51 protein-coding genes, 1 pseudogene and 1 riboswitch (1 of these 53 running past the window's edge) are annotated in these 57,671 nt (G+C 50.0%); of the genes and pseudogenes, 7 read left to right on the top strand and 45 right to left on the bottom strand.

Features of this window, described 5'->3' with window-relative positions; translation table 11 throughout:
- Positions 1 to 309, bottom strand: partial view of a DUF3048 domain-containing protein gene (locus HII30_RS16870; RefSeq protein WP_343045122.1) — the 5' end (the start) only. Its footprint begins 810 nt before the window's first position; only the first 309 of its 1,119 coding nucleotides appear in the window; it begins with the start codon at positions 307 to 309; the stop codon falls past the left edge of the window.
- A gap of 253 nt (positions 310 to 562) precedes the next feature.
- On the opposite strand from HII30_RS16870, the gene HII30_RS16865 reads away from it, so the two are divergent.
- Positions 563 to 1,099, top strand: a complete 537-nt coding sequence (locus HII30_RS16865; RefSeq protein WP_169506224.1) for a DoxX family protein — start codon at positions 563 to 565, stop codon at positions 1,097 to 1,099.
- Between the two features lie 86 nt (positions 1,100 to 1,185).
- On the opposite strand, the gene HII30_RS16860 is transcribed toward HII30_RS16865, so the two are convergent.
- Both HII30_RS16860 and HII30_RS16855 read right to left on the bottom strand, forming a co-directional pair.
- Complete coding sequence (locus tag HII30_RS16860; RefSeq protein WP_169506223.1) at positions 1,186 to 2,013, bottom strand: alpha/beta hydrolase; 828 nt, start codon at positions 2,011 to 2,013, stop codon at positions 1,186 to 1,188.
- Positions 2,014 to 2,154: 141 nt separating this feature from the next.
- Positions 2,155 to 2,382: a hypothetical protein gene (locus tag HII30_RS16855; protein ID WP_169506222.1), complete on the bottom strand. Its 228-nt coding sequence runs from the start codon at positions 2,380 to 2,382 to the stop codon at positions 2,155 to 2,157.
- Positions 2,383 to 2,605: 223 nt separating this feature from the next.
- Between HII30_RS16855 and HII30_RS16850 the strand changes: the two genes are divergently transcribed.
- Positions 2,606 to 2,950 carry a PadR family transcriptional regulator gene (locus tag HII30_RS16850; RefSeq protein WP_169506221.1) on the top strand — a complete coding sequence of 115 codons (345 nt, stop codon included), beginning with the start codon at positions 2,606 to 2,608 and terminating at the stop codon, positions 2,948 to 2,950.
- Complete coding sequence (locus HII30_RS16845) at positions 2,947 to 3,609, top strand: DUF1129 family protein (protein ID WP_169506220.1); 663 nt, start codon at positions 2,947 to 2,949, stop codon at positions 3,607 to 3,609. Before HII30_RS16850 ends, HII30_RS16845 begins: the two co-directional genes overlap by 4 nt.
- Before the next feature lie 82 nt (positions 3,610 to 3,691).
- Here the strand turns inward: HII30_RS16845 and ilvA are convergent, their stop codons facing one another.
- Positions 3,692 to 4,960: a threonine ammonia-lyase IlvA gene (gene ilvA / locus HII30_RS16840; protein ID WP_169506219.1), complete on the bottom strand. Its 1,269-nt coding sequence runs from the start codon at positions 4,958 to 4,960 to the stop codon at positions 3,692 to 3,694.
- A 166-nt stretch (positions 4,961 to 5,126) separates the two neighbouring features.
- On the opposite strand from ilvA, the pseudogene HII30_RS16835 reads away from it, so the two are divergent.
- Positions 5,127 to 5,488: pseudogene (locus tag HII30_RS16835) on the top strand (DUF3231 family protein).
- Between the two features lie 333 nt (positions 5,489 to 5,821).
- Here the strand turns inward: HII30_RS16835 and HII30_RS16830 are convergent.
- Together HII30_RS16830 and HII30_RS16825 are read right to left on the bottom strand one after the other, a co-directional pair.
- The gene (locus tag HII30_RS16830) at positions 5,822 to 6,439 is read right to left on the bottom strand and encodes an alpha/beta hydrolase (protein ID WP_169506218.1); all 618 of its coding nucleotides are present in this window, start codon (positions 6,437 to 6,439) and stop codon (positions 5,822 to 5,824) included.
- A 1-nt stretch (position 6,440) separates the two neighbouring features.
- Positions 6,441 to 7,385, bottom strand: a complete 945-nt coding sequence (locus tag HII30_RS16825; protein WP_169506217.1) for a ring-cleaving dioxygenase — start codon at positions 7,383 to 7,385, stop codon at positions 6,441 to 6,443.
- A gap of 642 nt (positions 7,386 to 8,027) precedes the next feature.
- On the opposite strand from HII30_RS16825, the gene HII30_RS16820 reads away from it, so the two are divergent.
- A complete protein-coding gene (locus HII30_RS16820) occupies positions 8,028 to 10,163 on the top strand; it encodes an alpha-amylase family glycosyl hydrolase (protein WP_169506259.1) in 2,136 nt (711 codons plus the stop codon).
- Positions 10,164 to 10,248: 85 nt separating this feature from the next.
- On the opposite strand, the gene HII30_RS16815 is transcribed toward HII30_RS16820, so the two are convergent.
- The 30 genes from HII30_RS16815 to HII30_RS16670 all read right to left on the bottom strand — a co-directional run bounded on the left by HII30_RS16815 (position 10,249) and on the right by HII30_RS16670 (position 44,322).
- Positions 10,249 to 10,716 carry a hypothetical protein gene (locus HII30_RS16815; RefSeq protein WP_169506216.1) on the bottom strand — a complete coding sequence of 156 codons (468 nt, stop codon included), beginning with the start codon at positions 10,714 to 10,716 and terminating at the stop codon, positions 10,249 to 10,251.
- 113 nt (positions 10,717 to 10,829) lie between these two features.
- Positions 10,830 to 12,857, bottom strand: coding sequence for a methyl-accepting chemotaxis protein (locus HII30_RS16810; RefSeq protein ID WP_211184647.1), 2,028 nt, complete (start codon positions 12,855 to 12,857; stop codon positions 10,830 to 10,832).
- A gap of 111 nt (positions 12,858 to 12,968) precedes the next feature.
- Positions 12,969 to 13,811, bottom strand: a complete 843-nt coding sequence (locus HII30_RS16805) for a sugar ABC transporter permease (protein WP_169506214.1) — start codon at positions 13,809 to 13,811, stop codon at positions 12,969 to 12,971.
- Positions 13,811 to 15,124: a carbohydrate ABC transporter permease gene (locus HII30_RS16800; protein WP_169506213.1), complete on the bottom strand. Its 1,314-nt coding sequence runs from the start codon at positions 15,122 to 15,124 to the stop codon at positions 13,811 to 13,813. Before HII30_RS16800 ends, HII30_RS16805 begins: the two co-directional genes overlap by 1 nt.
- A 95-nt stretch (positions 15,125 to 15,219) precedes the next feature.
- Entirely contained in the window at positions 15,220 to 16,542 is a 1,323-nt protein-coding gene (locus HII30_RS16795) for a sugar ABC transporter substrate-binding protein (protein WP_169506212.1), read from the bottom strand.
- Between the two features lie 428 nt (positions 16,543 to 16,970).
- Positions 16,971 to 18,239, bottom strand: coding sequence for a phosphoribosylamine--glycine ligase (purD, locus tag HII30_RS16790; RefSeq protein WP_169506211.1), 1,269 nt, complete (start codon positions 18,237 to 18,239; stop codon positions 16,971 to 16,973).
- A 135-nt stretch (positions 18,240 to 18,374) separates the two neighbouring features.
- Positions 18,375 to 19,922 carry a bifunctional phosphoribosylaminoimidazolecarboxamide formyltransferase/IMP cyclohydrolase gene (gene purH / locus HII30_RS16785; protein ID WP_169506210.1) on the bottom strand — a complete coding sequence of 516 codons (1,548 nt, stop codon included), beginning with the start codon at positions 19,920 to 19,922 and terminating at the stop codon, positions 18,375 to 18,377.
- A 167-nt stretch (positions 19,923 to 20,089) separates the two neighbouring features.
- Complete coding sequence (purN, locus tag HII30_RS16780) at positions 20,090 to 20,707, bottom strand: phosphoribosylglycinamide formyltransferase (RefSeq protein WP_169506209.1); 618 nt, start codon at positions 20,705 to 20,707, stop codon at positions 20,090 to 20,092.
- On the bottom strand, positions 20,707 to 21,747 hold the full coding sequence (gene purM / locus HII30_RS16775) for a phosphoribosylformylglycinamidine cyclo-ligase (RefSeq protein ID WP_169506208.1): 1,041 nt from the start codon (positions 21,745 to 21,747) through the stop codon (positions 20,707 to 20,709). The genes purN and purM overlap by 1 nt, the downstream gene beginning before the upstream one ends.
- 289 nt (positions 21,748 to 22,036) lie before the next feature.
- Complete coding sequence (gene purF / locus HII30_RS16770) at positions 22,037 to 23,515, bottom strand: amidophosphoribosyltransferase (RefSeq protein WP_169506207.1); 1,479 nt, start codon at positions 23,513 to 23,515, stop codon at positions 22,037 to 22,039.
- The gene (gene purL / locus HII30_RS16765; RefSeq protein ID WP_169506206.1) at positions 23,500 to 25,743 is read right to left on the bottom strand and encodes a phosphoribosylformylglycinamidine synthase subunit PurL; all 2,244 of its coding nucleotides are present in this window, start codon (positions 25,741 to 25,743) and stop codon (positions 23,500 to 23,502) included. The genes purF and purL overlap by 16 nt, the downstream gene beginning before the upstream one ends.
- Positions 25,721 to 26,410: a phosphoribosylformylglycinamidine synthase subunit PurQ gene (gene purQ, locus HII30_RS16760; RefSeq protein ID WP_169506205.1), complete on the bottom strand. Its 690-nt coding sequence runs from the start codon at positions 26,408 to 26,410 to the stop codon at positions 25,721 to 25,723. The genes purL and purQ overlap by 23 nt, the downstream gene beginning before the upstream one ends.
- A gap of 5 nt (positions 26,411 to 26,415) precedes the next feature.
- Positions 26,416 to 26,661, bottom strand: coding sequence for a phosphoribosylformylglycinamidine synthase subunit PurS (gene purS / locus HII30_RS16755; protein WP_169506204.1), 246 nt, complete (start codon positions 26,659 to 26,661; stop codon positions 26,416 to 26,418).
- A gap of 34 nt (positions 26,662 to 26,695) precedes the next feature.
- Entirely contained in the window at positions 26,696 to 27,595 is a 900-nt protein-coding gene (locus tag HII30_RS16750; protein WP_169506203.1) for a phosphoribosylaminoimidazolesuccinocarboxamide synthase, read from the bottom strand.
- Between the two features lie 47 nt (positions 27,596 to 27,642).
- A complete protein-coding gene (gene purB, locus HII30_RS16745; RefSeq protein ID WP_169506202.1) occupies positions 27,643 to 28,938 on the bottom strand; it encodes an adenylosuccinate lyase in 1,296 nt (431 codons plus the stop codon).
- The gene (gene purK / locus HII30_RS16740; protein WP_169506201.1) at positions 28,935 to 30,131 is read right to left on the bottom strand and encodes a 5-(carboxyamino)imidazole ribonucleotide synthase; all 1,197 of its coding nucleotides are present in this window, start codon (positions 30,129 to 30,131) and stop codon (positions 28,935 to 28,937) included. The genes purB and purK overlap by 4 nt, the downstream gene beginning before the upstream one ends.
- Positions 30,128 to 30,613, bottom strand: a complete 486-nt coding sequence (purE, locus tag HII30_RS16735; RefSeq protein ID WP_169506200.1) for a 5-(carboxyamino)imidazole ribonucleotide mutase — start codon at positions 30,611 to 30,613, stop codon at positions 30,128 to 30,130. The genes purK and purE overlap by 4 nt, the downstream gene beginning before the upstream one ends.
- Positions 30,614 to 30,806: 193 nt before the next feature.
- Positions 30,807 to 30,908, bottom strand: a riboswitch (purine riboswitch).
- A gap of 220 nt (positions 30,909 to 31,128) precedes the next feature.
- On the bottom strand, positions 31,129 to 31,563 hold the full coding sequence (locus tag HII30_RS16730; RefSeq protein ID WP_169506199.1) for a universal stress protein: 435 nt from the start codon (positions 31,561 to 31,563) through the stop codon (positions 31,129 to 31,131).
- A 98-nt stretch (positions 31,564 to 31,661) separates the two neighbouring features.
- Positions 31,662 to 31,925: a DUF1294 domain-containing protein gene (locus HII30_RS16725; RefSeq protein ID WP_169506198.1), complete on the bottom strand. Its 264-nt coding sequence runs from the start codon at positions 31,923 to 31,925 to the stop codon at positions 31,662 to 31,664.
- Positions 31,926 to 32,030: 105 nt separating this feature from the next.
- A complete protein-coding gene (locus HII30_RS16720; RefSeq protein WP_169506197.1) occupies positions 32,031 to 32,168 on the bottom strand; it encodes a hypothetical protein in 138 nt (45 codons plus the stop codon).
- A 46-nt stretch (positions 32,169 to 32,214) separates the two neighbouring features.
- On the bottom strand, positions 32,215 to 33,252 hold the full coding sequence (locus HII30_RS16715) for a Gfo/Idh/MocA family protein (RefSeq protein ID WP_169506196.1): 1,038 nt from the start codon (positions 33,250 to 33,252) through the stop codon (positions 32,215 to 32,217).
- 98 nt (positions 33,253 to 33,350) lie between these two features.
- Positions 33,351 to 34,994: a hypothetical protein gene (locus tag HII30_RS16710; protein WP_169506195.1), complete on the bottom strand. Its 1,644-nt coding sequence runs from the start codon at positions 34,992 to 34,994 to the stop codon at positions 33,351 to 33,353.
- Complete coding sequence (locus tag HII30_RS16705) at positions 34,991 to 35,782, bottom strand: ABC transporter ATP-binding protein (protein WP_169506194.1); 792 nt, start codon at positions 35,780 to 35,782, stop codon at positions 34,991 to 34,993. The genes HII30_RS16710 and HII30_RS16705 overlap by 4 nt, the downstream gene beginning before the upstream one ends.
- Positions 35,783 to 35,929: 147 nt before the next feature.
- Complete coding sequence (locus tag HII30_RS16700; protein ID WP_169506193.1) at positions 35,930 to 38,068, bottom strand: DNA topoisomerase III; 2,139 nt, start codon at positions 38,066 to 38,068, stop codon at positions 35,930 to 35,932.
- Positions 38,069 to 38,199: 131 nt separating this feature from the next.
- Complete coding sequence (locus HII30_RS16695) at positions 38,200 to 38,499, bottom strand: hypothetical protein (protein WP_169506192.1); 300 nt, start codon at positions 38,497 to 38,499, stop codon at positions 38,200 to 38,202.
- 436 nt (positions 38,500 to 38,935) lie between these two features.
- Positions 38,936 to 39,757 (bottom strand): MBL fold metallo-hydrolase, encoded by an 822-nt coding sequence (locus HII30_RS16690; RefSeq protein WP_169506191.1) that lies wholly within the window; start codon positions 39,755 to 39,757, stop codon positions 38,936 to 38,938.
- Between the two features lie 82 nt (positions 39,758 to 39,839).
- Positions 39,840 to 41,768, bottom strand: a complete 1,929-nt coding sequence (locus HII30_RS16685) for an ABC transporter permease (RefSeq protein ID WP_169506190.1) — start codon at positions 41,766 to 41,768, stop codon at positions 39,840 to 39,842.
- Complete coding sequence (locus tag HII30_RS16680) at positions 41,743 to 42,513, bottom strand: ABC transporter ATP-binding protein (RefSeq protein ID WP_169506189.1); 771 nt, start codon at positions 42,511 to 42,513, stop codon at positions 41,743 to 41,745. The genes HII30_RS16685 and HII30_RS16680 overlap by 26 nt, the downstream gene beginning before the upstream one ends.
- A 124-nt stretch (positions 42,514 to 42,637) precedes the next feature.
- A complete protein-coding gene (locus HII30_RS16675) occupies positions 42,638 to 43,621 on the bottom strand; it encodes a sensor histidine kinase (RefSeq protein WP_169506188.1) in 984 nt (327 codons plus the stop codon).
- A 5-nt stretch (positions 43,622 to 43,626) separates the two neighbouring features.
- A complete protein-coding gene (locus HII30_RS16670) occupies positions 43,627 to 44,322 on the bottom strand; it encodes a response regulator transcription factor (protein WP_169506187.1) in 696 nt (231 codons plus the stop codon).
- 110 nt (positions 44,323 to 44,432) lie between these two features.
- Here HII30_RS16670 and HII30_RS16665 point away from each other — a divergent pair, with 110 nt between their 5' ends.
- Entirely contained in the window at positions 44,433 to 45,251 is an 819-nt protein-coding gene (locus tag HII30_RS16665) for a MurR/RpiR family transcriptional regulator (RefSeq protein WP_246246556.1), read from the top strand.
- An 87-nt stretch (positions 45,252 to 45,338) separates the two neighbouring features.
- Here HII30_RS16665 and HII30_RS16660 read toward each other — a convergent pair whose 3' ends face one another.
- Complete coding sequence (locus HII30_RS16660; RefSeq protein WP_169506185.1) at positions 45,339 to 46,028, bottom strand: N-acetylmannosamine-6-phosphate 2-epimerase; 690 nt, start codon at positions 46,026 to 46,028, stop codon at positions 45,339 to 45,341.
- A 179-nt stretch (positions 46,029 to 46,207) separates the two neighbouring features.
- On the opposite strand from HII30_RS16660, the gene HII30_RS16655 reads away from it, so the two are divergent.
- Positions 46,208 to 46,468, top strand: a complete 261-nt coding sequence (locus HII30_RS16655) for a GlsB/YeaQ/YmgE family stress response membrane protein (protein WP_169506184.1) — start codon at positions 46,208 to 46,210, stop codon at positions 46,466 to 46,468.
- 107 nt (positions 46,469 to 46,575) lie between these two features.
- Here HII30_RS16655 and HII30_RS16650 read toward each other — a convergent pair whose 3' ends face one another.
- The 8 genes from HII30_RS16650 to HII30_RS16615 all read right to left on the bottom strand — a co-directional run bounded on the left by HII30_RS16650 (position 46,576) and on the right by HII30_RS16615 (position 56,938).
- A complete protein-coding gene (locus HII30_RS16650) occupies positions 46,576 to 47,547 on the bottom strand; it encodes a ring-cleaving dioxygenase (protein ID WP_169506183.1) in 972 nt (323 codons plus the stop codon).
- Between the two features lie 88 nt (positions 47,548 to 47,635).
- Positions 47,636 to 49,243: a response regulator gene (locus tag HII30_RS16645; protein WP_169506182.1), complete on the bottom strand. Its 1,608-nt coding sequence runs from the start codon at positions 49,241 to 49,243 to the stop codon at positions 47,636 to 47,638.
- An 18-nt stretch (positions 49,244 to 49,261) separates the two neighbouring features.
- Positions 49,262 to 50,611 (bottom strand): ABC transporter substrate-binding protein, encoded by a 1,350-nt coding sequence (locus tag HII30_RS16640; protein WP_169506181.1) that lies wholly within the window; start codon positions 50,609 to 50,611, stop codon positions 49,262 to 49,264.
- 13 nt (positions 50,612 to 50,624) lie between these two features.
- Entirely contained in the window at positions 50,625 to 52,358 is a 1,734-nt protein-coding gene (locus tag HII30_RS16635; protein WP_169506180.1) for a histidine kinase, read from the bottom strand.
- Between the two features lie 86 nt (positions 52,359 to 52,444).
- The gene (locus HII30_RS16630) at positions 52,445 to 53,308 is read right to left on the bottom strand and encodes a carbohydrate ABC transporter permease (protein WP_169506179.1); all 864 of its coding nucleotides are present in this window, start codon (positions 53,306 to 53,308) and stop codon (positions 52,445 to 52,447) included.
- Complete coding sequence (locus HII30_RS16625) at positions 53,305 to 54,264, bottom strand: carbohydrate ABC transporter permease (protein WP_169506178.1); 960 nt, start codon at positions 54,262 to 54,264, stop codon at positions 53,305 to 53,307. Before HII30_RS16625 ends, HII30_RS16630 begins: the two co-directional genes overlap by 4 nt.
- A 141-nt stretch (positions 54,265 to 54,405) precedes the next feature.
- On the bottom strand, positions 54,406 to 55,752 hold the full coding sequence (locus HII30_RS16620; RefSeq protein WP_169506177.1) for an ABC transporter substrate-binding protein: 1,347 nt from the start codon (positions 55,750 to 55,752) through the stop codon (positions 54,406 to 54,408).
- Between the two features lie 202 nt (positions 55,753 to 55,954).
- Positions 55,955 to 56,938, bottom strand: coding sequence for a ketoacyl-ACP synthase III (locus tag HII30_RS16615; RefSeq protein WP_169506176.1), 984 nt, complete (start codon positions 56,936 to 56,938; stop codon positions 55,955 to 55,957).
- Positions 56,939 to 57,671 lie beyond the last annotated feature (733 nt).

Below are 57,671 nucleotides of genomic sequence, written 5' to 3'. Positions count from 1 at the left end.
ATCCGCCTTACTGAGACCGGATTGCGGCCTTGCAGCCGGCGCGTTGTTGATCATGACGGCGAGCGGCCGTCTCTTTGAGGCCTCTTCCACCGCCAGTCCGGTCAGCGGGGCCGCTTCAGCTGCGGTAACTTCCTTCTCCTCCTCAGGCGGTGCTTCCACCGGCTCTTCCACCGCAGGCGGCGGTGCCGGGACTGGCTCCGTCACTGCTGGCGCTTCAGCTGCTTTATCTCCGCTGCATGCACTCAGCAGCATAGCCGCTGCCAAAGACAGCAGCGCTGACCGCAGAGCGGCCTTTTTACGATTCATCATGGTCAATTCCCCCTGTATGACGGACCACTCCCATATGGCCGTATATGTTCACTTTTCTTCATTCATCCGACGTCCGACTATTATTTACATTTAATCACAAAAACTCGGGTTTGTCCCTGAATCATGTTCAACATTTCGCCATAAATTTGTGATTTTAATCACACATTAAGTGAATTATTTCACGTATAATAAAGACATGAAAGAGATGATCATCTTCCAACTAAAACAACAAAACATTAAAGGAGTGGTTTTTATGTTTAACCAATGGCTGAGAGAGAATAAAATTGCAATGTGGCTGCTGACCGTTATCCGGATCTATGTCGGGTATCAATGGCTGACCGCAGGCTGGCACAAAATGACGGGCGGCTTTGATGCTCAGGGATTCCTTCAGGGCGCGATCGGTAAAGCGGCTGGCGATCATCCGGCGGTACAGGGCTGGTGGGCGGCATTTCTCGAAGGTGCGGCACTGCCGGGTGTGAAGTTCTTCAACGTCTTGATCCCGTACGGTGAGTTCCTAGTCGGTCTTGGACTCATCCTCGGTACCTTCACCACCTTCGCTGCACTGATGGGTCTGGTCATGAATGCCGCCTTCCTCTTATCGGGTACCGTGAGCACCAATGTTCAGCTGCTTCTGATGGAAGTCCTCATCATCGTCGCTGCGGCTAATGCCGGCAAGATCGGCTTTGACCGCTTCCTGCTCCCTTACCTCCGCGGCCTGTTCCGCAGAGACGGCGGACAGCATACCCCTCGGGGCGGCGGCATCCCGTTCTTCAAGAAGCGGGCTGTGTAATGAAATAAGGTTCATATAAAAAAGACATGTCGGTGTCAGGGAGATCATCCCGGCACCGATATGTCTTTTCTCTCGTTTACCGCTGTCTATATACTCCAGTGCTGCCAGTCACGCTGGACCTGTTCCAGTTCTTTCAGCCATTCCCGGGTCCGGTTCAGCAGCTGTGCACGCGGTTCTCCTGCTGAATAGGTGTGATCCGCTTGAAAAATGATTTCTTTATCACAGCGCCCCTCCGGACGGGTCCAAAACACCTTTTGATACAAGAACGCATAATCGACCGGTATGACTTCATCCGAGGTTCCATGAACGACCAGCACATCACCGCTGAACTTTGGAGCTTCCTGAAACGGCTGTCCTGCCGCCAGGGATTCGAAGAATGCCGGGGTAAAGTCATAGCCCAGGTAATCTGCTGCGCCGCTTTTTACGGATTCGTCGTATACCTTTCGACCTGTAATTTTGACAATATCACTAAACGGATACCCGACGGCTGACCAAAGCACCAAGTTCTTCACCCGGCGGTCGCGCACTCCGGTTTGGAGGGCTACGGCTCCTCCAAGACTGTGTCCGATCAAGGTCACACGAGAGGGATCTACATCGGTAATGCTCATGCCATAGTCCAGAACGGCCCGCGTCTGGGCGATCATGGATTCCAGTCCTTCCGCACCGTAGTTTCCTGTGCTTTCCCCGCAGCCGATATAGTCGAAACGAATGACCATGTACCCGTCTCCTGCCAGCTCTCTCGCTGTCTTTACAAACAATCGGTCAACACCGATACGGCTGCCGACGAAGCCATGGCAAATGACAGCCAGCGGCACCCGCCGGCAGCCCTCACGAGCTTCCTTTTCTTGTGCCGGATAATGTATACTGGCTGTTAACTCCTGCTGCCCATGACGAATCGTGATCTGCCGTTCCATGTCCATTCCTCCCATTGACTCTCCTATATATGGATAATTCCGATAAGTTTAATATGAATTAATTAAAAATATCTTAGCATCCTCTATAAAAGTTGTCAACGCGAAGGCTTCAGGATGTCTGAACGCACGCGCAGCACGCCTTTATTCGTAGCTTCGGCGGAACATGCTGTGTGTCTCTACGCGTCCGCTCCAGTTGTTCATCCATTCCTCATCGCCGGATTCATGGTCCCACATGCTCGCCGCTGCTGTCGTCGTATCTGCTGGATCGCTCATCATTTCGGACTGGGCATCTGTGCGTTTTGCTTCCTTCCCATCTGCTCCCTTGAGCTGACGTTCCGGGTTTTGTACGTTGAACTCATCATCAAACATGTCTCATCGTTCCTTTCCATATTGGCCTTTAGGGTTCTTACTAGTGTGAAAAAGGCCGATGAAATTTATGCGTGCTGCGGCTATTATTCACAAATTGCTCTCAATGCCTTGCATTACAATATAGATGAGTTTATACTAACTTGTATTACAAGACATTGGTTAAGCAATATACTAGGGGTCCAGGCGATCAGCTGTTGGATGAAGGAGGAAGTCATCTTTTACTATGACCACACAAAGCCAGATGCTGAAGGGAATACTGGAAGGCTGTATTTTATCCCTGATGAAAGACCGAGAGGTTTACGGTTACGAGCTCAGCACACTGCTTGCGGCTAGCGGACTGACCTTTGTCAGTGAAGGCAGCATCTATCCGCTCCTGCTGCGTATGCAGAAAGATCAGCTCATCTCGGGAACGATGCGGTCTGATGGCGGAACAGGCGGCCCGCCGCGCAAATATTATACGCTGACAGACAAAGGCAGAGCTGCGCTGGCCCAGTTTCATGAGCATTGGGAGACACTTAGAAGCAGTGTTGATCACATTTTATCTTCACAGGGAGGAACCACATCATGAATGTTAAAAAAATGATTGCCGAGAACAACCGGCTGCAGGCGCAAATGACCCCTGACAACCTGAACTATTACGAGGATATGGTCGTCTACATACGTTTTAGCAAAATCGATGAGACGCAAGGCGAGGAGCTCCTGCTGGAAATGGCACAGCATATTCTCGAGGCACAGGAGCAGGGCAGAACCGCTGAAGACGTATTTGGCACGGATCCCAAGGCTTATTGTGCGGATCTGGTAGAAAACCTTCCCAAACCGGATACAATGAGCACCCTGAAGCTCAGCCTGATGATTCCGTGGGTTGCCCTGACCTGGTTTTTTCTGCCGCAGGCTCTGGCTGGACTGCTGGCCATCTGGTTTGGCGGCGATGTGGAAAAAATGTCTCAGGTCCGCTTGTCTACCCTCCTGCTGATTGCCGGCGGCTCTTTTGTTCTCATTCATCTGGTCATGAGCTGGATGAAAAGAACTACCTTTACCAAAGATAAGAACAAGCGCAGTCTAAACTTTGGCAGCATGGCAGTATATCTTATTGTTTTGGCAGCCATCGTAGGCGGAGGCATCCTGCTCAGTCCTATGCTGCCCGTGCTGAGCGTATCGCCATGGGTAAGCCTGGCGCTGTTCGCAATCGGCTTGGCCGGCACGAAGCTGTTCTTTATGCGTGCCTGAAATGACGAAAACCCTGCTTCTGTTTCGAAGAGAATCGGCACAAGTGCCGCCCTCATACGAGAAGCAGGGTTTTGTTATGGCTTTAGATCAGCAGGTTAAACAGATTCATATTTTTGTTCAGCTCGGTATATTCCAGCCCCTTGCGGTTCATGCGCTCGATCAACGGTGCGTAATCCTCCGGATGCAGCAGCTCGATGCCCACCAGCGCCGGGCCTTCTTCTTTGTTATGCTTCTTCGTATATTCAAACCGGGCAATGTCATCGTCCGGACCGAGCACATCCTCAAGGAATTCACGCAGTGCACCCGCCCGCTGCGGGAAGTTAATCATAAAGTAATGCTTCAGGCCTTCGTAGATCAGTGAGCGCTCCTTGATCTCCTGCATCCGGTCAATATCATTGTTGCCGCCGCTGATGATGCAAACGACATTTTTGCCCCGGATTTGCTCGCCATACAGGTCGAGGGCTGCCACAGGCAGCGCACCCGCAGGCTCCGCCACGATTGCATTTTCGTTATAGAGACTCAGGATCGTCGTACATGCTTTACCTTCCGGAACCATGACGATGTCATCTAAATGCTGGCTGCAAATATCGTAAGTCAGATGACCGACACGTTTGACGGCTGCTCCGTCCACGAACTTATCGATTTCGTCCAGGGTCACGACGCCCCCTTGGTCCTTGGCCTCACTCATAGATGCCGCACCCAGCGGCTCGACACCGATCAGCTTGGTCAGCGGGCTGACGGTTTTGACGTAGGTTGCAACCCCTGCCGCCAAACCTCCGCCGCCAATGGTCACAAACATATAATCGGCCGGCACATCCAGCTCCTCCATGATCTCCATGCCGATCGTTCCGTTGCCTGCCACAATCCGCGCTTCATCAAAAGGATGGATAAAGGACATGCCCTGCTCATGACACACCTTGATCGCTTCGTCATAAGCGTCATCGAACGTATCTCCGATCAGTATCACTTCTACACTGCTCCCGCCAAAACGTTTGACCTGCTTCACTTTTTGCTTGGGGGTGGTGCTGGGCATGTAGATTTTCCCACGGATATTCAGAGCATTACATGAAAAAGCGACTCCCTGTGCATGATTGCCTGCACTCGCGCACACAATGCCCGCTGCACGCTCCTCTTCGGTCAAGCTCCGGATCATGTTATAGGCCCCGCGAATTTTAAAAGAACGGACGACCTGCAGATCCTCCCGCTTTAAATATACATTACAGCCATATCGGGCCGACAGCACAGCATCCCGCTGCAGCGGTGTCCGCACAATTACTTCCCGCAGCATATGATGCGCTCGTACGATGTCTTCCATGCCGATCGTTTTAGGTTCTGTATGTGTTTCTTCCATTGATTCCACTCCACTCTCACGATTGTCACTCTGGATTTTTTTATGATCCGAGCCTTCATGTTCTGTCTGTTTTCTATTGTAGCACTTTTGAGCCGGCTTTCGGACCCTTTCATTCACCCATTTTAAATCCCATTTCTTACTGTATGCACTTCCGAAAGACGAGCCGATGCATTACGGTGAAATTTATGGCCTTTGGACAGCTTCCATGGGCGCTAAAGGTATCATCTCCTGTTACCAGGCGTATCTGAACCACGCGGGAGACAAAGACCTGAAGCATTTGCTGCGGAATATGCTGGAGCAGGCGCACGCTTCTCCGACCCCGAGATCGCTGCCAAACTCGCCATCGATAACGCCGCAGGCCATACTGCCTGCAGTATGGCTATGGGCCAATCCATCCGCGAAGATATCGGCGCATTGTTCGCGAAGTACCATGTCACTAAAACCCGTTTTGGCCTCCATATCCTCCGCATGAACAAGGAAAAAGGCTGGCTTATTCCGCCCCCTTTACAAATCAAGACACCGGATTAGAGAACCAGGGGCTGTATGTATAAGACCACATACATTTCCACGGCGCGAGCGGGATTTGGGCCCTATGTATGTGGAAAACCACATACATTTCCACGCACGAGCGGGGTTTGGGCCCTATGTATGTGGAAAACCACATACATTCCACGGCGCGAGCGGGGTTTAGGCCCTATTTATGTGGAAAACCACATACATTTCCACACGTGAGCGGGGTTTGGGCCCTATGTATGTGGAAAACCACATACATTTCAGTGCGTGAGCGGGGTTTGGGCCCTATTTGCTGCTGCAAAAAAGAGCCCGTCCGAGATGTCTCATCCCCGGACGGGCTTTCGTTCATTATTTTAGTATCTGGTTTTTAACCCACACCGACGCCGCGCCTAATTCAGCGCGGCTAAGCTGGTGGCCGCCGGCTTCCCAGTGCAGCTTAACGTCTGCACCCGCCTCTGTCAGCAGCGACTCCAGCTCTTCGCTCTCCTCCGGCGTGCAGAGCGGATCGCGCTTGCCTGCGGAGATAAACACCGGCACACCGGACAAGTCCGGAAGCTCTATACCGCGCCGCGGCACCATCGGATGATGCAGCACCGCTCCACGCAGAGCATCGGCGTAGTGAAACAGCAGGCTCGCAGCGATGTTAGCGCCGTTGGAATACCCTACAGCCACTACGCGGCTGCGGTCAAACCCATACTGCTCTGCCGCCTGATCCAGGAAAGCCTTCAGATCCTCTGTACGCTGGATCAGATCCTCCTCATCAAAGACACCTTCCGATAGTCTCCGGAAAAAGCGCGGCATCCCATTTTCCAATACATTCCCCCGCACGCCCAGCACCCCTGACTCCGGAGAGAACATTTCCGCCAGCGGCAGCAAGTCCTCCTCATTCCCGCCGGTACCGTGAAGCATCAGCAGCGTTGGAGCCTCTGTCGAACGGCCTTTGCGATACACATGACGATGCTCCATCTCATTCCGCTCCTTTCAATACCCGTACTTCAACAGGTGTCAGATTCCGTTCCAATTCCTCGCGATGCGGTTCAAACCATGACGGGAGCATGATTTTCTCACCCAGATGTTCTGCCGGCTCATCATTGGCAAAGCCCGGCGGATCTGTCGCAATCTCGAACAATATGCCCCCTGGTTCCCGGAAATACACGGCATTAAAGTACTGCCGGTCCACGACCGGTGTTGGCTGAAGCCGGCCGGCTTCGGCCTCCTGACGAAACTGCTCCTGCTGCTCATTATCGGCTGCACGCCAGGCAATATGATGGACTGTGCCCGCGCCACCGCGGCCCCATTCCAAATCCTTGGTGTTCATATCGATGATCTGGCCAATATCTCCGCTTGCCTGGTAACGGACCCAGCCGCCTTCTTCGTTCACGCGCTCCAGCCCGAGCAGTCCGTTCAAGATCTCACCCGTACGGTCCGGCTTCATACTGAACAGCACCGCACCGCCAAAGCCTTTAATCGCCTTATCCGCCGGCACGCCCCCGAACGACCACCTGCTCTCCGTGCCTTCTTCACGTTCCGTAATTTCCAGCAGCAGTCCTGAGTTATCATGAAAACGGATATATTGCTCGCCAAAACGCTGCACTACGTCGAAGGAGATCGCAAATCCGGTCAGCCGCTCTTTCCAGAAATCCAGGCTGCCTGGCGGCACCGCGAACACGCTAATGCCTACCTGACCGCCGCCGACACTTCCCCGCCGTGCATCTTGATGCGGAAAGAAAGTCATGATCGTTCCCGGACTTCCTGCTTCATTTCCAAAATAAAAATGATACACATCCGGCGCATCAAAATTGATCGTCTTCTTCACAAGCCGCAGCCCCAGCACACCTGCGTAAAAATCTACATTACCCTGCGGATCCTGAACAAAAGAAGTAATATGGTGAATCCCTGTGGTTCTTGGCATATCATTCTCCTCCTGACTTTTGCGTTTACCGCTTATTCTTCCCTGAATTTATCTTAATATTAAGATATTTATGAGTTAATAATATCATGAATTTCTGAAAATGCAACAGATCAGAAAATATAAAGAGACCTGTCCATCACTGGCAGGCCTCTCCTAGTTCTATATCTCTGAAGTTATACCGTACGTGTTCCCCCGTAACGTAATTTATTATATCAGAGGAATCATGCAGTGTCAGTATATAAATTGGAACTATTCACAAAAACTTTCCTTTCTCTTTAGGCGAATTCACATACAGTTGACATCCAGATCTGCAAATTCCCCCATCTTATGATCTATAATCATACATTTTTGAGAATATTATAAGTTTTATTATAAAATTTTGATTGTTTTTGTTGACAAATGAAGGCGCTTTCTCATAAAATATTCTTGCAACTGGAAATAACTAGATTAATTTGAGGGCCATGCTTCAGCGCCTTATAGGTGATTGGACAACCCCGGTATCTCTTCTTGAGACGCCGGGGTTTTTGTGGTCTTCATAGCAAGGAGGATGATAGCCCCAGCCTGCAGGACAGAACAAGTCGTGAGATCCGCATCTTGGCCCTACATAAGAAAACCACATATTTAAGGAGGCATTTTACGATGATGAAAAAATGGTCCCGTATTTCCGCCGCAATAGCACTCGCCCTCTCCCTTTCCGCCGGCTTGTTCACACCAGCCCATGCAGCACCGGATACCTCCGTCTCCAACAAGCAGAACTTCAGCACAGACGTCATTTACCAAATCTTCACGGATCGCTTCTCCGATGGAAATGCCGCAAACAACCCGACCGGATCGGCATTTGATGGCACCTGCACCAATCTTAGGCTGTACTGTGGCGGCGACTGGCAGGGGATTATTAACAAAATCAACGATGGGTACCTGACCGGCATGGGCATTACCGCCATCTGGATCTCTCAGCCTGTAGAGAATATTTATAGTGTCATTAACTATTCCGGCGTGAACAACACGGCGTATCACGGATACTGGGCAAGGGATTTCAAGAAAACCAATCCAGCCTACGGTACCCTCACCGATTTTCAGAATCTGATTTCAGCTGCACATGCCAAGAATATCAAAGTTGTCATTGATTTTGCACCAAACCACACCTCTCCTGCTTCCTCTGATGCCCCATCCTTTGCAGAGAACGGCAAGCTGTATAATAACGGCACCCTGCTCGGCGGCTACACGAACGATACGCAAAACCTGTTCCATCATAACGGAGGCACCGACTTCTCCTCCACGGAAAATGGCATTTATAAAAACCTCTATGATCTCGCGGACCTGAACCATAACAACAGCACTGTAGACAAGTATTTGAAAGACGCCGTGAAAATGTGGCTCGACCTCGGCATCGACGGCATCCGGGTGGACGCTGTTAAGCATATGCCGTTCGGCTGGCAGAAGAGCTTCATGGCCACGATTAACAACTACAAGCCAGTCTTCACTTTCGGGGAATGGTTTCTGGGTGCAAATGAAGTAAGCGCGGAAAATCATAAATTCGCAAACGAAATCGGCATGAGCCTCCTGGATTTCCGCTTTGCTCAGAAGACCCGCCAGGTATTCCGTGACGGCACAGATAATATGTACGGCCTGAATGCTATGCTGAACGGTACCGCAGTGGATTACGCTCAAGTTGATGACCAGGTTACCTTCATCGATAACCATGATATGGAACGATTCCACACCGGCATCAACCGCAAACTGGAGCAAGCACTTGCCTTTACGCTGACCTCCCGCGGCGTACCAGCCATCTATTATGGAACCGAGCAGTATATGGCTGGCGGAAACGATCCTGCTAACCGTGCTCGCATCTCTTCGTTCTCCACATCGACCACTGCTTATAACGTAGTTAAAAAATTAGCTCCATTGCGTAAATCCAATCCGGCCATCGCATATGGTTCAACACAGGAGCGCTGGATCAATAATGATGTCATCATCTATGAACGTAAGTTCGGATCAAGCACAGCTGTTGTTGCCATTAACCGCAACCTGAGCACTTCGGCTTCCATCAGCGGTTTGAATACGTCCCTGCCTGCTGGAACTTACACCGATGTTCTCGGCGGCACACTGGGCGGCAGCTCGATCACTGCTGGCAGTAACGGTGCTGTGAACACCTTTACCCTTGGTGCAGGCGCTGTAGCAGTATGGGAGAAAACGAATGCTCAAACTACACCAGTCATTGGCCATGTAGGCCCAATGATGGCGAAAGCCGGAACAACCGTTACAATCGATGGACGCGGCTTCGGTACGACCAAAGGCACTGTATATTTCGGAACGACAGCAGTTACAGGAACGAACATTACAGCTTGGGAAGACAGCCAGATTAAAGTAAATATCCCTGCCGTTACCCCAGGCAAGTACAATGTCAAGGTAGCCAATGCGGGCGGAACGCAAAGCAATATTTACGATAATTTTGAAGTTCTTACAGGAGAGCAGGTCACCGTACGCTTTATCGTGAATGGTGCCACGACCTCCCTCGGCCAAAATGTATACCTGGCTGGCAGTGTCAGCGAACTGGGCAATTGGGATCCTGCCAAGGCCATCGGTCCAATGTACAACCAGGTTATCACGCAGTATCCAACCTGGTACTATGATGTCAGTGTTCCAGCCGGAGCAACCATTAACTACAAATTCCTGAAAAAGAGCGGTTCCACAACCACGTGGGAAGGCGGCAGCAACCGTACCTTCACAGCTCCAGCCTCCGGAACAGCTACAGTTAATGTGAACTGGCAGCCGTAAGCATTAAACAAAACAACTTAATTTGATCCACAAAATAAGAAGACCCTCTCACAGATCTTCACTCTTGTGAGAGGGTCAATTGTATTTAAGCAGCTGGAATTTCCGTCGGTAAAATTAAAATTTTCCATTCTCCCTGATTCTTGACGATTGGCATTGTAATTTTAAACTCTCCATTTGTCTTATTCTCTACAGCCAAATCGACAAAATATCTGTCTTCATATTCCTCAGCAAGCCTCTTGTTAACGGCATTGCTCATAAAGCTCGAGTCACCTTGATCAATGGAATCGATTTCAATGCTGTAAATTACATCTTCTTTAACTGCTGTTTGATATCCAGCTCGTTGGCTTCCTATATCTTGATACCTCGTATCGATAACAAGACCAATAGCAGTGTCAACATCTCCTTTCTCAATCGCATCGAAGTATTTCTCAAAAATCTCTTTAACCTCTTTTTCATCTGGTGGCGAAGCTTGACTTGTTGTGTTGAAATAAAAAAAGGATGAAGCAACAATAACTACAGCGATAATGAACAAAAAACCAAATCTTTTATCCATGCGAATCATCTCCCTTTTTGTACCATGTAATAATATGGATACTAACATAGTTATAGTAAAAAAAACAGGTTTTTTATAATTTCAACTTTAATATTTATATTTGGTTGAATTCCCTATGTCCGAAAACGCACCAGTGACTCTTCCAGCTGTTTTGACAGTTTTTCCAGCGTGCCGGACAATGACACGAGTCTCTCGCTTACCCGATGCTGCTCGGCGGACATGGAAGCAACCTCCTCCGTGGCGGCATTCGTTTCTTGCACAATGGATGCACCGGATGTGATGGAATCCGTCAACAGCTTCTGAGAGTCCAGAAGTCCCTGTATCGATGTCGTGGAATCCTGTATTTCTGAAAGAAATCCGTCCATCTGCTGCCGCACATTTCCGAACACCTCTTGAGCCTCCTGGACGGAATGCAGCTGCTCATCAAACATCGGAGAGGAATTTTTCAGAGCATCCACCGCATGCTGAACCTCCTGATGTATCTCCATTGTAATGGCAGCTACCGTTCCAATAGATTGCTTGGAACGCACGGCCAGCTCCCGGATCTCATCAGCCACAACCATAAATCCTTTTCCTGCCGCGCCCGCTCTGGCTGCTTCAATCGTCGCATTCATCGACAGGATATTGGTTTGTTTCGTGATCTCGTTCATGAGTTCCAATATTTTATGAATAGAAGACGTTTTTTCCTTGAGCTGCTCGGCATCATGAACGATTTTACGGTTCACACGATTAATCTGTTCCGTTTTCTCTACCAATCGGGTCATATGCCCGCTGCCCACACCGGCAACCTCAAGCACATCATCTGCGGCTCCCTGCATAATGGTATTGGACTCTGTCACCCTGCTCATTTGAGTTCCGATATGATCAGCCAGATGATTCTCTTGCTCTGCCTGAACCGCCAAGCTTCCGGCACCCTGCGAAATCTGTTCCATCGCAGCAGCGATTTCCCCGGCAGACTGGGAGGTACTCCGGGACACTTCAGCAAGCTCTCCCGCTGTTAGCAGCACCTGTTGAGCAGACAACCGGGTCTGATCCGCGAGGTTTGATATCTGCTCCATCATGCGGTTAAAGCTTTTCCCCAGCCTGCCGATTTCGTCCTGCCGATGAAAGCTTGTCCTTACCTGCAGATTGCCCTGCTCTCCTTCTTCCATTAACAGACAAATGTCGTTCAGCGGTTTGCCGATATCCCTCATCATATACAAGCCAATCAGCACGGCGATGAGAATAGCAGCTCCAACAACAATCAGTGTTACCATCCACAGCTTGTCCGTTGCCTGCAAAAAGTCCCCGGAAGGCGCATATCCGGCCAGAAGCCAAGGTGCGGTCTTCATCTGCTGATACACGACCATTTGATCCTGCTCGGTATAAAATGTTCCCTGATCTCCGCTATTTGCAGGCACAACGATTTCAGAAGTCTGCATCAGGTTATTCACATCCGGATCGTAAACAATCCGGTTTTCCGCTGTCAGTACCCGAAGCTTGCCGTTCTGACCAATTTGGACATTACCCAGCATGTCACCAATAGCGCGTTCCTTCACATCCATGACTAATACATAGGTCGCCTGTGGGAAATTCAGGTTCTTCAGCAAACGTCCCATACTGATTGTCGCCTTTGTTTCATTTCCCATGAAACCTTTGGCCTCGGATGGGAACCAGACGGTCTGCCCATTGGCCTTCACAACCTGATCTATTTTTGTCTTAATCGCTTCCGATGACGTGGTACCTGATGCTCCAACCGAGCTGTACGAGTTCGAGGTTCCGAGATTCAGGGCTACAAGACGCACACCCTGCAGCTTATTATCCATATTGACAATGCCATTCAACCGTTCGCGGATTCGCGTCTCAGAAGCTGTCTTCTCCACGATGCCTACACCAGGATTACTGACCGTAACGAGATCCTCACGAAGTAACGTATCTACCGCCAGCTGCTTCGACAACCCTTCATATTGTGCGAACAAGAAGTCAATCTTGTCCCCAGCCTGAGCGACCTGTCCCAACGTAGCCTCCGATACCTGCTCCAGTACCGTGTCTCTGGAAACAGAATAGGAAATCCACCCCAATACTGAAGACAACAATACAATGGCTGCAAAAAAAACCACAAACAGCTTCATTCCAACCGACTTAAATTGTAAGCGCTTCATATCCACGTTATGTACCCCCAGTTTTCTTCTGTTAGAACAAAGAGACACAGCATGATTCAGCCTGTGTCTCTTGATGTCATTTCTCTTGGTAGAATTATTGATATATAAGACTTAGCCTTTGCTTGCTCCTGCCGTCATGCCGTCTACCAGCAGACGCTGCAGGAATACGAACAAAATCGTAATCGGCAGTGCGATGAGTACGGACGCTGCCGCAAAAAGCGTAAAGTTACTATTCTGCTGAGAGTTGACTAAATCCCACAGGCCAACAGCCAGTGTCCAATTCTCCGGTGTCCGAAGCACCAGACGGGCGAAGATAAAATCAACCCAGGGACCGACAAACAGCGTCAGTGCCATGTAGGTGATCATCGGCTTGGAGAGCGGAAGAATGATTTTGCGGAAAATCGCAAAATTCGTTGCCCCGTCAATCTTGGCCGCCTCATCCAGACTCCGAGGGATGGTATCCAGAAATCCCTTCATAATCAATGTACCTCCGAGGGGGGCACCTGCCGCATACACTATAATCAATGCCATATGCGTATTCAGCAGCTCAAGGGAGTTCAGCAGAATGTAAATCGCAATCATGCTCATAAATCCCGGGAACATTCCCAGCACGAGAATGGTGGACAATGCATTCTTGCGTCCTTTAAACCGGAAACGGGAGACCGAGTAGCTGGTCAGCAGTACCAGCAGGGTACCAATCAGCATGGATATGACAGCAATTTTCAATGTGTTGCCATACCAGGTCGTAAACATAAATGTTTTAGACGTAAACAGTTCCTGATAATGTGATATTGTAAAGGTTTCCGGAATGAACGTCTTACTGTACAAGGACTTACCTGGACGTAAAGATGAAAGAATTACCCAAGCAGCTGGATAAATACAGCAGATAGCAATGATAACGAGAAGAATGTAACTGAGCGTCAGACGAATAGTGTTCTTCAGCTTGATTCCCATTATTGAATCATGTCCTCCTCTTTAAACGATCTCGATCTGCGGTAGTTGTAAATGGAGAAGCTCGCGATAATCAGGAAAATGATGATGCCGACAGCAGAGGCCATATTATATCGCTCTTGATCCAGTGTCAGCTTATAGAGCCAGGTAACGAGCAGGTCTGTGGCTCCAGCATATTGATAGTCTCCGACCACTGGATTACCATTGGTCAGCAGGAAAATCGCGTTAAAGTTATTAATGTTTCCGGCAAACTGTGCAATCAGCACCGGAGCTGTCGAGAACAGGATCATCGGCAGGGTAATGATTTTGAATTTCCGGTACCCTGTAGCACCATCAACCTCCGCTGCTTCGTAAAGGTCTTTCGGGATGGTTGTTAATACACTGATAATTAGGAGCATTGATACCGGGATACCGACCCACATATTAACGACAATTACCGTTACCTTCGCCCAGAATGGATCCGTCAGCCAAGGAAGACCATCAAGTCCAAAATATTTAAAATATTGGTTGATCGGACCGAACTGGCCGTTAAACAGGTTGCGCATGACCAGCAGAGAGATCAGCTGAGGAATTGCATACGGGATAATGAGAATAACGCGCCATACGCCTTTAAAGCGAATGCCTTTTTGCTGAATAAGAAGCGCTACCATCATACCGCCGAAATATGTGGTAACTGTAGCCAGTACAGCCCAGATAAGGGTCCATATCAGTACGCCATAAAACGTATGGCTCCACGATTTTAGAGCAACCAGGCTGGTGAATGTTTCAAAACCAACCCAATCCACAAGATTGGCAGGAGGTGTATTGTTCGGTGCGGAATAATTAGTAAAGGCCAGCATGACCATGAAGATAATTGGCATAATCGTAAAGAATAGAATCCCAATCGCCGGGAGAGTTAGAAAGGATTGCGCAAATTTGACTTCAAAAATATAGTTAAGGGTTTTCATGAACGTATTAGGCTTTTGGCCCAAATCCCTTTGCTTTCCCGCGTTGTATGCATTTTTAATATTTGCATAATATGCAATCAGATAAAGAGCAAGCAAGAGCAGTACGATCAGCCCTTCAATCATCAGTTCAATTGAGTGATCGCCTCGTACAAGCTTGTTCATTCCGTCAACCATTTCAAAATGATTGCCTTTTTCTCCAAGCGTGATAATTCCCCAGAGGTAACCTCCAATACTTGTAATGAAAAAATACAAGCCTGCGATTCCAATTAAGCTTAAGATGATTCCCTTAATCCATTGGCGATTATACAACTGACCGAATCCCATACATATTGCAGACAATACGGCTGCTGTTGTTCGATGTTGACGCATGCTCCATCCATTCTCCTCTCCGTATAATCGAGGAATCACCCGCCGGCTTACGGCGGGTGAACATCTTTTTCACAAACATTTTTACTATTCTTTTTTTATTTTGCTTCCCCTGTTCCGCTGTTCAGTTCCTGAAGCTGTTTCACAGCGTTGTCCAAGGAAGCTTTGATATCCTTATTGTTATCCCAAATTTCAGTCAGAGCCGCGCCTACCGGAGACCAGACGTTGTTCATCTGAGGAACAGATGGCATTGGAACAGAGCTGTTAAACTGCTCGGTGAATGCAGACACATAAGGATCATTTTTAATTTGATCAGATTCTTGAGCAGCTTTGTTTGTCGGAACTGAGCCAACCAGACTGCTGAGTTTCAGCTGATTTTCTTCATTTGTTGCGAAGTTTGCAAACAGACGGGCTGCTTTAGGATAATCAGTATAGGCATTGACATACCAAGCTTTGATCCCGGCAAGGGATACAGCAGGCTGCCCGGCAATCGTTGGAATTGGAGCCACACCCAGGTTGTCGCCGAGTGCTTCTTTGTAAGCGCTCAGCTCCCAAGGACCGTTAATATCAATCGCCAGATCTCCTGCGGTAAAGAGGGATCTCTTGATGTCTGGAGTGATGTCACCTGCTTTAACAGGCAGCACCTTGTTCAGGCTTTGGTAAACCTCCATGCTCTTTACTGCACCTTCATTATTAAGACCGATGTCCTTTACATCTGTACCGTTATTTCCGAAGATATAACCGCCATTCGAAGCCAGGAACGGGTACGTGAAGTACAGGTTCCCTGTTTCCCACATAACGCCGTATTTATTTTTAGCATTGTCTGTGAATCCTTCGCTGAATTCAATAACTTCTTCAAAGCTTTTAGGAGCCTCTTGGATCAATTCTTTGTTGTAGTACATCAGATAGGTTTCAGCCGCGCGAGGATACCCGTATAATGTATCGTTATATGTTACGCCCTGGATCGCAGACTCTGTATTCGCTTGTATTGTTTCTACCTCAAACACATCGTTAGGCGCCACAAGATTTGAAGATGCAGCTCTGCCCAGCTGATCATGAGGGAAAATGACTACGTCTGCTGCGAGACCGGATGGTCCATCCTGTGAAAGCTTGGTCAGCTGATCAGTAGGTGCCATCTCTTCCAAAGTTACTTCTACACCATATTTTTCAGTAAACGCTTTAATTACTTCGTCAGTATAAGCTCTTTCATCTTTACTCTCCCAGACTACCAGCTTTGCGCCTTCTTCCGGTGCGAACTCAGGTGCATCTGCAGGAGGCGGATCGGTTTTCGCCGTTTCTGCCGGTGCAGGTGCCGGTGCAGGTGTTTCAGGTGATGCAGTATTACCTCCGCCTCCACATGCTGTAATGGAGAATGCCATCGTAAACGCAGCAGCAAGTGTCAGAACTTTTTTCATCTTCATTCCAAGATAACCCCTCTCGATATATCGTTCTTTGAAATCTGCGCAAACGATTTCAGAAAAATTTCATACTCACTATTATTTTATGTAGAGATGAAATTAAACTGGGCCATCTTTGATGAGAAAGCGCTTCATTCACTGAAAACATCATACAACAGACGTCAGGTATTGTAAAAACGTTTGCACATAGTGATTTTGCCATCTAACTTTAAATTATCTTCATATAACGGCTGATTTCTCTCTTTTTCGAAAGATATCACATTTTTTTAAATAAAATATATGCTTACTGCCAGCTTTCATGCAAGAATAATGCTAAAAATGGCTCATTATTGCACAAACGTTTGCGCGTGAATTAAAAAAAAGACCTGCTATGCAGCAGGTCCTTCATTTATACCTTAATCGGGAGAAAATTTAAACATCGTTGCTGCGCTTTATTTTAAAGCTTTGGCTGCAATGTCCGTACGGTAATGCTTGCCTTCAAATGTAATGCTCTCCGCGCGTTTATAAGCGTTCTGGCGGGCAGATGTGATATCTTCACCCAGACCCACGACACCAAGGACTCGTCCGCCGTTTGTAACACATGCTCCCTCTTCATTCGTGGAGGTTCCGGCATGAAATACGATCGACGTATCATCCGTGCTGTCCAGACCCGAAATCGGCAGGCCTTTCGGATAAGATGCCGGGTAACCGCCGGAAGCCAAAATCACGCATACAGCAGCTTCTGTACGCCATTCCAGAGTAAGATCCGCCAGGTTACCGTTAACCGCTGCCAAAAAGACCTCGAGCAGGTCGGTTTTCAGCCGAGGAAGCACCACTTGCGTTTCAGGATCGCCAAAACGTGCATTAAACTCGATCGTTTTAACCTGACCTTCAGGCGTAATCATTAAACCTGCGAACAGCACACCTCGGAACGGGCGTCCTTCAGACACCATAGCTTTCGCTGTCGGCTTGATGATATTTTCTACCGCATCTTCGATAATGGATTCCGGAATATGCGGCAGCGGGGAATATGTACCCATTCCGCCCGTATTCGGTCCAAGATCCCCGTCAAAGGCCGGCTTGTGGTCCTGAGCTGCCGACATCGGCTTCACAGTCTCACCATCGACAAAAGCCAGAATGGACATCTCCTGTCCTTCCAGAAACTCCTCAATCACGACACGGCTGCCGGCATCCCCAAATACCTTCGATTCCATAATGTCACGCAGCGCCTGCTCCGCCTCGTCCATCGTGCGGGCTACGGTTACACCTTTACCAGCCGCCAGGCCGTCCGCTTTGATGACAATCGGAGCTTTTTGGCTCTGAAGATAAGCCAGTGCCTGTTCAAAGTTGTCGAATTTTTCGTACGCCGCAGTCGGAATCTGGTATTTATGCAGCAGATCCTTCATAAAGGTTTTGCTGCCTTCAATCTCGGCTGCATTCTTGCGCGGTCCGAATACCGCCAGTCCAGCCTCTTCCAGCACGTCGACAATCCCATCCGCGAGTGGATCGTCCGGTCCGACAACGACCAGGCCCACCTTTTTTTCCACAGCAAAATCTTTTAATTGCTCAAATTCACCCACAGCAATCGGTACACACTCTGCAACCTGGGCAATACCGGCATTTCCCGGTGCACAGTAGATCGTTCCTGCATTCGGGCTCTGCGCCAGCGCCCACACGATGGCATGCTCACGTCCGCCTCCGCCGATCACTAAAATATCCATAATTCACCCTCCATTGTCATGGTTATAACCCGTATCATCTTTTATAGCATAAATGTTTTATACAGCAAAAGAACCCCATCGCCGGAAGCGCAGTTTCCCGCCCCGCTTCCGGAATGCGGTTCCTTCATTCCTTGTTTAGTGCTTGAAATGTCTGACACCGGTGAATACCATAGCAATGCCATGCTCGTTCGCCGCTTTGATCGACTCTTCGTCCTTAATCGATCCGCCAGGTTGAATGATCGCTGTGATACCAGCTTTTGCTGCCAGCTCTACCGTATCTCCCATCGGGAAGAACGCATCTGAAGCCAGTACCGCGCCTGATGCTTTCTCTCCTGCCTGTTCGATCGCAATCCGCGCAGATCCGACACGATTCATCTGGCCGGCACCCACACCGACGGTCATATCATCTGCAGCCAGCACGATCGCATTGGATTTCACATGCTTAACGACTTTCCAGCCGAACAACAGCTGCTTCAGCTCTTCCTCGGTAGGCTTGCGATCCGTTACCACCTGAAGATCGGCGGAATCCAGGGAATGCACGTCGCTCTCCTGTACAATCATGCCGCCCTCGATGGACGTTACATTCAGGGTCGATTTGCGTTCCTTCGCAGATCCGAACTCACCCATTTTGAGCAGACGGATATTTTTCTTCTTGGTCAGCAGCTCCAGCGCTTCTGGTGTGAAGTCTGGTGCCAGAATGATCTCCAGGAAAATTCCCTTCAGCAGCTCGGCGGTATCTGCATCAATGGTACGGTTTGCCGCAACGATGCCTCCGAAGATCGAGGTTGGATCCGCATCGTAAGCCTTCTGATAGGCTTCTTTTACAGTCGTGCCTACACCTACACCGCATGGGTTCATATGCTTGACCGCCACGACAGCCGGCTCGTCAAATTCCTTGACGATCTGCAGTGCCGCATTGGCATCATTGATGTTATTGTAGGAAAGCTCCTTGCCGTGCAGCTGCTCTGCCGTAGTTAACGTACCCGACGGAGCCAGCGGCTTGCGGTAAAATGCTGCCTTCTGATGCGGGTTTTCGCCATAACGAAGATCCTGGATTTTCTCAAAAGTGACGCTTAAACGCTCCGGCTGCGGGTCACCTGTCACATTCGACAAATACTCGGAAATGAGCGTGTCGTATGCACCGGTATGACGGAACACTTTTGCAGCCAGGCGTTTACGGGTATCCAGTGTCGTATCGCCGCTGGCACGAACTTCTTCCAGCACAGCCGCATAGTCTCCGCTATCCACCACGACGCTGACAAACGCATGGTTTTTCGCCGCAGAGCGCAGCATGGTCGGACCGCCAATGTCGATATTCTCGATCGCATCCTCATATTCGACATCCGGTTTCGCAATCGTTTCCTGGAACGGGTACAGATTGACCACAACCAGATCGATGTAGTCCAGACCCAGCTCCTGCATCTGGCGCTGATGCTCGCTGCTGTCACGTACCGCCAGCAAACCGCTGTGTACGGCGGGATGCAGCGTTTTTACGCGTCCGTCGAGAATTTCGGGAAATCCGGTAACGTCTGAAATGCCGATGACCGGCACGCCCTCTTTTGCCAGCAGAGACTTTGTCCCGCCTGTGGAGATAATTTCGACGCCGAGTGAAGCCAATTCGCGGCAAAACTCCACGATTCCTGTTTTATCTGAAACGCTGACCAGTGCTCTTTTGATACTCACGTAAGATTCCTCCCTATTTGTTGAAAAGTTCAACTCACACGCTATCCTTTTTGAGGTGATGCTGTCGATACCCCGGATATGAAAGAGTATTTCCCGAGAAATATCGAACAGACCCGCCACGTTACAAGTTTTGTCTGCTGATAGGCTGGATCAGTTATTCTGTCGCATCACGTTCGTTTTAGGCTCACATGACGGCCGTTCAGTCTTACCTGGCCCTGTGCGAACCAGGATACGACTTCAGGATACAGCTGTTGTTCTACACTGTGAATCCTTTTCGTCAAAGACTCCTGATCATCCTCAGGCAGGATATCCAGCGCCCGCTGGGCAATGACTGGTCCTGTGTCCATGCCGCCATCGACGTAGTGCACCGTAACGCCGGTAGTTTTCACACCGTATTGCAGCGCTTGTCCAACCGCGTCCTTCCCTACAAAAGCAGGCAGCAGCGAAGGATGAATGTTGATCATCCGCCCGCTGTAAGGCTCAACCAGCACCGAAGTCAGCAGCCGCATGTAGCCAGCCAGCACGATCAGATCGACCTCACGCCGTTCCAGCTCTGTCAAAATCTCCTGCTCATAATCTTCCCTGCTGCTGTAATCTTTTGGCTGGAACAGAAAAACGTCAATGCCGGCATCCCGGGCACGCTGCACAACAGGCGCCATGGGCTTGTCGGATACGAGCAGCGTAATTTCACCGCCATGAAGCGCCCCGCGCCGCTGGGCATCCACCAGTGCCTGAAAGTTGCTTCCGGTGCCGGAAGCAAACACGGCAATCCGGTAAGCCGCCATTACACTTCCGCCCCCGTAAAGGTCACCACACGCTCTCCTGAAGTAACGCGTCCGATCACATACGCTTCTTCACCGTTTCCTTTCAGCAGATCCAGTGCCTGTGCCGCATCTTGTTCCGATACGATGACAACCATGCCGATCCCCATGTTAAACGTAGTGAACATGTCCTTGTTCGAAATGCTGCCCTGTTCCTGCATCAGCTTGAACACCGGGAGAATCGGCCAGGAGCCGTAGTCGATTTCGACATTCACACCTTCCGGCAGCATCCGAGGAATGTTCTCGATGAATCCGCCGCCCGTAATGTGTGCCATACCTTTGACTTGAATCTCTTTCAACAGCTTCAGCAGCGGTTTGACATAAATTTTGGTCGGGGTCAGCAGCACATCACCCAGACGACCGCCGAGCTCTGGCAGTTCCTGTTCCAATGTGTAACCGGACTGCTCCAGCAGCAGCTTACGAACCAGGGAGAAGCCGTTGCTGTGCACGCCGCTGGATGCAAGGCCGATCACCGTGTCACCTGCTGCAATATGCTGGCCGCTGATCATTTTGCTCTTATCAACGATTCCTACAGTGAAACCGGCAATATCATATTCGCCTTCACTGTACATACCCGGCATTTCCGCCGTTTCTCCGCCGATCAGCGAGCAGCCAGCCTGGTTACAGCCATCCGCGATCCCTTTGACGATCGACTCGATTTTAGACGGAATGACCTTGTCGCATGCTAGATAGTCCAGAAAAAAGAGCGGCTCCGCACCCTGTACCACGACATCGTTTACGCACATCGCTACAGCATCGATTCCGATGGTGTCATGACGGTCCATCGCAAATGCGAGCTTCAGCTTTGTGCCGACGCCATCGGTACCCGAGACGAGAACCGGCTCTTCATAGTTGCCCTTATTCAATTGGAACAGTGCGCCAAAACCGCCCAGATCCGTCATCACTTCAGGCCTGAATGTGGTTTTGACATGTTTCTTCATACGCTCGACGGCTTCATTGCCTGCCGCAATATCCACACCGGCGTTTTTGTAAGTATCAGACACGCGCGATACACTCCTTTAGAGAATGATGGTTGATATGTTTCATGCCTTGAAAGTCTCAGTACATTAATTAATATAGACTGAAGTAAAAAGTTACCGTTCTGCATGGCTGCGATGGCAAGTGTTCTTACGACCGCTGGCGCTTCTCCAGAATCACTTGTCACCTCCGCTATAGAAGGGTTTTGTTTTTAGTTCATTCTGTAAACTCATTAATCTATATTAGCTCGCCAGATAAGCAGCATGCCTCAGGTGCCCCCACATCGGGAGCACCTGATGGCACTGCTATGATCATCTAACAGCTGCAGCCCATTTTTTCTTCGCCGCCAAAATCAATTTGGGTCGGATAATCATTGTCGAAGCAGGCCAGACACAGACCGCCGTTCGGGCTGCTCTCGTCATAGCCCCCAATCGCAGCGATCAAACCGTCCGGGGTCAAGAAGGACAAGCTGTCCGCATTGATCTCCCGGCAGATTTCATCGACGCTTCTGGAGGAAGCGATGAGCTCCCGTCGGTCCGGCGTGTCAATGCCGTAAAAGCAAGGATTCTTGAACGGTGGTGAGGTGATACGAACATGCACCTCGGTCGCTCCGGCTTCGCGCAGCAGATTCACGATCCTCCGAGACGTCGTTCCACGTACGATCGAATCGTCAATCATTACGACACGCTTGCCTTCCACAACACGCCGCACCGCACTGAGCTTCATTTTCACACCCTGCTCGCGCAGCTCCTGACTCGGCTGAATAAACGTTCGGCCAGTATACTTATTCTTGATAAGGCCCAGCTCATAAGGAATGCCCGTCTGCTCGGCATAACCGATCGCTGCAGAAATACTGGAGTCCGGGACGCCTGTGACGACATCGGCATCCACAAAGGATTCCAACGCCATCTTGCTGCCCATCCGTTTGCGGGCGGAGTGAAGATTGGAGCCGTTCATATCACTGTCCGGACGGGAGAAATAAATGTACTCCATCGCGCACAGTGCCTTGCGGCCCGGCTCGGTATACCGGTCTTCATGCAGGCCGTCCTTGTCCAGGATCAGCAGTTCACCAGGCGCAATATCGCGCACAGGTTCCGCACCGATCACTTCCATGGCACAGGTCTCGGAAGCAAATACATAGCCGTCACCCAGACGTCCCATCGTCAGCGGCCGAAGGCCATTCGGATCAGACGCTACCAGCAGCTTGTCATTCGTCATCAGCAGAAAGGCATACCCGCCTACAAGACGGCTGAGCGCTTCCTTGGCTGCTTCAACAAAATCTTTCGGCGACCGTGCAATCAAATGCGCGATGACCTCGGTATCACTGGTCGTTTGGAAGATCGAGCCGGCATTCTCCAGTTCATGGCGAAGCTTGGGTTCGTTGACGATGTTGCCGTTCGTCGCAATGGCCAGATTGCCTTCGCGATACTTGAACACCAGCGGCTGGGCATTCGTAATCTTGCTGTCACCACTGGTGGAGTAGCGAACATGGCCGATGGACATGTCGCCGGACAACGATTCCAGCATGTCCCGGTCAAACACTTCCTTGACCAGTCCCATGCCCCGGTGATAACGGAATTCCTCGCCGTCTGAAACACAGATGCCCGCACTCTCTTCTCCCCGGTGCTGCAGGGCATGCAGTCCATAATAGGAGAGTGAAGACGCATCGGAATGTCCAAATACGCCGAACACCCCGCACTCTTCTTTCAGTTTGTCAAAGATATCGCTTTTTCCTGTACCCTCGTTATAATAATCGCCTGTCCATAATCCTTGCGGTATTACTTCATGCGGCATGGAATAGCATCCTCCCAGACGGCTTTCAAAACCTCCACTGGCTCCTGCACTGCGGAAGCACCGTTAATGCGGATGTTCAGCTCACTGCCGCCTACGCGGCCGATGGCTGCAAATGGAACACCCGCCTCTTTCAGAAGCTGCTCCAGATTGGATGTATGCTCTGGAGAGACCGACAATACGATCCGAGACTGGCTTTCACTAAACAGCGCCACATCATTTCTCAGCTCTGTATCCAGCTGAACGACTGCACCAACACCGCCGCTGATACAACTTTCGGCCAGCGCTGCGGCAACTCCGCCTTCCGATACATCATGCGCAGAGCGTACAAAGCCGGATTGAATGGCTGTCAGTACACCGCTGAGCAGTTTCTTCTCGGTATTCAGATCAAGCACAGGAGGGCGGCCTTCAGACACGCCATGCATCACAGACTGGAACTCGCTTCCGCCCAGCTCGGCGAAGGTTTCACCCAGCAGGTATACGTGATCGCCTTCGGCTTTGAAGCCTTGTGTTGTAATATGATCAATGTCATGAATCAGGCCGACCATACCGACGACAGGGGTCGGGAAAATGGCGCCTTTGGCATTCTCGTTATATAAACTTACATTACCGCCGATGACCGGAGCGTTCAGTACCCGGCAGGCTTCTGCCATACCGTCCACCGCGCGTTCCATCTGCCAGAAGATTTCCGGCTTCTCCGGACTACCGAAATTCAGGTTATCTGTAATGGCCAGCGGCTCTGCACCGGAGCAGACAATGTTTCGCGCTGCTTCACTGACAGCGATCTTGCCGCCAGTTTCCGGATCCAGATATACATACCGGCCGTTGCAGTCTGTGGTCATCGCCAGGGCTTTGCGTGTACCGTCAACGGTAACGACGGCTGCATCAGAACCAGGGCGCACCGCTGTGCTGGTACGGACCATGTAATCGTACTGATCGTAAACCCAGGCTTTGCTTGCTAGACTCGGTGAGCCCATAATTTGCTTCAGCGCTCCGCCCAGATCTTTAACTTCTTCATAACGGGTCGTATCCACTGCAGCCTGCTCTGCAAAATATGCCGGCTCGGCAGACGGTTTGTTGTACACCGGACACTCATCTACCAGCGCATGGACCGGCATATCGCCGACCACTTCGCCATGATGCAGCAGCTTGAGTCGTCCGTCGTCAGTCACCTTGCCCACCTTCGCACAAATGACGCCCCAGCGTTCAAAAATTTCACGTGCCTGCTCTTCATGCTTCGGCTCCACAACAAACAGCATCCGTTCCTGCGATTCGGACAGCATCATCTCGTATGCCGTCATGCCTTCCTCGCGCTGCGGCACCTGATCAAGATACAGCTCCAGGCCGTTGCCTGCTTTACTCGCCATCTCCGCACTGGAGCATGTGAGACCTGCCGCGCCCATATCCTGGATACCCAGCACGATGCCGGAGTTGATCAGTTCCAGACAGGACTCCATGACCAGCTTCTCCATAAACGGATCGCCGACTTGAACAGCCGTACGGTTCGCTTCCGATTCTTCGGTCAGTTCCACCGACGCGAAGGTCGCGCCGTGAATACCGTCACGTCCGGTAGGAGGCCCTACGTAGAACACCGGATTGCCCACACCTTTGGCGACACCGCGCTGGATTTTGTCATGATCGATAATACCGACGCACATCGCATTGACGAGCGGATTACCCTCATAGCTCTCATCGAACACCACTTCGCCGCCGACGGTTGGAATACCGATACAGTTGCCGTAACCCGCGATACCGGAGACAACATGCTCGAACAAGTATTTCACACGGTCACTTTCCAGCCTGCCAAAACGCAGGGAGTTCAGAATCGCTACCGGTCTTGCACCCATGGAAAAAATATCGCGGATAATGCCGCCTACACCCGTAGCTGCGCCCTGGAAAGGCTCTACAGCGGATGGATGGTTATGACTTTCGATTTTGAATACTACGGCCTGATTGTCACCGATATCTACAATCCCAGCGCCCTCACCAGGTCCCATGAGGACCCGCGGACCGCTGGTCGGGAAACGGCGAAGCAGCGGCTTCGAGTTCTTGTAAGCACAATGCTCGGACCACATGACGCTGAATACGCCGATTTCTGTGTAATTGGGTTTGCGTCCCATGAACGAACAGATCAGATCATACTCGCTGTCCGATACGCCCATCTGCTCATATAAACGATGTTCCGCAATCTGTGCTGCGGTAGGTTCTTTAGCGGACACTTGCTGCGCCATGCGTATCCCTCCAGGTCTGAATGATGGATGTAAACATTGCCTTTCCGTCTTCGGAGCCAAGCAGGCTGTTCACTGCGCGTTCCGGATGCGGCATCATGCCAAGCACGTTACCGCGCTCATTGCAGATCCCTGCGATATCGCCAACCGATCCATTCGGATTGCCGCTGTATGTGAACACGATCTGCTTGTTGTCACGCAGCTTCTGCAGTGTTTCTTCGTCACAATAATAGTTACCTTCCCCGTGCGCAATCGGAATGACAATCTCTTGTCCTTCCTCATAGTGACGGGTGAATGGTGTGTCGTTATTAACAACCTTCAGTACACTGTCATGACAGCGGAATTTCATCGATTCATTGCGGCGCAGGGCTCCCGGGAGCAGGCCCGCTTCCGTCAAGATTTGAAATCCGTTGCAGATGCCAAGGATAAACTTGCCCTGCTCTGCGGCTTTTGCTACTTCATTCATCACCGGGGCAAACCGGGAGATAGCACCACAGCGCAGGTAATCACCATAGGAGAATCCCCCAGGCACCAGGATCGCATCATAAGGGGACAGATCCGTTGCGGTATGCCAGACATAATCCACAGGCTCGCCTACGGTTTGTTCTACCGCCTTGTAGCAGTCAATATCACAATTGGAACCGGGAAATACGAGTACTGCAAATCTCATGGTTGTTAGCCCTCCAGTTCATAGCGGTAATCTTCAACCACCGTATTCGCAAGCAGCTTCTCGCACATTACTTTCAGACGATCTTCCGCCTCTTGACGGTCATCCGTGTTCAGCTCAACTTCCATATACTTGCCGATCCGAAGGCTTTCCACTTCCTGAAAACCCATGGAATGAAGTGCGCCTTGTACCGCAACACCCTGTGGATCCAAAACGCTCTGCTTAATGGTGACATATACCTTTGCTTTCAACATGTCTTCTTTGTTCCTCCTCGGTATCGTATATGAATTAGGAATGATTAAGTTCGGATGCCGTAATCCGGCGGTAAATATCGGTATACCGGCGCGTGGTTTCATCCACCACATGCTCCGGCAGCGGTTCAGGCTTGCTGTTCTTGTCCCAGTCGGTTCCTGCCAAGTAGCTGCGGACCGGCTCTTTATCCATGCTGTCAATCTCGATGTCCAGCTCGTATTTGCTCTGATCCCAGAATCTTGAGGAATCGGGCGTGAAGATTTCGTCAATCAGAATGACCTTGCCGTCCAGCAGGCCGAACTCAAACTTGCAGTCTGCCAAAATAATGTCGCGCTCGGCGCAGTAATCACGGGCAAAGCTGTACAGCATCAGACTTTTCTCCTGAAGCTCCAATGCCAGCTCGTCGCCGACCATCTCCTTCATGGTATCCATGGAGATATCTTCATCATGCCCCACATCGTTCTTGGCAGCCGGTGTAAAGATCGGCTTCGGAAACGCCTCATTCTTGCGCATCCCCGCCGGCAGCTTGATGCCGTTCACCTCACCGGTGGTCTGGTACTGACGCCAGCCTCCGCCTGTAATGTAACCGCGGACCACGCACTCGATATCGATGCGTTCCGCACGCCTCGATACCATAACCCGTCCGTCCAGCGCTTCCGGATCCTTGGCGACAGCACCCAGTTCCCGTACATCGGTATGGACCACATGGTTATCGATCAGACCCTTGGTGAGATCAAACCAGTAGCTGCTGAGCTGATTCAGCACGGTTCCCTTGGCAGGCACCGGCGGATCAAGCACATAATCAAATGCCGAGATGCGGTCTGTGACCACAATCAGCAAATGTTCCCCCAGATCGTAAAGCTCCCTTACCTTGCCTTTGTACAGCAGCGGCGCATCAATCAGGTCCACAGCTGTGGACAGCGCGCGAGACACCATATTCTCCACTCCCTTTGAGGGGGCCGCGTAAGACAGCGGCCTTTGTTCTATTTCAAGCCCAGCTTGTCAAAAATCGTATCCACATGCTTCAGATGCCAGCTTGGATTAAAGGCATCCTCAATCTCTTCACCACTGAGCACTTCTGTAATTTCCGGTGTACTTTCCACGATTTCGCGGAACTGGCGCTGTTCTTCCCATGCCTGCATCGCTCTCGGCTGTACGGTATCGTACGCCTGCTCGCGGCTGAAGCCCTTGTCGATCAGCTTCGTCATAACACGCCCGGAGAACGGAACACCGAAGGTCCGCGCCATGTTGCGCTTCATATTCTCAGGGAATACGGTCAGGTTCTTCACAATATTGCCGAAGCGGTTCAGCATATAGTTCAGCAGCATCGTCGCATCCGGCAGAATGATCCGCTCCACGGAGGAGTGGGAAATATCGCGCTCATGCCAGAGCGGCACGTTCTCGTATGCAGAAACCATATGTCCGCGAATCACGCGGGCAAGACCCGAGATATTCTCGGAGCCGATCGGGTTCCGCTTGTGCGGCATCGCCGAGGATCCTTTTTGACCTTTAGCAAATGCTTCTTCCACCTCGCGAACCTCACTCTTCTGCAGGGCACGCACTTCGGTGGCGAACTTGTCCAGCGATGTCGCAATCAGTGCGAGGGTCGCCATATATTCAGCGTGACGGTCACGCTGCAGCGTCTGGGTCGAGATCGGCGCAGGCTTGGTGCCCAGCTTCCGGCAGACGAACTCTTCGACGAATGGATCAATGTTCGCATACGTGCCGACAGCACCGGAAATTTTGCCAAACTGTACATTGTCTGCTGCATGGCGGAAACGCTCCAGGTTGCGGACCATCTCTTCGTGCCACAGAGCCATTTTGAGACCGAACGTAGTCGGTTCAGCATGAACGCCGTGCGTGCGGCCCATCATCGGGGTGTGCTTGTATTCCAGTGCCTTCTCACGCAAAATTCCGATAAACCGAAGCAGATCCTGCTCCAGAATTTCATTCGCCTGCACCAGCAGATAGCCGTTCGCTGTATCCACCACGTCTGTGGAAGTCAGCCCGTAATGCACCCATTTGCGCTCACTGCCCAGGCTTTCTGATACGGCGCGTGTAAAAGCGATCACATCATGACGGGTTTCCTGCTCGATTTCATAAATCCGATCAATATCAAATGAAGCATTCTCACGCAGCGCCACGGTGTCCTCTTTCGGGATCACGCCCAGCTCGGCCCACGCCTCACATGCGCACAATTCTACTTCCAGCCACGCTCTGAACTTGTTTTCCTCGGTCCATACGGCCCGCATTTCCGGTCTGCTGTAACGTTCAATCATTGATTAAGCCTCCAAATATTAGTCTGCTCTATCCACTTCAAAGCATCTTCCACATCACCGCAGAGCAGGTTGATATGACCCATTTTGCGGCCGTGCTTGCTTTCGCTCTTTCCATATAAGTGAAGCTTCGGCACAATGCCGAGCGAATCCGCTAATTCATCTCTCTGTGTCACACGGTTTACGGCCTCTTCCAGATGCTGTCCCAGAATGTTAACCATGACCACAGGACTTAGCAGTGTAGTATCCCCCAAAGGCAGTCCGCAGATCGCACGAATATGCTGCTCAAACTGGGAAGTCACACATGCCTCCATCGTATAATGACCGGAGTTATGCGGTCTGGGAGCCACTTCGTTGACGTACAGCTCACCTTGTTCTGTCAAGAACATCTCAACAGCGAGCAGTCCGGCAGCTCCTAAACCTTCGGCCACCTGCTCCGCCAGCTGACAGGCTCTGCGCTGAATCTCGCTTGGAATGCGGGCCGGCACAACCGAAACATGCAAAATATTATCCACATGCACATTCTCCGCGGGTGGAAAGCTTCTAACCTCTCCTGCCGGCGTCCGTGCCGCAATGACCGAAATTTCACTGCTGAATGCAATGAATTTCTCCAGCACCAGCTGCGTACCGCCTGAAGACAGCCTGTTATAAGCTTCTTCCAGCTGACCGCCTTCTCTGAGCACAGCCTGTCCTTTGCCGTCATAGCCACCGGTCGCTGTCTTCAGCACACAAGGAAGCCCCAGCTCTGAAGCCGCAGCCTCAAGTTCAGCCAGACTCTTAATCTCCCGGTAAGGCGCAACAGGTACGCCGGCTGCTTCGATGGCTGCTTTCTCACGAAGCCGGTTCTGTGTCGTGTACAGCAGCGTGCTTCCCTGCGGTACGTAGGACTGCTCCTCCAGGAGCGAGGCCACACCGGCATCCACGTTCTCGAATTCGTACGTGATCACATCCGCCCGGGATGACAGCTCTTTCGCTGCCTGCACATCGTCATAGGATGCGGTAATCTGGGGTGCGAGCTGTCCCAGCGGTGAATCAGGGGTCGGATCAAGCGTGATGAAGCGATAGCCCATCGCAATACCATCCAATGCCATCATCCGGCCGAGCTGGCCGCCGCCTAGTACGCCAATGACCGAGCCCGGCGGAAGCACATGATTGTGAGCGGCATGGTTTCCACTGCGTTCCTTGACGTCACTCATAGACTGTCACTGCCTTTCAGCACCTCGTCCCGGGTGCGGTCACGGCGTTCCTGCACTCTTGCACGGATCGACGCATCACCAGCCCCCAGAATCTGGGCTGCAAGCAGTCCAGCGTTGACCGCACCTGCGCGGCCAATAGCCACGGTTGCCACCGGCACGCCGCCCGGCATCTGGACGATAGACAACAGCGAGTCCAGCCCATTCAATGCCTTCGATTGAACCGGAACGCCGATCACCGGAAGCACCGTCTTGGCTGCCACCATTCCTGGCAAATGAGCCGCACCGCCTGCACCGGCGATAATGACGCGAATCCCGCGTCCTTCCGCTTCTTCCGCATACTTGAACATCAGATCCGGCGTCCGGTGAGCGGACACCACCTTTTTCTCATATGTTATGCCCAGATCATCCAGCACCTCACATGCATGAGACATGGTTTCCCAATCCGATTGACTGCCCATAATGACTGCTGCTTGTACCGACATGCTACACCCGCTTTCCCCAAGATTAACAACTATATTATAAAAAAAACCAGGTTCCCGCCATGCAATTTCGCAGGGGTACCCGGACTAAAGGGAATACCGGACCCTCTCTATGACAACATCATAAAAGGCACAGGACGCGTCCACACAGCGGCTGCCGGCAAAGCGGCAGGCTGTTCTGGCGGCAGCTGACTGCCGGTCCGCCGTATTCCCTCGTAGTCCGAAAATTTACGGTTTTCGGGTAGAGACTTCCGGGCCGTATTCCCGGCGTTATACGAGACATATAAATTATTTAATCACTTCATGCTATAAATCATACTCTAAATCATTTACGTTATAAATTCATCTTTTATATGATCAGTTTAACAATCTCTAACACTGGATGTCAACCTAAACACGAACGTTTAGATAATTGTAAAATTTAATGTTCGTTTTTTGTAAAACCTTATATTTACGAACCATTCAAAAAAAAGGAATGCCCTCCGGCATCCCTCTAGTCCTTGTCGTTATCCTGTTCTTCACTTAATGACCAGCACCGGCACACCCGCATGCTGCACAACATTATGACTGACGCTTCCCAGTACAAACTCACGGATTCCGTTCAGTCCGCGGCTGCCGATGACGATCAAATCCACATCATGCTGCACCGTATATTCCAGAATGACGTCCGCCGGGGAGCCCTGAATCATATGCACATTTCCTTCGACTCCGGCCTCCGCCATCCGTTCCTTAAGTTCATTCGTGGTCTGTTCTGCCAGGTCGAAAATTTCCTTGTTGACCGAAGCTGGAATCGGCGCAATGCCTTCCCCCACAAAAAAACGCGGATATTCATATACATGCACAATATCAAGAGACGCTTCCGGTGTAACTCTGGCCAGTTCAACGGCCCGCCCCAGTGCCTTGACCGAGACCTCGGATCCATCATAAGCAAGCAAGATATTTTTGAAAAGCACAGGTACCACCTCATTTCCTGGGTTAAAGAGAGTCGTTCTCCATTACCCGTGATCTCAACAAGATGAAACGAACCTGCACCTGCGCTGTGCTTAACAGATCACTTCCACAAATATGTATATAAAACAGCATTCACGAACACCAGTAACGGCACGCCGAGCGTAAAAGACAAGTGTCTGGTCTTATGCCGCTTGCGGTACATCGCTCCCCAGACACCCAAGGCTCCCCCTGCAGCAGCCAGCAGGAACAGTGTTTTTTCCGGGATCCGGTCCCTGCCCATACGCGCACGGCGCTTGTCCTCCGACATAACCAGATATGCTACCAGATTAATAAACACGAACCATGACCCCAGTGCTGTTCTCACTCAAAAAGCCCCCTTATGCATTCTCCCTGGCTTTATTATAAAACCGGCAGGAATGGAACACAATTCAGGGGGCATCCTAAGATATGCTTTAGCTGCGATACTTTACTAGGATTCCTGCTTCGGAATCTCGTTCAGGCTTGGAACCACATGCTGGGCCTTCTGAGGTTTCAGCGTCTTGCTCTCCTCCAGAATACTGGATTTGTTCTGCTGGTTTTCACTTTTTCTCGGCTTGTGGAACGGCATGGCCCTTCACCTCCTGTGTTACTAGCGTGAGCCATTTCAGGCAAGGTTATGCCTGATTGTTTTCTGCCAAAGCTTGCTGCGGCTGGGAGTCATCTTCAAATGGATATTTCAGTCCCCATTGTCCGCGGATGGTGTCCATCAGCTTCATGATATTCAGCGATTCCTCCAGAGGAATGACACTGCTCTCTGTCCGGCCTTCGGCCAGGCAGCGGCCTACTTCTTCTGCTTCATAAACATAGCCGCTGAACTCCCGCTCATGTCTGAAGTGCTCCGGATCCTTATCTGCTTCATGAAGAACCGCTTCATGGGCATATAAGAATCCCGGAACATGAATCCGCCCGTGTGTACCATAGATGACGGCTTCGTCCGTCAGGTTGAGGCGCGTTGCGCCGCTCAAGGATGCCGACTTGCCGTCTTCATACTCAAGCAGTACGGAAAACTGGTCATCAACACCCGTTTCGCAGTAATGGACCGTGCTGTAGATGTTTTTTGGATCTGAACCCAGCAGCATCGATGCAAACGATACGGGATAAATGCCGGCATCCAGCAGTGCCCCCCCTCCAAGTTCCTTGTTGAACAATCGGTGTTCCGGGTCCAGTTCTGCTTTGAAACCGAATTCAGCTTTGACCATAAGAACCTCGCCAATCCGTCCTTCACTGACCCATTTACGAACCTGGACGATAGCCGGCAGGAACCGTGTCCACATGCCTTCCATTAAGAAGAGCTTATGTGCTCTGGCATAGTCAATCAGTTCAGACAGCTCGCCGCTGTTCACCGTAAAGGGCTTCTCGCACAGCACGGCTTTTCCGGCCCGAAGTGCCTGCAGTACATTGTCTTTATGCACTGGATGAGGAGTCGCCACATAGATCGCATCCAGATCTGGGGCCTGAACCAGCTCCTCATAAGAGCCGTAAGTACGCGGGATGCTGAACCGCTCGCCAAACTTTGCAGCACTCTCTTCCGTTCTGGATCCGCAGGCTGCCAATTCCCCGTTATCTGCGTACTTTAAATCTCCTGCAAACTTTTCGGCAATCCAGCCCGTACCCATAATACCCCATTGAATATTCTTCTGGTTATCACTCATATTTTTCTCCTCCTTTGTACACTCGAAATCATAATTATTCCATTATATCCTAACATTTGGAAAGTTAAGTTACTATATTTTTGATTTATACGCTTCATCTACAATCCACTATTCAAAGTCTGCTCGACCCGACCGGCGAAACCGCGCCTCCAGACAAGATAGTTAAGAGCAAATAATATAACTATAAACAAGTAGGTACCATAATCCATTCTGGATGCGATAACGTGGATACCGGCAAACAGGCCCAGAACAACCATCATCCCGAACAGTTTGGCTGTCGTTCCCCCTCCCTGAACCTTTTGAAACGGCTCTGCAAACGGCATATTCCTGCCCAGGAGTTTGTAGGAGATGTACGTGTACAGGAACAAACTAAGAAGCACTGCGATGAGATCAGGAATAATGCGAGTTCCAAATACAGAAACAAACACAACAGCTTCAAACAGATATAAGGGGATGAACAATCTGGATAAAAAAGCCTTCAGCGTTCCTTTATAGATGTCATTCATATCTTTCAGCGGAATCGCCTGGAATATCCAGGAGCCTTTATAGTTGCCTGAGTATTTCAGCATCATAACGACCGTCGGAATCATCGCCCCGCAGAAATAAATAAATAAGTAACTTCGGCCTGACGAGATCTCTGCTAAGCTATTGCCGGTACTCAGGCTCGTAAGGATGAATATAAACGGAATAATGAGCGATAAGCCGAGAGATGGATATACTTTCAGCTTAAACTCCCGTTCTCTGGACATCATGACTGAAGCAAAATGAAAGAAAACCGCTTCATCCTTGTTCCCGCAAATCCATCTTCCGATGATATTCTGCAGAGTAACAAGCCGCCGCTTTCCGGCTTCTCCCTGTTCGGCAAGTTTCTGAAGATGATGCTCAAAGAGAGGCATCAGCCGAATATATATCACAAGAGACACGATCGGAACAATCAAGGCAAGCAGTGTAAAAGCCAGATAATGACCGGTAACCTGCCTGTTCAGCAGCATTTCATAAGGTCCGGCAAACCAGACGGGAGGCAGCAGATACTGCCACCACGCAGGTTCAAAACTCAGGGACAGCGATGAGAAACTAAATAAACGAAACACCAGCTGATAACCCACGGTAATGACAACAGTCAGTCCAATCTGCACGTAATTAATCATATCCTTCAGGGTCTCTCCATTAAAAAATCGAAGAATCAAAAAATAGAGCAGGGCCGTCAGGGTGATCACTAAAAAGTCCAGCCATATGATCTCCACCAAATAAATCAAAAAGAAAGCGGGACCCTGCTTAAAAAGTGAGGCCAGCAGAGAAGGCAGCGTAAGCGCAGCCGTAACCAGCGTCATATACACAAGAATATGTATGACTTTGGCCATGTTCATCGTACGTGCATGGACCGGCCTGGACAGCAGCAGCGATTTATCCCGGATATCCAGCAGCACAGCGGAGAAGTCGGAAATCAGTGAGGTTGACACCATAAAGAAAATAACGGAGAATACAATACTCATTTTGAATAAGTCATTGCCTTCCATCAGCACGAACGGAATTAACACTAATCCAACCAATCCATACAGCCATAAGGAAGATATAAAAAGATTGTCGGAATCTTTCTTGTGAGCCGCGATGGTGGGAGGCCTGCGCCCGTCCATCGTCAGCTTGATCTGCAGAATCAGCCTCAGCTGAGGATACTGAATCCCCATCTTTTCCAGCGGAGTCCGAAACCGGTCCAGCAGCTTTAACGTACGGAATTCCTTCATTCACCCACCTCGTTCACCACAGCAACAAACCGTTCCGCCAGCTCCCGATGCTGATCAAAGCCTGTCAGCTGTGTGAATATATTTTCCAGACTGCTTTCCAGGCTTTTTTCTTTCAGTTCGTCAAAGCTGCCGTCTGCGGCGATACGCCCATCATGAAGCAGAATAATGCGGCTGCTGATTTTCTCGACCACGTCCATAATATGAGAGGAATAAAAAATCGTCTTCCCCTGGCTGGACAGCAGCTCCAGAATCTCCTTCACAACCATGACACTGTTGGCGTCAAGACCGCTGAGCGGCTCATCCAGAAATAAAATATCCGGGTTATGCAGCAAGCTGGAGATCAGCATCACCTTCTGCCTCATTCCTTTGGAAAACGATGATATCCGGCTGTTAAATGCATCTTTGATCCCAAGAATTTCAGCTAGATGTAAACTCCTAAACTCTGCATCCCCGGCATTCATTCCGTACAGCTGACCCACAAAGCTCAAATACTCGAGGGCTGTCAGCGTATCGTAGAGTTCTGCCACCTCGGGCACATAACCGATTCTTCGTTTGTACTCAGGCCCGGCCTCCGCAATGTTCTGCCCAAAAATGTGCACATCGCCGCTGTAACCCTCCACAAGTCCCAGCATAATTTTCACCGTCGTGCTCTTTCCGGCCCCGTTGGGACCGATATATCCAATGATCTGTCCAGGATGGACCTGAAGATCAATCCCGTTCAGCACAAACCGATCTCCGTATCTCATTCTTAAATCTGTAATGGATATAACAGGTTCTGCTTGATTCATATAAGCTTCCTCCTTTCAACAATTTCCTAATTATCCCACAATTGAGATGTCATGAACAGCCAATAAAAACCACCGGCGACAGGTTGATACCCTCACCAGTGGTTTTAACGTCATCTCATATGAAGTTCATACTGCAGGCATCCAAACTCAGTTTTTGTTTTTCTCCATGGCTGCTTTCAGCAGCTCACCGAGGTTGTTGCCGACGGATTCCTGCTTGCCTGCGTACTGCTGAACCAGCTTTCGTTCTTCGCGCTTGTTGATATGCTTGCTGTCCTTGTTCAGTGTCTCCGTAATGCCGCAGCCCAGACACTGGACGAAGAGTCCGGCCTTGCCTTCTTTCATCTCCATCTTCTTGTGGCACTGCGGACAGCGGCGGTTGGACAATCGCTTCTCGCCGGAACGCTTGTATCCGCAGTCATCGCTCGGGCATACCAAGAGCTTGCCGCGCTTGGTCTTCTTCTCCAGCAGCCGAGTATTGCAGTCCGGGCAGTGGCTGTTCGAGACATTGTGCGGCTTGTACTCCGCCTCACTGCCCTTGACGCCGGCCACCAGTTCCTTTGTCATCTCCCGGATTCCGCGGATGAAGGGCTCAGGCTTGCCTTGTCCCTTGGCAATCCGCTCCAGATCAGCTTCCCAGCGTGCTGTAAGTTCCGGCGTCCGAAGTGAGGAGGCAACCAGCTCGATCAGCTGTTTTCCCTTCCCTGTCGGGTGCAGCGAGGAGCCCTGCCGCTCAATCGTATCAGAGCTGACCAGCTTCTCGATAATATCGGCGCGTGTCGCCGGTGTACCGAGACCATGCTTCTCCATCTGGGTCAGCAGCGCAGCTTCCGTGTAACGCTTCGGAGGCTGGGTGCGGCCCGGCTTGACGATACAGCGGCGAACGGTGACCTGCTCGCCTTCGGTTAGCGGCGGCAGCAGCTTCCCGGAAGGCCCGGGACTGCCCGCGTCCTGATTGTCCTCGTCGCTCTCATCATCATAATCGCCGCCGTATACTTCACGCCAGCCGCTGTCTTTCACGGTCGTTCCCTTGGCGTACAGCTGTTCTCCCTCGATCTGAACCGTTACAGATACAGCATCATATCTAGCCGGCGGGTAGAACAGGCTGATAAACCGCCGTACGATCAGGTCGTACAGCTTGCGTTCCTCTGTGCTCAGCTTGTTCAGCAGCACAGTCTCCTCGGTTGGAATGATCGCATGGTGGTCACTCACCTTGCTGTCATCGATGATCCGTTTGCCAGGCTGCAGATTTTTGCGCAGCAGCGGACGGGCCAGTGCGGCATACGGTCCAATCGCTACGCTCTCCAGCCGCTCTTTTAAAGTAGATACCATATCGCTGGTCAAGTAACGGCTGTCTGTCCGCGGATAGGTGACCAGCTTATGCTGTTCGTATAGCTTCTGCAGCACGCTGGACGTCTGTTTTGCAGAAAAACCGAAGCGCCGGTTGGCATCCCGCTGCAGCTCTGTCAAATCGTAAGCCAGCGGATGGGGTTCGGATTTCTCACTCTTTTTCACCGTGATCACGCGTCCGGTTCGTCCGTCCAGCTTTTCCTTCAGCAGTTCGGCCTGCTTGCGGTCAAAGATCCGGCCGTCACCGCCGGAACCCCGCCATGCCGCTTCAAAGGCGCCAAAATCGAGGCTAATTGTATCGTACTCCTGTGAACGGAAGTTTACGATCTCCTTCTCCCGCTCCATAATCATCCCGAGCGAAGGCGTCTGAACACGTCCGGCGGACAGCTGTGCATTAAACTTGCACGTCAATGCACGTGTAACGTTAAGCCCGACCATCCAGTCAGCTTCGGCACGGCAGCGCGCCGATTCGTACAGCCGGTCGAACTGACTGCCTGGCTTTAGGGAAGCGAAGCCCTCTCGGATCGCTTTATCCGTCTGCGACGAAATCCACAGCCTTTTGAACGATTTGTTCCACTTCGCCATTTGAAGGATCCAGCGTGCCAGCAGTTCACCCTCACGTGCTGCATCAGTTGCAACAATCATCTCGTCGATGTCCTTGCGCTTCAGCAGATGCTGAACCGTCTTGAATTGGTGGCTCGTTTCACGAAGCACCTTCAGGTTCATGCGCTCCGGCAGAATCGGCAGATCCTCCAGCGCCCAGGTCTGATATTTATGATCATAGTCTTCCGGCTCTGCAAGCCCCACCAGGTGGCCTAACGCCCAGGTCACGACATATTTAGGTCCTTCAAAATAATTTTTGTGCTTCTCGCGGCTCCCCATGACCCGCGCAATCTCTCTTGCTACCGACGGCTTTTCTGCCAACACCAATGCTTTCATAGCCCTCCCCCTTTCTCATAACTTTTATTATACCACGTTCCGTTTTTGCCGTTGTATTGTCGCTGCCAATTTTGGTCGTAGATCACTTTCTCAACGAGCTGCCCCCTGCCACAGTGCCTATCCCCGTCCAGTCAGTCCAGTCCAGTCCAGTCCAGTCCAGTCCAGTCCAGTCCCAAGCAGCATCCATGATTAAGCTTGGTTTTCAAGCTTATTTCTTGAAAAAACAGGGCCATTGTCACATTAAGCCTGATTTCCAATCTTATTTCTCCACTTTTCTCCAAATTCTCATCCACAGCCGGACTTTCAGCGAGTTTAAGATTGTTTTTCAGGCTTAACGTATACGCGGCAGGAAAAATGTGACAAATAAGCTTGATTTTCAAGCTTATTCCTAGCGACTGACGCGACTGACGCAACTCATCCGACTCACTCATCTATATAGAATGAACTAATAAATTACATGCGAATACACAGTCGGTCAATAACTTCATTAACTTCATTGTCTGGGATGTATCCGTTTCATGAAGGCTGCGATGTGCAAGTGAGCGAGTGAATGTGGTAACGGCTCTAACGGACATGGAGTCCGTTAGAGTTGGCCTAAGTCACTCGCCATTCATGATGCTCTATGAAGGGAACCTTCAGCGGAGGTGACAAGTGATTTGGGAGATGCCGCAGCGGTCGTAAGATCACTTGCCCTCGCAGCCATCCAGAACGGTAACTGTTAACTTTAGTCTATCTAACGTGTCGCACGCGTCCCACCATCACACAGCAAAAAGAGGCCGCCCCACAAGATCCAAGATCTTGCGAAACAGCCCCTTTGGCAAATTCACATCTACTTCTCACAGTCATCTTCCAGTCATCCATTCCCACCTACTTCTTACGGTCCTCCACATATTTGCCCTGCTCCGGTACGGCCAGCTCCTTGAAATTCGTCGCCAGCCGGTGCAGGGACTCCTGCAGCTCGCCGCCGGACATGGACACACCATGACCCGTGACGGCTATTTTGGGGTTGAGCGCAGCCAGCTTTTGAACCGATTCTTCCGCAGCACCCCAGTCCGGCGTGAAATACATTGGCGGGCCGTGCAGCTCCCTCTTTTGACCGACAACGGCCAACGCGGATTCCTGTTTGACGGTGATGAACGCATCGCCGGCAATCAGGGCACCATCCCGCTCGCGGAACAAGGAGATGTGCCCGGGACTATGGCCCGGCGTATAGATCCAGCGCCATTCCGGCAGCGCGGGTACACTGCCATCTTCGTTCAGGGCCTGAACGGTCGAACCGAGATCAATTGCATCGTTCGGATAGGCCTTCGCCAATCGCGCCATCATCCCGCCGCCGACACTGGGATCACCTGGCGGATAATCCGCCTCCCCAGTCAGATAAGGCAGCTCAAGTTGGTGAGCGAATACCGGAATGTTATAGCGGTCAGCGAGCTCTTTTACATTACCTACATGATCAAAGTGTCCATGCGTCAAAATGATGCATGCCGGCGGCCTGCCAAAGCGCTCTTCGGCAGTTTCTACAATGGTATCCTCAAATTTACTCATACCTGTATCCACTAATACCCAGTCTCCTGCCTGGCGATCCCCCACCATCAGCAAATTGACCATGACGGTACGCAGTGACAGAATATCCGGAGCTACCTCTTCGGTCTCCACTGTACCTGTTTTCAGCATACTGTGCTCATTCATCTTTATCCCTCCAGTTCAGTCATAACGGCTTCTTACTTATACCTTACCCGTAATGAGCCTTTTCAATTGGTTGGAAGCTCGGTTATTGAATCGTCTTATACATCCGGTCCAGGTAGCGCCAGCGAGTGATCAAGAAGAACAGAATCTGAACACCCAGGAAAAATATAAAGATTTTGATGGTATGGCCCAGGATTGAGAAATCCACAAGCTGCTGCAGTGCCAGGAAGGCGACCCCGCTGTGGATGACCGCGATCACGATCGGCAGAAAGAACATGATGGCAAGCTGCTGTGTGACGATCTTTCGGAGCTCACGGCGGCTCAGACCTACTTTGGCGATCATCCGGTACTGCTGCTCATCCCGGGACAAATCGGCGTAAAGCCGAAAATAAATAAAGCTGGCTGCGAAGGTGAAGAACACGATCCCGATCAAACCGCTGACCATGAGCATTACACCGTTTTCTTGACGGGAACTTTTCCATTCCGAGTAAAGCGATGTAAAATAGCTGCTGTATTCCCCGTCACCTTGATCTAGAGCGGCTGCGATGGCAGAAGAGACCTCCCCTGTTTCCTTCCAATCTTCTACATAAAAAGTGTGATGGACCGGAGCGGTCACCTCATCCTCTTGAGCAGCATGAAACCGCTGAAACCTATCATCGGGAATCACAAGCGCATTCCCGTATAAATGGGGAATTACGATCAACTCTTCAGCTCTGACCACCTTTACGGTCTCGGCCAATATACCGGACATGATCTCTATTTCCTCGGTGTCCACACCTTCCAGGCGAAGCCGGTTGCGTTCCCCCACGCTTCCGGGTGTCAAAATACTTTCATCTCCTGCTAGACTACTTTCCTCGAGCCCCATGGATGCCAGCAGCCCGTTATATTGACTCAACGTGATCAGGGGATATCCGTTATCGGAGGTCATCAAATTAAAACTTGCTTCACGATACTGAATACCGGACTGCTCCAGCTCATGACGAATCATATTCAGCTGTTCCTCCCCCTTCTTACGATCTTCTTCAAAAGAAACAAAAGTGAACGCATAGGGGTTTTCCATGCCGGACAACCCGGGATCTCCGACTGTGAGTGCCGTGCCGATGCCAGTAAACGCCGAGGCTGAAATTATCGTAACCATAAAGAACATGACCGCATTATCCCGGATCCGGTAGATCAGTTCGGATATGGTCAGCAGGTTGGTTTTCCGAAAAAAAACATGCGGTTTACGCTGCAGTCTTTTCATATAATAGACGCTGAACTGGGTGTACAAAAAATACGTTCCTGTAATAACAAGCACGACCCCGCCAAACAGCAGGGGCAGTGAAAAAATCTGCAGCACTGCAAATACCATCACCATCACATACCCGCCTCCCATGAGGAGCACCGCAAGGATGGCAAGCCAGACCGACGCTTTGGGAGCAGATTTCGGTGTTTCGTCTGATTTCACCAGCGAAATCAGTGTCCCTTTTCTTAGAAGGATCGATGAAAACAACGCGACCACAATGAACAAAACGGCATACGCCCCTACCGTCAGCAGCACGGCTTTACCCGGGACATAAAAAGGCAGGCCCTCATCCACCGCAAGCAGGCTTGCACTAATCAGCAGGGTCAGCTTGGAGAAGATCAGGCCTGCACCGATGCCTCCTGCAATGGCGGCAGCTCCGATGACCAGGTTCTCGATGAACAGCATACGGTTCAGCTGCTTGCGCGACATGCCGAGCACGAGCAGAATACCGAACTCTTTTTGACGCACCTTCATAAAAGCGCCGACAGAATAGAGCAGGAAAAAGAACGAGAACACGAACACAATCACCTGCGAAACCTTCATCCCCATCGTACCAAGCTGGCTTACGGTTCCGCTGGAGGACATGATCCCATTCTCCAGATTCGGATGAAAGGCAAGCATCGCATAGATGAAAAACACCATAACAGAGAAAGCACTGCTCATAAAATGAGCGATATATGTTCTCTTGCTGCGCAGGACGTTGTTAAGGGCGAACTGGCGAAAATTCATGGCCTGTCCCTCCCAGCAGTGATAATACATTCAGGATTTTTTGATAAAAAGCGCCCCGGTTGTCGCCGCAATGAATCTCGTTGTACAGCTGTCCATCTTTAATAAATACGACCCGGTTGCAGTAGCTGGCTGCTACCGGATCATGCGTCACCAGCATCATGGTGTCCCGGTTCTCTTTGTTGCGCCGTTCCATGATCTCCATGACATCTCTGGCAGATTTGGAATCCAGATTCCCTGTCGGCTCATCCGCCAGCAACAGCTTAGGTTGATGGATCAAAGCGCGGGCCACTGCAGTACGCTGGGCCTGGCCGCCTGAGATCTCATACGTACGCTTGTCCAGGATCGGGGTGATCCCGAGATTGTCTGCAAGATGGGCGATACGGTCGTTCATCTCCGCAACCTTCACCCCGTCCAGAGTAAGTGGAAGCAGGATATTTTCTTTAACGGTTAAGGTATGGAGAAGATTAAAAGACTGAAACACAAACCCCAATTCCCTGCGCCGGAACATTGCCAGCTCATCCTGGGACATTGTGAATGGATTTTGTCCACTGATCGTGATCTTTCCGGATGTCGGAGTATCAATGGTGGATATCATATTAAGCAGTGTGGTTTTGCCGCTGCCTGACGGACCCATAATACCTACAAATTCACCTGCTTGGATCGTGAGATTGATATCGGACAATGCCACTTGAGACACCGCCCCTTTGTACACTTTCCCGAGATTTTGCACCGAACAGATTTCCATAGCCAAAAGCCTCTCTTTCATTTCACTTCGTTGATCTATGGATCCAGTGTAGCCGATGAATCCGGTGTTATCCTATCGATCCACCTTTCACGAATCTTACATTCATGTAAGGTTTCTAAGCAGATTACCTCTTGAACCACAGCCGCACCACGGTTCCCTCACCCGGTGTCGATTGCAGCTCGATGGGGTGATTCAGCTTATCGGCAGCTTCCTTGATCAGATAGAGCCCCATACCAGTAGACTCTTTCAGCTTTCTGCCATTCTCTCCGGTATAAAATGGGTGAAACACTCGGGCCAGGTCCGATTTGGGAATGCCCATGCCCCGATCGCATACTTCCAGCATGACATCGCCGTCTTCTATAGAGGATGCCTGCACAGTAACCTTGCTGCCGGTCCCGGCAGCATATTTGATGCTGTTGGACAGCAGCTGAAGCAGAATGAACCGAAGCCATTTTCCATCGGTCTGCACCGTCAGCTCCGGATCGATCAACACTTCGGGATAAACATCGCTGTGGATAAAATAACGCTTGTTCTCATGCACGGCATCTACAGCCGCCTCATATAAAGACACGATTTCCACACTAAAATCCTGTTCGAACGTATCCAGTCTCGACATGTACAGGACCATGTCCAGTCCTCTGCGGATTCGGTCAGATTCCTCGGAAATGCTGCGATAAGCATCATTGTCATCGTCCTGTGTAATCATTTCGATGACGGACAGCGGGGTTTTCATCTGATGCACCCACTGGTTCATGAACATCATATGCTCTTTTTGCCGGCGTTCTTTTTCCTCGATCACACTCCGGTACTGCCGGTACTGCTCCTCCATCAGGTGGTTCAAGGCAGCTGACAGCGGTGCAGATTCATGATGACGAAGGGATTCCTCCAGCGAATGCACGGGACGTGAAAGCGTCCTGTACAGTTCCCGATGGCTGATATAACGGTAAACCAGATAAATGGAGAGCACCATAAGGCCCAGAAAAACCGCGTAGCCTGCTGTCAGAACATCATTATAGCCGTCAAACCAGAACACCAGCAGCACCAGACCCAGCTGTAACGATGAAAACAGGATCAGGGGCAGATGCTCTCTCCAGAACAGTTTATTCATCCTGCTCACCTGTCCTTCCATACGACATTCAATCGGTATCCCGAACCCCGTACGGTTTCCAGAGCATTCTGAATCCCCAGCTCTGCCAGCCGTTTGCGCACACGGGTAATATTCACACTCAGCGTGTTGTCATCCACAAAAGTATCATCCCAAAGCTTTTCCAAAATGCGTTCCCGGCTGACAAGGCGCGGACTCCGGCTGAGCAGGGTTTCAAGCAGAATCGTCTCTTTCTGGGTCAATGCTACACTCCGATTCCCAAGGCCCATTTCCATCCGCTCCGGAAACAGAACCAGCCCCTCCTTCTCTACCCTTCGCTCCTGCGACGAAGTCGCATAATCGCCATAGCTTCTTCGCAGCTGGCTGTGAATTTTGGCAATGACCATATCATAGTGAAACGGTTTGGTTATATAATCATCCGCTCCGCTTTCCAGTGCTCTCAACTGATCCGGCATCCCGTCTCGAGCCGAAATGAACAGGATGGGACAAGTTGAAATCGACCGGATCTGGCGGCACCAATAATATCCGTCATAACTTGGCAGATTCACATCCAGCAGTACCATATGAGGCCTGATATCCTGAAACTGTTCCAGCACATGTTCAAAATCCTGCACGAGAACCGCTTCATTCCCGTACCGCTGAATATGGGATTGAAGCAGCGCTGCCAGTTTGGGGTCATCCTCTACAATCAACAATTTGTACATGCTTGTTCTTCCTTTCCTGTTTCTCATTGACGATCATTTAGCGCTATAATGGGTTGTATAATCCACTACTTATCCGGAAGGTGAATAAACCTATGTCAAGGCCCAGCATCATGGATGAGCTTCAGCTTCAATACCGGAACTTCTCCATGAAAGAAAAAGAAATTGCCGACTATATTATCCGGTTTAAAAATACCATTCACAATATTAACATACGGGAGCTTGCTGAGCAGACGCACTCCTCCACCTCTACCATCACCCGCTTCTGCCGCAAAATCAAGTGTGACAGCTTCGTCGATTTCAAAATCCGTTTAAACCGTGAAACCGATGACCCCGATGTGTCGGATGACAGCTTCTCCAAGGTTCGGAACTTGTACACCGATATTGTCAACGCTACGGCAGATATGCTGCAGCAGAACCAGATTGAGCAGGTCGTTCAGCGCATTAAATCCGCACAGCGTGTGCAGGTCTACGGCCTTGGAAGCTCCGGTTTATCCGCCCTGGAGTTCAAGTACCGGCTCATGCGCATGAATATTAACATCGATGCCATTACAGACTCTCATATGATGATCATGAGTGCATCCCTGCTGAACAAACATGATCTCGTGATCGGCCTGTCCAATTCCGGCTTAACCGAGGAAGTCATTGATGCCCTTGCAGCTGCCCGGCAAAATGGAGCGGGAACCATCAGCATTACTAATTATAATCACACCAAACTGACCGATCTTTCTGACATTTCACTCTTTACGCCCAGTATGCACCGGACAGGTGAACCCAGATTTATTAATAGCCAGCTGGCGATTAATTATGTCCTGGATGTGATCACCTTTCTGCTGCTTGAGGATACAGAGCTGCTGCGCAATCGTGAAAATACACTGAAGGCGTTCTATCACAAAACCAATCAAACCGCAGCCGAAGAAGAGACCCCATAACAAACACAAAAAACACCCTATCGAGAGACATGTTAACATGTCTGCCCGAAAGGGTATTTTTATCATTTTCCTTGATATCAATTGATTTCATTTCATCCCTTGTATAAACCGTTCCGTAATCTGCTTCGGTCTGGTTATCGCGCCTCCCACTACCACACTGTAAGCACCCAGTTCGATACAGCGTTTGGCCATTTCGGGTGTCAGGATGTTACCCTCAGCAACTACAGGAGCTTTTACAGCCTTGATGATTGCCTTCAAGATTTCAAAGTCCTTCTCATATACCTTCTGTCCCTTACTTGAGGACGTGTATCCCACCAAGGTGGAGGAAATGAGATCGAAACCCAGGCTGTCGGCCGCAGCCGCTTCTTCGATTGTCGAAATATCCGCCATCAGCAGCTGGTCAGGATACTTATCCCTGACCTGTTTCACCAGATCCGCAAGCGTAAGCCCGCCGGGACGAGGATCACTGGTAGCATCCAAAGCGATAATTTCTGCACCAGCACCTGTAAGTTCGTCAATCTCTTTCATTGTAGGCGTAATATACACCGGCGAATCCGGATAATCCCGTTTCACGATACCAATCACCGGGAGATTGACTTGTGTTTTAATCTCGATAATATCTTCTGCGGTATTAGCGCGAATACCTGCTGCCCCGCCCTGCAGTGCAGCGAGTGCCATTCTCCCCATAATAAAGGAGCTATGGAGAGGCTCCCCCTCTAACGCCTGACATGAAACCACCAATTGGCTTTTAAGCCCTAACAGTTCCAATGTACCCATAGGATTCGACTTCCTTTCAAAGAAAACAAATTTCAAGACTAATATATAACGAGAAAGTTATTTTCGTCAATTCCATTCTAAAGCACTCCAATATTTTTTAAATAGCTAACTGTTTAAAAACAGCTTCTTTGGTTAATAGTAAAGCACAGACAAATAAATTATAATACGAGGTGATAATCATGGGTTTTCTTTGGTCGTTAATTGTTGGTGGTATTATCGGTTGGATCGCTGGTCTGATTATGGGTAAGGACATCCCGGGCGGGATTATCGGTAACATCATTGCCGGTTTCATCGGTGCATGGCTTGGCAGCTTGATTCTTGGTAACTGGGGTCCTGAAATTGGTGACTTCTTCATCGTACCAGCCATTATTGGTGCGGTCGTGCTGGTATTCATCGTCAGCCTGATTATGGGTTCGATGAGACGCGGACGTCGCTCTTAATTACACCACATTAAGCAGTGCTTAGGTATTGCAGCAAAAAAAAACGTCTGTAATAAAAAGACACCTTCCGACATATGGGGTTCTTCCCCGTCGTAAGGTGTCTTTTTTTATGTGGTGATATCCAGCGGCTTTAACTTGGATTCAATTTCACTGCGATGCGGCTCCAAAAATGGTGGAAGCGCCAGGGATTCGCCAAGGGAATCCAGAGATTCATCTGTCGCGAAACCGGGGCCATCTGTTGCCACTTCATACAGAATACCGTTCGGTTCCCTGAAATACAGGGATTTAAAGTAAAAGCGATCCACAAATCCCGAGTTAGGAATACCTGCAGCTGAAATACGCTCTATCCACTGGCGAAGTTCTTCTTCATCCTCGGCACGAAAAGCCACGTGATGCACACCACCACGTCCCAGGCGTTCGGGCGAAAGATCATGCCGCTCCTCCACATGAACCTCTGTACCACTGCCGCCTGCACCGGTCTCGTACACTAGAATATTCGGCTGGCCTTCCACATCGGAAGCATATTGTCCTTTATGGCGGAAACCGAGAATTTCGGTCAAGACCATGGTTGTTGGCTCTGCATCGGGAACCGTCAAACGTACAGGACCCAGGCCAGTTATCGCATTGGAGAGTGTAATTGGCCCCCGGCTCCACGGACGGCCTCCGGCCTCTCCATCATTAAACTCATCGGATACGAGGATTAACCGCTGCCCTTCAGGATCCCTGAACCCAAGTGTCTTGCGCCCGGCTCTTTCCTTGATCTCTTCCACCGTTACCCCGTGCTGCCGCAGTCTGTCCTGCCAGTACAGCAGTGATCCGTTATCAGGGACTCTGAGTGATACAGCAGAAATGCTGCTGCTCCCGTCTCTATTTCGTCCTGCCATAGGCAGTTCGAAAAAGGTAAGTTCCGTGCCTGCCGTTCCCTTCTCATCCCCATAGAACAAATGATACACCGAGGTATCGTCTTGGTTTACCGTTTTCTTAATTAAGCGGAGGCCTAGAACCTTGGTATAAAAAGCATGATTCTCCTGAGCTTTTGCCGTAATAGCGGATACGTGATGAATGCCTTTGAATTCCATGGTTCTGCACTCCTTTATCAATGTCAGATGTATTTCTTGATATGATAAATGTACCGTACATCTAAGTAACTGTCAATATAGTAGTTACTTACTTTTTTATTGTATCAATTCCCGAAGCCGATTCCCGGTATTCCGAGGGCGTTTGGCCGGTTATTTTTTTAAATACCTGGGTAAAATATCGAGGATCCTGATATCCGATCAGCGGCGCCACTTGATAAACCTTAACCTGACTGTTTTTCAAAATCATCTTGGCTTTTTCGATTCGGCAGTGGGTCAAGTACTCTACAAAGGTATAGCCTGTGACCTGCTTGAACAGCATGCAGAAATGGCTAATACTGAGCTCGGTAATTTCTGACACTTCTTCAATGGCAAGATCCTTCTGATAATGTTCGTCAATGTATACCTGGGCCTTGTGAATGACGGAGTGCACATCTTCTTTAGCTGGTCTTGTCATACTTTCCTGGATCCAGCGTTCTAAAGCCAGCTTAAGTACCACAATCATATCTTTTAGTGTGCCTGCAACATGAATGTCCTGAAGATGGCCTTCAAGGGACCAATCCCCGCCAGTTTTCATATGCCTGAATTGCCTGAACAGCACCACGGACAGCTCCACCAGAATCCGCTCCGCCGCGTGTCGCTGAAATCCATGATGCTCCAGATAGACTTTGAGCTCATCGGCCAGATGCATCATCCGTTCCCGGTCCAGTGTCCGGATGCTCTCCAGCATATCGGCTTCCAGCTGTTTCGGATAAGAACCATGTTCTATTGTAGAATCTCTGCTCGGAGCGGCCCAGTATACGCCCTCACTGTCGGCATAAAATCGCTGATACAGCGCCCCGACAGCAGTCTCATAAGCTTCACCCAGTCGTTCCATCCCTGCCATCGTGCGGCTGAATCCGATGGAGGCTGAAAGCTTCGTATTCCGCTTGATCAGTGAAATCAATTCCTGTCCCAGCTTCTCCTGGTGCTCTTTGTATCCTTCCGGAAACAGCAGCAGCCACTCGCCGCTTCGAAATGGAAACACCGTTAAGCCGCCGCTCTGCTCAAACCATTCTTCCAGAATATTGCGAATCGCAAACAGCCAGAGCCTCTTCTCATCCCGGCTCCATTTCCTCTCCAGCTTCTCGTACTGATCAAGCTGCAGCACTGCCATGTACCAGCATTGATCAAGCTCATTGTGGGAAAGCCACTGCATATCCAGCAGCGGACTTCGGCTTCCTTCGATCAGCTCCGTAAACATCCGTTCCCGGGCCAGCAGGGAGAGTGTCTGAATAGAATTCATCAGCTTGTCGTTCTCCGCCTGCTTCTGCAGGGATACCTGAGCTTTACGGACTGTTTCGGTCAATTCGTCATGGTCGATCGGTTTCAGCAGGTAATCAAATGCACCTTCCCGCAGCGCCTCACGGGCATACTCGAACTCTCCATAACCGCTTATAAAAATAAAAATCAGCTGAGGATGCTCCATCATCACTTCTTTCATCAAGGAGATGCCGTCCATGCCCGGCATGCGGATATCACTGATCATGATATGTGGCTGCATTTCCCGGACCAGCGCCAGTGCTGCCTCTCCACTGCGGGCCTCCCCGACGACCTCCATGGACAACTCCTCCCAGGGGATGGCCACCTTCAAACTCCTTAGAATCATCGGCTCATCATCGACCAGGATAACACGGTATTGTGATTCGCGATCCCGCACAGCGGTATCCTCCTTTCGCTATCCCCCTGAATTTCTTCGCAATTCCCAGTAGGTGACGGAAGACTGCTGAATTTGCCGCAGTGCAGTCATAGCATCCGTTTTTCCGCTGATCATATCCTCAATGACTTCCAGAAACGATTTTTTCACCTCAGGCGATAGAACATTGTCATACGGCAGAAAGCTGTTCGGGCTCTGTTCCAAAAGCTCAATGACCTGAGCGAAAACGGGTCCTGTCCGCTCGGGGTCAAACGGAATTTTCATAGAGGGAATACGCAGACCCTCATACACAATTCGTTCTTGAACCTCCCTTGTATAAAGAGCCTTCATTAATCCAAGTGCTGCTTCTTTTTTACTGTTCTCCAGCTCGGACGATAAACCAATGCCAATTGTATATCCACCGGCCATCGACTTCTCATCACCAGCATTTAATGAAGGGAATGGAATGACCCCAACTTTTTGCTGGAAATGTGGATCGCTCTCACTCTGAAACAGATTGATATCCCAGTTCCCGTTCAGATACATCGCCGCTTCACCCTTCGTAAACAGGCTGATTGCATCTTCTGTAGACAGCTGGTTTGACGAAGGGCTGAAGGCCTCCCCGGCAATCCATTTCTGAAGATGTTTGAAAGCTTCCAAATACGGCGTATTATGAAACCTCACATCGTCATCTCCCTGGGCCAGACGCTGTATCAAGGAAGGCCCGGCATACCGGTCCATAAGATAATGCGCAAAAATACCGGCAGGCCATCTGTCCTCATTGCCCACTGCGAACGGAATGATTCCGTTTGTTTTCAAGGTATCTATCACATCATCCAGCTGTTTCAGCGTTTCCGGCGGAGCCATCCCCAGCCGATCAAAAATCACTTTGTTATAATAAAGCGGCTCTGCATGCCCTTCCATTGGGAGGCCGTAAATCCGGTTATCAAATGTCCACAGCTGCAGATCCGTGAATTGGTCCTTCAGTCCTTGCATTTCTATAAAATCCGAGAGATCCATCAAACGGTTGGATCTAACATAAGGCTCGATTTCGGCACCTCCGAACAGTACAAACATGTCAGGAGGGTTGCCGGTAACCATCTCGCTTTTCAGCTTCTGCTCACGATGAATCGTCTGATCCATACCCTCGAAATTGATTTTGATATTGGGATGCTCGGCCTGGTATCTGGAAATCACATCACTCACGATCTCAAGCACCTGACGGTCATGCTCCTTGTTCCAGAAATGCCGGAAGGTCAGCGTGATCTTCTCCTCCTGATCCTCTTCAATTGGCTCCCGGTCCTGTGAGGCCACCCATCCTACGGAAACCGCCATCAGACACACATACAGCACAATCCATCCCCATTCTTTAAAACGTCTTGTGCCTTTCATCCTTTGTCTCCTTTCATGGCTGCACCTTGGGTATGGTGATTCGGATCGTCGATCCATAACCGGGTGCTGAACAGATCATGATGCCGTAATATCCGCCAAACCGGATGGCAAGCCGCTCGTGAACATTTTTAAGCCCCACCCCGTTCTCGCGGTACTTTTTCACAGGTCCCTGCTCTTCTTTCCACAGCTGCATCAGGGTCTCGGCAGGAAATCCGGGTCCATTATCGCTCACATCAATGTGCAGATCATTCCCCGCATCATGGACTGTAATGGAGATAAAGCCTGGGGTTTCCATCGGCTCAATCGCGTGATACAGCGCATTCTCGACAATCGGCTGCACGATCAGCTTTTGTGTGACGTAAAATTTGAGTGATTCGGGAATGGTGATTTCGTAATCAAACCGGTCCTCAAAACGAAATTTCTGGATGTTCATGTAATGCCGCACATGCTCCAGTTCCATACTGAGCGGTATGAGCTCCTGATTTTCGCTGATACTGATTCGCAGCAGCTTACCTAGCGATATGACCATTTTGCTGATATCCCTGTTGCCTTGAAGAACAGCCATGGAATTGATGGATTCCAGAGAATTGTAAATAAAATGCGGATTGATCTGAGCCACGAGCGCCTGAAGCTCTGCTTCTTTTTTCCTCGCTTGTTCGGTCTGGATTTGTTCCAGCAGCTCCTGAATCTGGGTGCTCATCCGGTTGAAGCCGTCAATTAGCAGATCGGTCTCGTCATCCGCCTTGCCCTGGACAGGAATCGGTACAAAAATCCCGTGCTTGACCCTCTTCATGCCATTCACGGCACCAATGATGCTCTTCACCATCCGGCGTACAAAAAAGCGGTCAAACAAAAAAGCAGACAGCAGCGAAATCCCTCCCAGGATTAGAGCCAGATTTCGAATGTATACGGATTCAGATGCGATCAGCTTGCTCTCGGTAATGGCGACCAGAAACCACTCCTTGTTATGAGACGGCAGGTAGGTAATGAGCGATGGTTTCTCCAGATATTTGTCCACATAAAACCCTTTGCCGTTGCTGTAATTATCCTGTAAAAAAGGAAAGTTTGTTTTCTCGCCAATATGTTCTCCGGATTTGTCAAAAACAACATTCCCATCCTGGTTCACCAGCAGAATATCTCCCTGCTTCAGCGTGGCCGCTTCCCAGAACACCTGATCCAGCAGATCCGGTTTGACATAGATCACCAGTGTGCCAATATCCTCAAGTGAATAGTAGTCCTTGATGATACGTGATTGAATGAGCATGGGGGAACCGCTTTCACTAGAAGCCGAACCGTTCTCACCTGGCCCTACCCAAACCGGACGTCCTTCCGCTTTCTCTACACGGGAATACCAGCTTTGTTCCTTTAACTCTTCATATGAAAAAGCATTACTGTCCGAATACAACAGCTTCTCTTGGGTATACAAGGCAAAGGATGTAATCATCGGATGATTAATCAGATTATTAATTTCCTGGCGGCGGTTGTAGGTCACGGCCAATTCCGGCTGCTTCAGCATTTGCTGAACCGCCTGCTGCGGCTGGCTGATGGCCAAATTGGATATCGTCGTAATCTCGTTCAATGCGAACTTCAGTTTTCGATCTGTCTCCTGCAGAGAAATCCAATAGAAGTGACTGGACTTCTTCTCCATGACATGAGAGTAGCTGTAATAGGATACACTGCCCATGGCGATCACCGGAATAAAAACAAGAAGAATAATAGCCAACAGGATTTTTCGACGGAGTTTCACATTCTTTCCCCCTATCTCCTATGTCTATTATTCTTCATGGCATGGTTTACTTCCTTGCCTTCTGACTCATATCTTTTTCTGAAAAATCAACTTTTCACAGCTCCGGATGTCAAGCCTGAGATCACCCAGCGGCTGAACAGCAGGAATACAATGAGCAGCGGCAGCGTTGCAGCAAATGTAGCGGACATAATCATGCCATAGTCCAGCCCGTCTTTATTGGTGAACAGCTGCTGCAGGGCAATCTGGATCGTATAGTTCTCCCTGTTCTTCAGGACGACCAGCGGCCAGAAGAAATCGTTCCACACATTCATAAAATTGATAATGCCGAGCGTGGCCATCGCAGGTGTCACAACAGGGATAGCGATATTCCAGAAAATCCGGAAATGCCCTCCGCCATCCATTCGTCCTGCTTCAATTAACTCAGAATGCACGGCAGAGGAGATGTACTGTCTCATCCAGAAGATGCCGAAGGCATTCACCATTCCAGGTACGATAAGCGCTTTGTAGCTGTCGATCCACTGGAGCTTGGCCATGATGACATACAGCGGGAGCACACCAAGCTGTGCTGGTACGAGCATGGTTCCGATGACAAACACGAACAGTGTTTTTTTCAGAGGGAATTCAAATTTGGCAAAGGCATATCCTGCAAGCGTGCACAGGAATACCACGGACAAGGTAACTGTGGTCGAAACGATGAGGGAATTGATCAATGCCTTAAAAAAATCAGTACGCTCCAACACGCGAGAGAAGTTATTAAAAAACTCGGTGCCGGGGATCAGAAGCGGCGGGATTTGGAAAGCGGCCGTCTTGTCGTTGCTCGCCACAACAAACATCCAGTAGAACGGGAACACCGACAGGACCGCTCCAAACCCGAGCAGCAGATAAAATAGCACTCTCGAGATCAGGCCAGGTTCATCCGGTTTTCTTTTGCTCATGATGGCTGTGCTCATGCTTTTTTCCCTCCTGATTCCCCGCCCATTCGGCTGGAGATGATCATATTCAGCAAAGAGAACAGGATGGTCGCAATCAACAGCAGCACTGCTGTAGCAGCTGCCGTACCGAAGAATCCGTTCTTGAAGGCTTCATTATAAAGGTAAGTGACCATGGTGACTCCCTCTTGACGTGTGGATCCTGTGCCGGACTGCCCTAGAAATACATAAGGCTCCGTAAAGAGCTGAAGAGCACCGATCGTTGACACCAGTGTGACAAAAAGAATAAATGGACGCAGCAGCGGCAGTGTAATAAACAGCATCTGTTGTCTGCGGTTAGCTCCGTCGATGCGTGACGCTTCATAAATATCTGTCGGAATACTTTGCAGACCGGACAAGAAAATAATCGCATTGTACCCCATCCAGCGCCACATCACCATAGTGGAAATCGCAATTTTCACTCCCCACCAGCCGGAATTGAAGGGAACACTATCAAGTCCTGTGCTTGTCAGAAGCCAGTTAATCATCCCATTGTTGCCGAACATGGTGCTGAACACCAGGGTAACGGCTACGATGGATGTAATGTTCGGCATGAAATAAAGAATGCGGAATATATTCTTGTACTTGTTCAGGGCCGAATTCAACATGACCGCTACGAAAAGCGCCACGATCACCTGCGGTAAAGTACCCATAAGTCCCATGATCAGCGTATTGCTGAATGAAATCCAGAAGGTTGGGTCCGTTGTAATCAATTCATAATTTCTGAACCCTACATATTTCATAGGTCCAAGCGCATCCCATTTGTAGAAGGATAAATAAATCGTAAATAAAATCGGATACAATCCGAATATAGCAAACAGGATAAAGAACGGGGATATAAACAAATACGCCGTTAATCGGCTTCGTCCTCTTTCAGACAATAAGCTGCGTTTCGCCATGTTCGGCGATGTGGTTGCTGCAGCAGCAGGTTCTGCCATGATGCACCTCCGGTGTCAAGGATAAATCCGGTCGGACCTGAAGAGATGCTTTCTCTCCAGGCTCAACCGGATGATTGTGATAATAGTGATGATATAAGTTACATGGGCCTCCGGGATTTGACCGGGATTGGACCCCGTTGTTTAACTGCGATCCACCAGTGCCTTGATTTGTTTAATTGCGCTTTCCCATTCTTTAGCCGGATCTGCTTTCTTCTCCAGCACATTTTTGAGGGAGTTCTTGATGATCGTATCGGTCTGGTCATGCAGTGGTCCATAATAAACCGGTTTTACAGTTTTCGCAGCTTCAGCATAAGCTTCTGCGATGACTTGACCGCTGAAGAATTCATCCTGCACCGTACTGAACGCCGGATCATCATATACGGACGGAATGGACGGGAATAATCCGCTTTCCTTGAAGGATTTAAGCTGATTGTCTTTGTTCACCAGCCAGGAAATGAAGGCATAGGCTTCTTTCGAATGCTTTCCTTCTTTCGGCAGTGTCAGGAATGAGCCTCCCCAGTTTCCAGCGCCCTCAGGCATTTGAGCGATCTTCCATTTTCCTGCAGAATCTTTGGCATTGCGGATCGTACCTGCAATCCAAGCCGGTCCGAGCAGAACCCCGAATCCTCCGTCATTAATCGCTTTGTTCCATTCCGGAGACCAGAGTGTCCAATCACCAACCCAGCCTTCTTGAATGCCTTTAATGGTGAAGTCATATGCTTTTTTCACCTGCGGGTTGGTGTCTCCGATAAATGAAGCATCTTCCTTATTGAAGTAAATTTGATTTTCGGACTGATCACGCAGTCCGTTGTACACCAGATCAGTCAGATCCGCAAAAGGTTTTCCTGTCTTCTCTTTGAACTGCTTGCCTACTTCAGCAAATTTATCCCAAGAATCAATGGCAGCACTAAATTCCTGAGGCTCTGTCGGCAGTCCGGCTTCTTCAGCCAGATCGGTCCGGTAGTAAACGACTGTTGGTGCAACGTCAGTTGGCAGACCCAGCTGGAAGGTACCGTCTGTGGATGTCGCCTGTTTCCATTTCCAGTCGAGATAGTCACCTTCAATATCTTTAGCACCCAGATCATACAGATTGTAGAATTTATCTTGGGCGTTAATAAAGCGCTCAATGAAGGCGATCTCAAGCATGAAAATATCAGGCGCCCCGGAGTTCGCTGACAATGCTGTCGTCAAGTTATTGTGATGTGCCGTTTGGTCCGATGTGTTTTGAAATTTGAATGTAATGTTCGGGTGCTCTTTCGTATACTCTTTCGCCAGATCTTCATAGTTGGTCGTACCTAAAGACCAGAAGCTGAGCTCGACTTTTTCGTCAGTGCCTTTTTCCTCGTTACCCTCAGATGTATTTTCTTTGGTAGTGCTTGGCGGCGTTTCTTCTGCTGCCGGAGTTCCTCCTCCACATCCCGTAAGCGCCACGGTGAAAACCATCATCATGCTGAGCAGCATGGCGGTCCATCGCTTGTTTCTGTACATGTGTCTACCCCTTTCAACATCGTTTTATTTCTTTCTTCAGTCTAGCGAAAAACCGATTTTAAGTTGAGGAGGTAAACTTCCGAATGTTGGTGGAAATTTTTACGATACAACAAAACCCACAGCAGTGTGAATCTGCTGTGGGTCGGTATTAGTTATCATTTAATTTGTTAAAGATAAAGATGATTCGTGGAGAGCTTTTGCTTTAGATAGTCCAGCGCAATAGCGTACCTGCATACGTCATTCCACCGCCAAACCCGTACAAAAGCACATTCTGGCCAGCTTGAAGTCTGCCCTCATCAATACCTAATTGAAGCGCAAGGGGTATTGATGCTGCCGAGGTATTGCCGCGGTATTCCACACTGGTTAAGGTTCGTTCCAACGGAATCGGGCCTCGTTCACAAATGGCCTCAATCATGCGCAGGTTAGCACTATGCGGAACAAACCAATCTACTTCCTCTGCCGTGAGATGGGCTTGCTCCATCAGTCTCTTCATACCCTCAGGCACGTTGCGTACAGCCCACTTATATATTTCACGTCCATTTTGTACAATGGAGCCGTTTTTTAATTCCTGTCCGTCCATGTGTCCGGCGAGCGCGGTTTTATAAAGATTAATGCCGCCTTCCCCAAAGGTACCCGTAATGGAAGCGAAGAAAGAGGGTTGATCCATATTACGCTCCATTAAAATCGCACCCGCCCCATCGCCAAACAAAACACAGGTCGTCCGGTCCGTATAATCGGTTATTTTTGACAGCGTTTCAGCACCGACTACCAGGATTTTCCGGTACATCCCACTCGTAATCAAGCCATCAGCCAATTGAATTGCATACGTGAATCCAGCGCAGGCTGCATTTACATCAAGGGCACCGGTATGTTTGATCCCCAATTTGTGCTGCAGACGAGCAGCGGTACTTGGAAACATATATTCCGGGGTACTTGTCGCAACCAGGATCATATCCGCATCTTCCACAGTTACACCGTAACGCCGCACCATATCCTCTACCGCTTTTAGCGAGAGGTCTGAGGCAAATTGGTCAGGTTCGGCAATCCTGCGCTCCCGCATACCTGTACGCTGCAAGATCCATTCATCACTGGTATCTACCAGTTTCTGCAGATCATTGTTAGTCAGGATCTTGTCAGGCACGTATGTTCCAATTGCTGTGATTCTAGATAGGGATTTAATGAGCATGGATACCTCCGAGGGTTTTCATTCATTATACCATCACATTTTAGTACTTGGTACTAAAAATAAAATAAAAAAAAACACGACGTCAGTACCATTGTGGTTTTGGTTGCTTGGCTGCGTCCTACACTCCTGGGCCTCTTATTTGGTCAGCTCCATGCAGTGCTGCTTCCACCTTCAACCTTCAACCTTCAACCTCATCGGCTGGTAGGGTAAGGAACAAGGATGATGTTCGCACGCAATAAAGTGGATCGTGGGGCACATTGAGGTGATGAAATATTACCATCTTTAGTACCGGAGGTGACTAGATATTGCCGCCATCATTACCGCAGATGGCCAAGATATTGCCGCACCGGAGGTGGCGAGTTTTTTGTTGAAGCTCTTGTGTCCGCCTGGACTCTTCCCAGTGAGAAGGATAACATCCTTAATAAGCCTGTTTTCCACGCTTATTTTCACAAAAACAGAAGAAATTTACGCAATAAGATTGTTTTCCACGCTTATTTTGGTACTTCACTCCGATTTCGCCGCTGCAGCTAGTGATTCAGCTAATTTAAGACTGATATTCAGTCTTAAACGGAATCAAGCCGGAAAATTGAGCCAAATAAGCTTGAATTTCAAGCTTATTTCCCTCCCCTCTTCACGGAGGTGCCCCTATTTTGGTCAAGCGTCCCCTAGGCAGCAAAAGAGGCTGCCTCACAAGATCTAAGATCTTATGAGACAGCCTCTACTATTTTGCTTG

Origin of the sequence: Paenibacillus lemnae (genome assembly GCF_012933385.1) — a bacterium.
GTDB lineage: Bacteria > Bacillota > Bacilli > Paenibacillales > Paenibacillaceae > Paenibacillus_AQ > Paenibacillus_AQ lemnae.
Note: the sequence above shows the minus strand (reverse complement) of the source record. Positions and strands in the feature narration are given on the sequence as shown.

Bases quoted from the DNA above. Each gene is read 5' to 3' on its own strand.
- HII30_RS16630 (WP_169506179.1), bottom strand. From the start codon at position 53,308: ATGAGCACAGCCATCATGAGCAAAAGAAAACCGGATGAACCTGGCCTG.
- HII30_RS16795 (WP_169506212.1), bottom strand. From the start codon at position 16,542: ATGAAGATGAAAAAAGTTCTGACACTTGCTGCTGCGTTTACGATGGCA.
- HII30_RS16710 (WP_169506195.1), bottom strand. From the start codon at position 34,994: ATGAAGGAATTCCGTACGTTAAAGCTGCTGGACCGGTTTCGGACTCCG.
- HII30_RS16830 (WP_169506218.1), bottom strand. From the start codon at position 6,439: ATGGAGCATCGTCATGTGTATCGCAAAGGCCGTTCGACAGAGGCTCCA.
- HII30_RS16665 (WP_246246556.1), top strand. From the start codon at position 44,433: ATGGATGAGCTTCAGCTTCAATACCGGAACTTCTCCATGAAAGAAAAA.
- HII30_RS16620 (WP_169506177.1), bottom strand. From the start codon at position 55,752: ATGTACAGAAACAAGCGATGGACCGCCATGCTGCTCAGCATGATGATG.
- HII30_RS16700 (WP_169506193.1), bottom strand. From the start codon at position 38,068: ATGAAAGCATTGGTGTTGGCAGAAAAGCCGTCGGTAGCAAGAGAGATT.
- HII30_RS16865 (WP_169506224.1), top strand. From the start codon at position 563: ATGTTTAACCAATGGCTGAGAGAGAATAAAATTGCAATGTGGCTGCTG.
- HII30_RS16660 (WP_169506185.1), bottom strand. From the start codon at position 46,028: ATGGGTACATTGGAACTGTTAGGGCTTAAAAGCCAATTGGTGGTTTCA.
- purN (WP_169506209.1), bottom strand. From the start codon at position 20,707: ATGGCGGCTTACCGGATTGCCGTGTTTGCTTCCGGCACCGGAAGCAAC.
- HII30_RS16715 (WP_169506196.1), bottom strand. From the start codon at position 33,252: ATGAGTGATAACCAGAAGAATATTCAATGGGGTATTATGGGTACGGGC.
- HII30_RS16820 (WP_169506259.1), top strand. From the start codon at position 8,028: ATGAAAAAATGGTCCCGTATTTCCGCCGCAATAGCACTCGCCCTCTCC.
- HII30_RS16845 (WP_169506220.1), top strand. From the start codon at position 2,947: ATGAATGTTAAAAAAATGATTGCCGAGAACAACCGGCTGCAGGCGCAA.
- HII30_RS16695 (WP_169506192.1), bottom strand. From the start codon at position 38,499: ATGAGTGAGTCGGATGAGTTGCGTCAGTCGCGTCAGTCGCTAGGAATA.
- HII30_RS16680 (WP_169506189.1), bottom strand. From the start codon at position 42,513: ATGGAAATCTGTTCGGTGCAAAATCTCGGGAAAGTGTACAAAGGGGCG.
- HII30_RS16805 (WP_169506214.1), bottom strand. From the start codon at position 13,811: ATGGGAATCAAGCTGAAGAACACTATTCGTCTGACGCTCAGTTACATT.
- HII30_RS16850 (WP_169506221.1), top strand. From the start codon at position 2,606: ATGACCACACAAAGCCAGATGCTGAAGGGAATACTGGAAGGCTGTATT.
- purD (WP_169506211.1), bottom strand. From the start codon at position 18,239: ATGGATATTTTAGTGATCGGCGGAGGCGGACGTGAGCATGCCATCGTG.
- purE (WP_169506200.1), bottom strand. From the start codon at position 30,613: ATGTCGGTACAAGCAGCAGTCATTATGGGCAGTCAATCGGATTGGGAA.
- HII30_RS16640 (WP_169506181.1), bottom strand. From the start codon at position 50,611: ATGAAAGGCACAAGACGTTTTAAAGAATGGGGATGGATTGTGCTGTAT.
- HII30_RS16825 (WP_169506217.1), bottom strand. From the start codon at position 7,385: ATGCCAAGAACCACAGGGATTCACCATATTACTTCTTTTGTTCAGGAT.
- purB (WP_169506202.1), bottom strand. From the start codon at position 28,938: ATGATTGAACGTTACAGCAGACCGGAAATGCGGGCCGTATGGACCGAG.
- purL (WP_169506206.1), bottom strand. From the start codon at position 25,743: ATGGCGCAGCAAGTGTCCGCTAAAGAACCTACCGCAGCACAGATTGCG.
- purS (WP_169506204.1), bottom strand. From the start codon at position 26,661: ATGTTGAAAGCAAAGGTATATGTCACCATTAAGCAGAGCGTTTTGGAT.
- HII30_RS16855 (WP_169506222.1), bottom strand. From the start codon at position 2,382: ATGTTTGATGATGAGTTCAACGTACAAAACCCGGAACGTCAGCTCAAG.
- HII30_RS16670 (WP_169506187.1), bottom strand. From the start codon at position 44,322: ATGTACAAATTGTTGATTGTAGAGGATGACCCCAAACTGGCAGCGCTG.
- HII30_RS16800 (WP_169506213.1), bottom strand. From the start codon at position 15,124: ATGCGTCAACATCGAACAACAGCAGCCGTATTGTCTGCAATATGTATG.
- purF (WP_169506207.1), bottom strand. From the start codon at position 23,515: ATGCCGCATGAAGTAATACCGCAAGGATTATGGACAGGCGATTATTAT.
- ilvA (WP_169506219.1), bottom strand. From the start codon at position 4,960: ATGGAAGAAACACATACAGAACCTAAAACGATCGGCATGGAAGACATC.
- HII30_RS16690 (WP_169506191.1), bottom strand. From the start codon at position 39,757: ATGAATGAGCACAGTATGCTGAAAACAGGTACAGTGGAGACCGAAGAG.
- HII30_RS16720 (WP_169506197.1), bottom strand. From the start codon at position 32,168: ATGCCGTTCCACAAGCCGAGAAAAAGTGAAAACCAGCAGAACAAATCC.
- HII30_RS16675 (WP_169506188.1), bottom strand. From the start codon at position 43,621: ATGAATAAACTGTTCTGGAGAGAGCATCTGCCCCTGATCCTGTTTTCA.
- HII30_RS16860 (WP_169506223.1), bottom strand. From the start codon at position 2,013: ATGGAACGGCAGATCACGATTCGTCATGGGCAGCAGGAGTTAACAGCC.
- HII30_RS16655 (WP_169506184.1), top strand. From the start codon at position 46,208: ATGGGTTTTCTTTGGTCGTTAATTGTTGGTGGTATTATCGGTTGGATC.
- HII30_RS16810 (WP_211184647.1), bottom strand. From the start codon at position 12,857: ATGAAGCGCTTACAATTTAAGTCGGTTGGAATGAAGCTGTTTGTGGTT.
- HII30_RS16625 (WP_169506178.1), bottom strand. From the start codon at position 54,264: ATGGCAGAACCTGCTGCTGCAGCAACCACATCGCCGAACATGGCGAAA.
- HII30_RS16615 (WP_169506176.1), bottom strand. From the start codon at position 56,938: ATGCTCATTAAATCCCTATCTAGAATCACAGCAATTGGAACATACGTG.
- purK (WP_169506201.1), bottom strand. From the start codon at position 30,131: ATGAGTGACGTCAAGGAACGCAGTGGAAACCATGCCGCTCACAATCAT.
- HII30_RS16750 (WP_169506203.1), bottom strand. From the start codon at position 27,595: ATGGTGTCTCGCGCGCTGTCCACAGCTGTGGACCTGATTGATGCGCCG.
- HII30_RS16705 (WP_169506194.1), bottom strand. From the start codon at position 35,782: ATGAATCAAGCAGAACCTGTTATATCCATTACAGATTTAAGAATGAGA.
- purQ (WP_169506205.1), bottom strand. From the start codon at position 26,410: ATGAGATTTGCAGTACTCGTATTTCCCGGTTCCAATTGTGATATTGAC.
- HII30_RS16685 (WP_169506190.1), bottom strand. From the start codon at position 41,768: ATGAATTTTCGCCAGTTCGCCCTTAACAACGTCCTGCGCAGCAAGAGA.
- HII30_RS16650 (WP_169506183.1), bottom strand. From the start codon at position 47,547: ATGGAATTCAAAGGCATTCATCACGTATCCGCTATTACGGCAAAAGCT.
- HII30_RS16815 (WP_169506216.1), bottom strand. From the start codon at position 10,716: ATGGATAAAAGATTTGGTTTTTTGTTCATTATCGCTGTAGTTATTGTT.